This window comes from Sphingomicrobium arenosum (genome assembly GCF_026157085.1).
GTDB classification, from domain to species: Bacteria; Pseudomonadota; Alphaproteobacteria; order Sphingomonadales; family Sphingomonadaceae; genus Sphingomicrobium; species Sphingomicrobium arenosum.
Genome location: NZ_JANPVN010000001.1, coordinates 226,088 through 281,509 on the forward strand (window position 1 = coordinate 226,088; position 55,422 = coordinate 281,509).

Below are 55,422 nucleotides of genomic sequence, written 5' to 3' on the forward strand. Positions count from 1 at the left end.
TGGCGGCGGCCTTCGCCTTGCTGTTTATCCCGACCTATTTCGTCGTGCGATTAGTCGCGCAGAAGCTTGGCGGACGGACGCGCCGCTCGCTGATCGGGCCGGTCGACCGGTTGCTCGGCGGGCTGTTCGGCACGCTGAAGGGTTTGGTGTCGGCCACGGTGCTATTCCTGATCGCCAATTTCGCCACTGATTTCATTTATGGAGCGGAGGCCGCGCGGCCCGAGTGGATGCGCGAGGCGCGAACCTATACATTGCTCAATGCCAGCGCGCGCGCGACGGTCGATTTCGTCGAGGCGCGGCGCGAGGAAGGATTGTTGTGACCATTCGCCTGCATGACACGATGGCGCGCGAGAAGCGCGAATTCGTCCCCGCCGATCCCAAGCGTATCACCATGTATGTGTGCGGGCCGACGGTCTACGGGCGCGCGCACATCGGCAACATGCGCCCGCCGGTTGTCTTCGACACGCTGGCGCGGCTCATCAGGCATGAATTTGGCGCCGATAGCCTCGTCTATGCGCGCAACATCACCGATATCGACGATCGGATCATCGAGAAGTCGGTCGCGGAAGGCGTCGAGACATCGGTCATCACCGAGCGATTCGAGCAATTTTATCTCGAGGACACGGGCGCGCTCGGCGTGGCGCCGCCAGACATCGCGCCGCATGCGACGCATGAAGTGCCTGCGATGGTGGCGATGATCGAGACGCTGATCGCCAAGGGCAACGCTTATGAGGCCGAGGGGCACGTGCTCTTCTCGGTGCCGAGCGATCCCGATTATGGGGCCCTGTCGAAACGCGACCGCGAGGCGATGATCGCAGGAGCGCGGGTCGAGGTGGCGCCCTACAAGCGCGATCCCGCCGACTTCGTCCTGTGGAAGCCTTCCGACGAGGGTATCATTGGCTTCGACAGTCCGTGGGGCCGGGGGCGTCCGGGCTGGCATATCGAATGCTCGGCGATGATCGCGGCGCATCTCGGAGAGACGATCGACATTCATGGCGGCGGGCTCGACCTGACCTTCCCGCATCACGAAAATGAGATCGCGCAAAGCCGCTGCGCGCATGGCGGCGCGCCGCTGGCGCGCTATTGGGTACATAATGGCTTCGTCGACATGGGCTCGGAGAAAATGTCGAAGTCGCTCGGCAATGTGATCACGCCAGAAGAGCTGCTCAAAGATCACAAGGGCGAGGTCATCCGCCTCGCGCTCCTGTCGGCGCACTATCGCCAGCCGCTGCCGTGGAGTGCGAAGCTGCTCGAACAGTCGAAGGCGACGCTCGATGGGCTTTACCGCAAGATCGGCAATGCCGAAGCGAGCGCGGTCGATGCGGGCGTGATCGAGGCGCTCGAGGACGATCTCAATACACCTTTGGCGCTGTCGCGGCTCGCACAGATCGAGGCTGGCGGCGTGCTCAAGGCCTCGGCGGCGCTGATGGGATTGCTCGAAGGCACCGCTGATGCGTGGTTCCGCGGCGGCGATGCTGACGATGCCGCTGCGATCGAAGCGAAGATCGCAGAGCGCGCAGCCGCCAAGAAGGCGCGCGATTTCGCCACTGCCGATCAGATCCGCGACGAATTGGTAGCAGATGGCATCCAACTCGAGGACGGGCCGGAAGGGACGACATGGCGCCGGGGGTGAAGCCGCCACCCTATTCGAAGGACATTATTCGGCTTGCCGCCGACCTAGCCGACACGCCGCTGCTAGAGGCGCCCGACCGGCGGGTCGAATTGCGCTCGCCAACTTGCGGGGCAACAATCGTCCTGACGCTCGATCGTGTCGATGGCCGCGTTACCGACATTTCCGCACAAGTGGCCGCTTGCGCTTATGGTCAAGCGGCGACCGCGCTGATGCTTGCCCATGCACGAAGTGCGGATAGGGCAAGGGCCGAGGCCGTGCTGATCGCACTCGATGACTGGCTCAACGGGTCGGATGTCATCGTGCCCGACTGGCCCGGCATCGACCAGCTTGCACCGGCGCGCGAGCGGCCGGGGCGGCATGGCGCGATCCTTTTGCCCTTCCGCGCGTTGGCGCGGGCAATGGAGGACATCTGATGGCGGCACCCGCGGGCGGCGGCGAAGAGGGCGGCGCGCACGCCTTTACCGGTGAATTGATCATGGACGGCGCCATCATGCTTGGCGCCGCGTTGCTGTTCGTGACGCTGTTCCGGCGCCTGGGGCTGGGCGCGACGCTTGGCTATATCGTCGGCGGGGCGATGATCGGGCCGTTTGTGCTCGGGCTCGTCGGCAATGCCGAAAATATCATGTCGATCAGCGAGTTCGGCATCGCGCTCCTGCTCTTCATCGTCGGCCTCGAGCTTAATCCGAGCCGCCTGTGGCGGCTCAGGCGCGATATCTTCGGGCTGGGCGTGGTGCAGGTGATCAGCTGCGGCCTGGCGCTGTCGGCGCTGGCGCATTACGTCATGGGCTTCAGCTGGCAAGCAGGCCTCGCGATTGGCATGAGCCTGTCGCTGTCCTCCACCGCGCAGGTGCTGCCGATGCTGCGCTCCACGGGAGAGTTGCACAAGCCGCATGGCGAGCGCGCCTTTTCGGTGCTGCTGCTCCAGGACATTTCGATCGTTCCGTTGCTGACGCTGATCGCCGCGTTGAGCCGAGCGCCTGCCGATCCCAACGCGCCGGGCGGCGTCACGCTAGCACTATATACCGTCGGCGCGATCATCGGACTGATCGTCATCGGACGGTTCGTCATCAATCCTTTTTTCCGCATCATCGGGCGGCTGGGCGAGCGCGAATTGTTCGTCGTCGCGGCCCTGTTCACGGTGGTAGGAGCGGCGGCCCTGATGAGCTGGCTCGGGCTTTCCACCGCGCTGGGCGCGTTTGTGGCTGGCGTGATGCTGGCGGAAAGCCCTTATCGGCATGAATTGGAAAGCGATGTCGAGCCTTTCCGCTCCATCCTGCTCGGCTTCTTCTTCTTGTCGGTAGGCATGATGCTGGATCTCGGGGTTATTGCGGCGCGGCCGGGCACGGTATTGCTGGCGGCCATCGGGATTGTCGTGGTGAAAGCCATCATGATCACCGGGCTCGGACGGGCGTTCGGGCTTAATATGTTCGGGGCGCTGAGGCTCGGACTGCTGCTGAGCCAGGCGGGCGAGTTCGGGTTCGTGTTGCTCGCCCAGTCGATGCAGGCGCAATTGGTGTCGCCAGAGGGGGTTTCGCTGTTCGGCGCGGTGATTACGCTCACCATGGCCTCGACGCCCTTCCTGATGATGCTGATCGACTGGCTGGAGGTACGATATGCCGAAGGCTCAGGCGAACGCGAAGGTCCCGAGGCGGCGCCCAAGGGGCAGGTCATCGTGGTCGGCTATGGCCGCTTCGGGCAAACCGTGTCGCAGATGCTGATGGCCAAGAAGATCGGGGTCACGCTGGTCGACAAGAATGCCGAACTGATCGACCTCGCCGAGGAATTCGGGTTCAAGGTCTATTATGGCGATGGCATGCGCCTCGATCTCCTGCGCACGGCGGGAGCGGAGAATGCACGTGCCATCCTGTTCTGCAACGACCGCGAGGATATCAGCAACGAGCGGCTCGAGGCGGTGGCGGAAGCCTTTCCTCAGGCGGCGATCATGGTCCGTAGCTATGACCGGCGTCACAGCATGGACCTCGACGGGCTCGACCTGGCGTTCTGCATCCGCGAATTGTTCGAAAGCGCGGTGCTGATGGGCAAGGCGGCGCTGACCGAACTCGGGTTCAGCCAGGACGATGCCGAGCGGGTCGAGCGCGAATATCGCAGCCTCGATGCAGAGCGGCTCGAGCGGCAGAGCGAAACGGGTGACCTCCATGCGGCCAAGGACCGCATGTTCAAGGACGATCAGGCGATGGGCGAGGACGGCAAGCTAGAACCGCGTGAGGAAGGCGCCTAGGTCGCGTTCGGCGACGTCGCGGACGAACACGGCCTTGCCGATATCCTCGAACAGGATGAGCGCGAGGCGGCCATTCTCGTTCTTCTTGTCGTGACGCATGGGTTCCAGAAGATCGGCGCCGCGTCCCTGTAGGCCAGCGTCTGCGAGTGTCGTGGGCAACTGCATTCTCGCGAGATCGCTGGCAATGCGGTCGGCGGTGGCCACGGGCAGCAGCCCTTGATGGGCGCTGAAACCTGCTGCGAGCATCATGCCGATGGCGACGGCCTCGCCATGGAGGATCGTGCCGAGACCGGCGAGCGATTCGATGGCGTGGCCGAAAGTGTGGCCGAGGTTGAGCAGCGCACGGCGACCGGAACGGTCCTCAAGATCGCCCGCGACGAGATCGGCCTTGTGCTGGACCGCGGTCGCGATGGCGTGGCGGAGCGCTTCGGGGTCATTGGCCAGCATGCGCTCGGCGCCGCCGTCGACCAGCCACTGATGAAAGGCGGGGTCGCCGATGAGGCCATATTTCACCGTTTCAGCGAGGCCGGCGCGCATTTCGCGCGGGTCGAGGGTCGCGAGGAAGGCGGGGTCGATCAGCGCCGCGCTCGGCGGGTGAAAGGCGCCGACGATATTCTTTTCGCCTTCGGCGTCGATCGCCGTCTTGCCGCCGACGCTGCTGTCGACCTGCGCCAGAAGCGTCGTGGGAATCTGAATCACCGGGACGCCGCGGCGATAGAGGGCGGCGGCGAGCCCGGCAAGGTCCCCGACCGCGCCGCCGCCGAGCGCGATCACTGGATCGGAGCGCTGGTGATTGCGGCTGGCGAGGAAGGCGATCGCACGCTGCAGATGCTCCCACGACTTGGCGGCCTCCCCCGACGGCACGAAGAAGGGATCGAGGTCGAGGGCCTGCGACACGTTATCGCGATGAAGGTTCCAGATGCGCTCGTCGGTGATGCAAGGAAGCGACTTGCCGGATCGGGGACAGGCATTCGCCAACGTCTCGGCAAGCGGGCCGATCAGCACGGGATAGGTGGCACCTTCACGGCCTGGGGCGAGGATTTTCCTCACGACAAATGCTCCTCGAGTGCAGCGATGATCGCCTCGACGATGGCGGCGTGAGCGCCGTTGCGGCTCTCGACGCGGACGTGGGCCTCGGCATAAGCGGCTCGGCGGTCTTCCATCAGTTCGGCGAGCTTTGCGGCACGGTCGACGCCCTGAAGCAACGGGCGATTGTCGCGGCGGCCCGTGCGTTCGGCGAGGATCGAGATCGGGGCGTCGAGCCAGACGGTGATGCATTTGTCGTTGAGGAGCTTGCGCGTCTCGGGGATGGTGAAGGCACCACCGCCGGTGGCAATGACTTGCACCGGCTCGTCGGCAAGGCGGGCAATGAGGCGGCGTTCGCCATCGCGAAAGTCCTTTTCACCGAAGCGCTCGAAGATTTCCGCGGTGGAAAAGCCCGAAGCGTCCTCGATGGCGACGTCGCTGTCGACGAAGGGCAAGCCGAGGCGGCGGGCGAGGCGACGGCCGACGGTCGACTTGCCCGCGCCCATGAGGCCGACAAGTACGATCGATCGGTCGAGACGGGAGGCAAGAGCGTGCGACATCGGATAGGGGCTATACTGTCTCGCCGCGCTAAGGCAAAAGCCGTTGTCATGATCGGAACCGCACATAAGAAACGGCGCCCCAAGGGCCCCATCATCCTTCTCGTCCTCATTATCCTCGTGGTGGTGGGACTGTTCGTCTTCTCGGGCATGGCTTCGGAAGAGCCGGTGCAGGTCATCGAGGAAGAGGTCACGCTCGGCAGTGATGCGCAATAAAGCAGCCCTGTTCGCCAGCGGCGCGGTGATGGCGGCGTTGGCCGCTGCGGTCGCAGCGCAGGAACGTCCCGAATCGCTGCTGCCCCCGGGCTTCGAGACACCGGAGCAGGAAGCGCCCCGCCGCGCCCCCGAGCCGACGCCTGAGCCGCCGCCGGTCGCAGCGCGACCCGAGGCGCGTGACGATTCGGTCGCGCAGGCCCTGCCGTCCGACGACGAGGAGCAGGGCGAGGGTGAGAATGAGGACGCTGATGCCTCGGCGAATGACGATGACGTCACGGGGGACATCGAAACTGCCGGTGTGTTCGGTGCGGCGCGCGGCGGATTTACCTTTGCCAGCGAGACGCCATGGGGTGTCGAGGACGGGCGGTTTCACAAGGTCCTGATGCGGCGGCTCGATGTGCCGCTGGCCTCGCGCTGGGGGCATATTGCCCTGCGCAACGCGCTCCTCGCCGATGTGGCGGCGCCGGGCGAGCTCGAGCAGCAGGATTGGCTCGCCGAGCGGGCTTGGTTGCTACTTCGCATGGGCGAGGCCGATGCGGCGAGGTTGTTGCTGGCTGGGACCGATCCCGAGCGCTATTCGGCCAAGCTGGCGCAGGTCGCCCTGCAAGTCGCGTTGGCGACGGCGGACTTGGCCGCGGCCTGCCCGGTGGCACCGCGGCTCGATGACGCCGAAGGCGAAGCCGAACCCCTGGTAAGCGCGATTTGCGCGGCATTGTCGGCTCAGCCCGAGATTGCCGCCGACGCGATTTCGCGGGCGCGCCGCGGCGGCAATGTCGAAGCCATCGACCTTGCGCTGGTCGACAAGCTCGTCGGCGCCGGAGCGGGGACGGGCCGCGCCGTAACGCTGGAATGGGACAATGTCGAGCGGCTCAACAGCTGGCGATTCGGACTGGCGAGCGCAACGGGATTGCTACTGCCCGAGGCGTTGATGGCTCGTGCCCGGCCCCGGGTCGCGGCATGGACAGCGCGGGCACCATTGCTGAGCGCGTCGCAACGACTGCCCTTTGCCAAGGTCGCGACGGGGCTTGGCGTCTTTTCGGGACAGGCGCTCATCGACCTTTATTCGATCGATTATGACAATCTGCCGCCCGAAGACAAAGGCGCTAGTGAGGCGTTCGGACTTCGGCGCACCTTTGTCGCGCCGAGCGAAGCGGAACGCGTCGCCGCCATGCGCGAATTCTGGGCAGGCGGCAAGAGTGTCCACGAGCGGTTGGGGCTGCAAGCGGCGACCGCGCTTGCAGCGGCGCAGGTCACGCCGTCGGCGCTGCATGAGAATGATGCCAGCGCGCTCATCGCATCATTACTGACGGCCGGGTTCGTCGAGCAGGCCGCCGGTTGGGCGCCCATCCTCGTCGCGATGAGCGAGGATGACGCCGATGCGGGTTGGGGCCAGTTGGTACTGGCGCTGCCGCGCGTGGACGGGCTCGGCCTAAGTGCTGACCGGCTCAGCGATTACGTCGCGCGCGAGGAGGCGGAGGGCAAACCGAAGAGCGCGGCGCTGGTCGCGGCGCTGGCTGGGTTGGGGAGGATCAACACCGATCTTGCGAGCCGGATCAGCGAAGATGAAGACTTCGGGCTCGACCGCGAGACGACATTGACGCGCATGCTCGATGCAGCGGCCTCACGAGGCGAGGGGGCAACCGTCATGCTCCTTGCCGCGACTGCCTTGCAAGCGCCCGACATGGACGCGATTCCTCCGGTCTACCTGCGCCATCTTCTCGCCGCGTTGGTCGCCGTCGAGCAGGATTTCCTTGCCCGCATGATCGCAGCCGAGGCGATCGCGCGCCTGTGAGCCCCGACGACCGCGCCCTGGTCGACCGTTTCTGCGATATGCTTGCGGCCGAAGCGGGGGCCTCGCGTAACACATTGATGGCTTATCGTGGCGACCTGGCCGCGGCAGCGGCGGCGCTTGGCCGGTTGGGCGATGCCGACGCGGAGGCGTTGAAGTCGCTTGGCGGGCAGTGGCAGGATCTGGCGGCCTCGACTGTGGCGCGGCGCGCAAGCGCGTTGCGGCGCTTTTACGGTTTTCTGTATGAAGATGGCCTGCGCGCCGACGATCCGTCGGACGTCCTCCCTCGCCCGAAGATCAAACGCCCGCTACCGCGCCTCTTGTCGGCCGAAGAGGTCGAGGGAATGCTGGTCGATGCGGCGGATCGCGCGGCGAGTGGGGAGAGGTTGCCACGGCGCGACCATGCACTGCTCGAACTGCTCTACGGGTCCGGCCTGCGCGCGAGCGAGCTGGTCGCCTTGCCGCGGCGCGCGGTACGCCCCGGCGAGCCGTTTCTCATTCTCAAAGGGAAGGGCGAGAAGGAGCGGCTGGTACCGATCTCGACAGCGGCTCATCGGGCGGTCGCGGCATGGCTCGAGGAGGCGCCAGAGGGCGCATGGCTGTTTCCCGGTGAGAAAGCACATCTGTCGCGCGTGCGCCTGTTCCAGATCGTCCGGGCCATGGCGGCGCGGGTCGGGATCGCGCCCGAACGAGTGAGCCCGCACGTGCTGCGCCATGCTTTTGCCACCCACTTGCTCGAGGGAGGTGCAGACCTTCGTACGCTGCAAGCGCTGCTCGGCCATGCCGACATCGCGACCACGCAAATCTACACCCATGTCGACAGTCGGCGGCTGGTCGAGCTGGTCAACAAGCGGCATCCGCTGGCGCGGCAAGATCTCAAGACTGGCAATGCGCTCGGCGATTGACGTCGAGGCGATTGGAGCGCTAGGCGCGAAGGCGATCATGACCAGCTATCTCGATTTCGAACGGCCGATTGCCGAACTGGAAGCCCGCGTCGCCGAATTGCGCGACACGGCGGCGAACTCCGACGTTGACCTGTCGAGTGATATCGACCGGCTCGAGAGCAAGGCCGCCCGGCTTTTGCGGGAGACCTATGCCAAGCTCACGCCCTGGCAGAAAGCACAGGTCGCGCGTCACCCTGAGCGCCCGCACTTCAAGGATTATGTGGAGGGGATCACCGAGGATTTCGTGCCGCTGGCAGGCGACCGGGCCTTTGCCGAAGATGCCGCGATTATCGGCGGGCTGGCGCGGATCGATGGGCGCCGCGTGATGCTGATCGGACATGAGAAGGGCGCCGATACGGCAAGCCGGCTCAAGCATAATTTCGGCATGGCGAAGCCAGAAGGCTATCGCAAGGCGATCCGGATGATGCAGCTGGCCAATCGCTTTGGATTGCCGGTGGTGTCGCTGGTCGATACGCCCGGCGCCTTTCCGGGCGTGCAGGCCGAGGAGCGTGGGCAGGCCGAGGCCATCGCGCGTGCGACCGAACAGTGCCTCGAACTCGACGTACCCATGGTCGCAACCATCGTCGGCGAAGGCGGGTCGGGTGGCGCGATCGCCATCGCGGCGGCCAATCGCGTGCTGATGTACGAACATGCGGTCTATTCGGTAATTTCCCCCGAGGGCTGTGCCTCGATCCTGTGGCGCACCGCCGACAAGGCCGCCGATGCGGCCGAGGCGATGCGGATTACGGCGGAGGACCTTGCCAAGCTGGGCGTCATCGACCGCATCGTCTCCGAGCCCGAGGGCGGCGCGCATCGTGACCGGGCGCGGGCGATGGAGACGCTTCGCCAAGCCATCGTCGAGGAACTGGACGGCCTTGCCAAGATGAACGCCGCGGAGCTCAAGCAGCAGCGGCGCGACAAGTTCCTTGCCATGAACTGAGGCCCGCAAAGCTCGTCACGACCGGCAGGGAACCAAGGCTTTCCCGACATTGTTCTAGTGACGGAACCGTCGCCCCTGTCGGGCGAGCGGATGACGTCTATTAGTGTCGGAGAGCATCCATGCGCATCATCACAACGATCCTGACGGGGGCGAGCAGTCTTGCCCTCGCTTCCTGTGCAACCCCGGTCGCCGATCCGGCGATCTCGCCGCAGGAGCGGCAGGTCGCCGAGGGGCAGCACGAAGCGGTCGTCGCCGAATTCGGCGGTGCGCTGGGCGGCGCGCTCGGCTCTTATGTCGAGCAGGTCGGTGACAGTGTGGCGGTGCAGTCGGCCACGCCCAATGCCGCGGCGGCCTATCGCTTCACGACGCTCAATGCGCCGGTGGAAAATGCCTTCGCCGTGCCCGGCGGGCGCATCTACATCACGCGCGAATTGATGGGCCTGATGGAAGATGAAGCCGAACTCGCCTTCGTCCTCGGTCACGAGGTTGGGCATATCGCCGCCGACCACAGTCAGGCGCGGCAGGCTCGGGCGCAGCGCAATTCGATCCTCGGGGTGCTCGGCGCACTTGCCGGCAGCGTCATCGGTGGTGACAGTGGTCTCGGCAACCTGCTGGCACAGGGCGCGCAGCAATATGCGACGCTCAACACGCTGAGCTATAGCCGCGAGCAGGAATATGAATCGGATACGCTGGGTGTCGGCTACATGGCGCGGGCGGGTTATGACCCGCTGGCGGCGGCCTCGATGCTCAACTCGCTGGGGCGTTCATCGGCGCTCGAAGCGCGTATTCAGGGCAACCAGAATCGTTCGACGCCTGAATGGGCGCGAACCCACCCGCTGAGCGAGAATCGGACCGCGCGCGCCGTCGAGCTGGCGCAGCAGACGGGGCGCGCTGGTACCGGTGTTCGTGATCGCGACGAATTCCTGTCCCGCATCGAGGGGATCATGGTCGACGATGACCCCGAACAGGGCATCGTTGATGGGCGCACCTTCACCCATCCCGACCTCAGGCTGCAATTCCAGATTCCGACCGGTTTCCAGATGCAGAATGGGACGCGCGCCGTGACGATCGCGGGGCAGTCGGGGCAGGCGCAGTTCAGCACCGCCCAGTTCAATGGTAATCTCGATACCTACATCGCCAATGTCATTCGCGGCATCGTCGGACAGCAGGCGCAGGTCAGCATTCCGCAGCCGCGTACGACGACGGTAAACGGGTTGCCTGCCGCCTATACGACGACGCGGGTGAATACCCAGAACGGCGCCGTCGATCTGTCGGTGATGGCGTATCGCTTCGGCAACGACCGGGCGTATCACTTTGCCATGCTGACCCAGGCCGGGCAGGGCATCGGCCCCTTCTCAAGCATGGTCGGCTCGCTGCGGCCGATCAGCGCGCAGGAAGCGGCCGCGATCCGTCCCAAGGTCATCGATGTGGTGACGGTCCGTAGCGGCGATACGATTCAGTCGCTGGCGAGCCGGATGGCGTTCAACAATTACCAGGTCGAACGCTTCATGGTGCTCAATTCCATGGACAGCAACAGCCGTCTCACCCCCGGCCAGAAGGTGAAGCTGGTCGTTTACGGCCAGCGGTAGAAGAAGCGCTTCGCGCTATGCAAAAGGGAAGGCGCGTCTCTTCTGGGAGGCGCGCTTTTCCTCTTAGCCGAGATATTTGTTGGCGATGTCGCCAAGCTCGCCCCACATGCCGCCTGAGCCGCCGCCAAGTGCCTTGAGCCCGCCCATGACGGCGACGACGATCAAGGCTGCGATCAGGCCATATTCAATGGCCGTCGCGCCACGATCCTCTTTGCCGAGGGTGCGCAATTTCTTCGGGATAGCCACCGCCATCCTCCTTCTGGTCTGGTCCACGTGCCGAGGGTTAGGCATAAAGGGTTAAGGATTTGGCGGGGCTAGTGGTTAACGCGGTCTAAGCTGCGCTGACAGGTCCGTCAGCTCGAGGGTGTCCAACCAACGAAATGCAGTAGTTCGAAGGTCTCCACGACTCGACCACGGGCGTCGGCGGTAACCATGAAGTTTTCCGCAGCGGCGTCATAAGCAGAGCGAGAAAGCGGGCGTGGATCGCGCTCGAAGAGCAGGTTAGTGGCTCCGAGCGCGCGCAAGTCGCGCAAAAGGTCGGGAAAGCCGCGATAGGAGAGGGCGATGCGGTCGATATCGACGACCGGCATGGCAAGGCCCGCCCCCGCAAGCAGAGCGGCGAGTGCCGATGGTTCAATGCGAGGGTGGATGTGGGGCGATGCGCGCCCGCTGGCCTGGTCTGCCGCGTGCATGGCGGCGCGCAGGCGTGGCAGGGTCTGGCCGCCCGGCACCACGCCGAGGAGCGGGCTGTCGGGCTTGAGAAGGAAGCGTAGCCTCGCGAGCGTCTCAGGCAGCGTGGCAACCGTGTCTAGCGTGCCAAGGGCAATGACCGCATCGTAGGCGCCGACGTCCTCGAGATCGTTCTCAAGGCGACATCGGGCGCCAGTCGCCGCGGCGACGTCGGGGCTGGGGTCGACGAGATCGAGCCGGCCAGTGAACGGTTCGAGCCTCGCCAGCGAAGCCGTGCCTGCGAGTGTGCCGATGACCAGCATGCGGTCGAAAGGTCGGTTCATCGCGGCCAAGCGATCAACGATATCCTCGATTACCCGATCCGCGAGAAACGCAGGCGGACCGTGGTGCAACGCGCGGGCGCGGCGTCGAAGGCGTAAATCGGGATCGTGAAGGACCGGCATCGCGCGGCTTGTGCAAGAAGGCGCGCCGCGCGACAAGAGGGGTGATGACTGCCCTCGCGCTTCCCCGCTTGATCCTCGACATGGTGCTGCCGCCACGCTGTGCCGGATGCGGCGAGATCGTGCCCAGGGTGGGCGAATTTTGCGCGCCCTGCTTTCTCGAGATCGACTGGATCGGAGAGCGCTGCTGCGGGCGCTGTGCTCTGCCGCTGGAACCGGTCGAAGGGGAGGAATGTGCCGCCTGTATGACGACGCCCGGGCCGATCGAACAATTGAAGGCCGCCACCGTCTATGGCGATCTCACCAAGATGCTGGTGATGAAATTGAAATATGGGCGTCGGGTGGCGCTCGCACGCACCATGGCCAATGCGATGGCCCGCAAGGTCGATCGGCATCGCGACGATGCACCGCTGCTGGTGCCGGTGCCCCTCTATCGCTGGCGACTGTGGGGACGCGGATACAATCAGGCGGGATTGATCGCGGGCGCGCTAGCGCGGCGCACCGGACATGACTGGTCGAGCGATGCGCTTTTGCGCACGCGCTCGACGAAGCCTTTGCGCGACATGACGGCGGCGCAGCGCCGGGCGCAGGTGCGCGGCGCGTTCAAGGCGCAGCGGTCGAAGGTGGAAGGGCGCACTATCATCCTCGTGGATGACGTGCGGACCACCGGCGGGACGTTGAATGCCTGCGCAAAGGCGCTACATCGCGCTGGCGCGCGGCGGGTCGAGGCGATCGTCTGGTCGCGCGTGGTACGATAGCGCCGATTGGCGCGTTAGTTGCCAAAGCGAAGAGGAATCTATGTCCAACGTCGAAATCTACACCAAGGCAACCTGCCCTTTCTGCATTCGCGCCAAGCGGCTGCTCGACATGAAGGGTATCGACTATATCGAACATGAAATCAGCCGCGACGAAGCCAAGCGCGCGGAGATGATCGAGCGGTCGGGCGGCGGGCGCACCGTGCCGCAGATCTTCATCAATGAGGAGCATATCGGGGGCTGCGACGACATGTTCGCGCTGGAACGCAAGGGCGCACTCGACGAACGGCTTGCCGCCTGAAGCCGATGACGCGCATCGCGCTCTATCAGGCGAGAAGCGGGATCGACCCGGTGGCCAACGCAGAGCGCCTCGTCGACGCCATCAAGTTGGCGCGCGGGCAGGGTGCGCAAATGCTGTTCACGCCCGAGATGACGGGCCTGCTCGATCGCGATCGCGGGCGCGCTGGGCAATCGATCAGGACCGAGGAGGAGGATGTCACGCTCGACGCAGCGAGAAAGGCGGCGGCGAAAGAAGGCTTGTGGCTGCAGTTGGGTTCGCTCGCGCTCGACAGGGGCGACGGGCGATGGGTCAATCGTTCCTTTGTGATCGACCCGGCCGGCCATATCGTGGCGCGGTACGACAAAATGCACCTGTTCGATGTCGATCTCGAGACTGGTGAGCGTTGGCGCGAAAGCGCGGTCTACGAGGCGGGCGACAGTCCGGTGCTGGCAGAGAAGACCGCTGTTGGCGCATTGGGCATGACCATCTGCTACGACCTGCGATTTGCCGCGCTTTTTGCGCGGCTGGCGGAGGCGGGTGCACAGTGCATCAGCGTGCCGGCGGCGTTCACGGTCCCGACGGGAAAGGCGCACTGGGAAGTGCTGTTGCGGGCGCGGGCGATCGAGAACGGACTATTCATCGTCGCGGCCGCGCAGGTCGGGGAGCATGAAGATGGGCGCGAGACCTATGGCCATTCGATGGTCTGCGATCCGTGGGGCAATGTGCTGCTCGACATGGGCGACAAGGCAGGGGTTGGCTGCTGCGACCTCGATCCGGCGCTGATCGACCGCGCTCGCGCGGCGATCCCGGCCTTGCGCCATCGTCGCGACATCCCCGCGATCGACGATTGATCCGCTGCGCGCTCGTGCCTAAGGGGAGGGCGAGGCTCCGTAGCTCAGCAGGATAGAGCAGCGGTTTCCTAAACCGAAGGTCACAGGTTCGAATCCTGTCGGGGCCACCATCCGCGATATGAAGCGCACAGAGCGCTGAAGCGCGTGCGGTCCTTCGCCCACTGGCGGAGGGTGCGGCGAGCCGTTATGGAGCCGGCATGACCGACAAGAGCCCGACGGCCGGCGACCTGTATCGCCCGCAGCCTAAGATCGATGTGCCAGATGATGTGCAGGAGGCGGTACGTACCCTGTTGCGCTGGGCCGGTGAAGATCCGGAGCGCGAAGGGCTGGTCGATACGCCCAAGCGCGTGGCGCGGGCTTGGGCCGAATATGCGAAGGGTTACAATGAAGACCCGGCATCGCACCTCGCGCGCACGTTCGAGGAAGTGGGCGGGTATGACGAGATCGTCCTGTTGCGCGACATCCCGTTTCAGTCGCACTGCGAGCATCATATGGCGCCGATCATCGGCAAAGCGTCGATCGCCTATTTGCCGGGCAAGCGCGTGGTCGGTATTTCCAAGCTGGCGCGCGTGTTGCACGGGTTTGCGCGGCGCCTGCAGGTGCAGGAACGTCTCACCGCTCAGGTCGCCGATTGTATCTGGGAGCATCTCGAGCCCGAAGGCGTGGCGGTGGTGATCGAAGCGAGCCATGCCTGCATGACCGCCCGAGGGGTCAATACGCCCGGGGTGATGATGACCACGAGCCGCATGATGGGTACTTTTCGGAAGGACGAACGGAGTCGCAAGGAAGTGCTCGCGCTTATGGGTTATTGAGTTTTTTGCTTCCTTTTCAGACCACTGGGCGTTAGCCGATATCGTTATGGTTGCGTCATTATCTCCTTTCTCCTGTAATTCCGCCTACGTCGGCGACGAGGGCGAAGCCGCGCGTCTCGACCTCGTCGGACGGTATGATGCGGACAGCCTGGAGGAAGATGACGAGCTCAATGCGGTGCGAGCCTTCGCGGCGGCGCTTTGCGAGGCGCCGATCGCTCTGGTGACGGTCGTCGAGGCCGAGCGGCAGCGCTTCCTGTCGAGACAGGGCGTGGCGATTGCCGAAACGCCTCGAGACGTGAGTTTTTGCCAGCACGCGATGGTAGGCGGGTCAATCATGGAAGTCCCAGATGCCCGTCTCGACGAACGATTTGCAGACAATGCCTTGGTGACCGGCGAGCCGCATATCCGCTTTTATGCAGGCGCGCCGCTGGTATCGGCCGAAGGTGCGCCGATCGGGGCACTCTGCGTAATTTCGCCCGATCCGCGCACGGGCCTGAGCGCCTATCAGCGACAGGGGATGGAAGTGTTGGCGCGCGCGGTCATGCGGCGCCTAGAGGCGCGGCGCGGTGAGCTGGAAATGACTGCGGGGCGCGAAGAGGCACGGCGGCTGCTCGAGGAAAGCCAGCAGAAGTTCGATAATCTCGCCGATGCGCTGCCGCAGATGGCCTGGTCGACCGATGGCGAAGGCAACCCAGACTATTTCAATCGACGCTGGTACGAGTTCACCGGGGCCGAGCCGGGCGATCACTATGGCAACCAATGGGTTGACGCGGTTCACCCTGATGATCGGGAGACGGCGGCGGCGGCATGGCAGGGCGCGGTCGAGAGCGGCGAGGCTTATGAAACCGAGTATCGGATGCGCCGCCATGATGGCGAATATCGTTGGACGCTGGCGCGCGGGCTGCCGGTGCACGGCGATAACGGCGAGGTGATCCGCTGGTTCGGCACCAACACCGACATCCATGAAAATAGGCAGTTGGTCGAAAGTCACGCACTGCTGACCCGCGAATTGAGCCACCGCATCAAGAATATCTTTTCCGTTGTTACCGGACTGGTTAGCTTTGCCAGTCGAAAGCATCCGGAAATGAAGGAGGTGGCGACATCGATCGGCGACCGCATCAATGCGCTGGGGCGAGCGCACAATTATGTGCGTCCGTTGTCGAACATGCCCGCCGAGGCGCGGTTGCGCGATGTATTGTCCGACCTGTTCGCCCCTTATGCCGACGCCGAGGGCGAGCGAGTGCGGATCACGGGTGGAGACTTTGAGGTCAGGGAGCAGGCGGTAACACCGATCGCGCTCGCGTTCCATGAAATGGCAACGAACGCGGTGAAATACGGGGCGCTATCGGTGGAGGGCGGCCATGTGGAATTACGCATCAAGGCGGATGGCGACGAACTGCTCCTGCTGTGGCGGGAAGTGGGTGGGCCCGAGCCAGTCGAGCCCGATCATAAGGGTTTCGGGAGCGACTTGCTCCGGACGAGCCTCGAGCGGCAGCTGAGGGGGCGGCTCGAGCGTCGCTGGGAGCCCGGCGGCTTGGAAATCGAAATCAACCTTCCCATAGAGAGAATAACCATATAGGAACTTTCTTGTTGACATCGTCACGCTGATTAGGTACATATTGGACATCGTCGACGAATCGGCCCCAAGGGGCTGTTCGGGGCCGCCGGGAGGGCGGCCTTTTTTCTTGGTCGTGACCGGAGGTGCCGCCGATGATCCTTCGCTCGGTCGGCATCGCGGCCTTGGCCCGAGGGCTCGACGGGTCTTCGTCAAATTCTTGCTATCGCGCCTGGAGCGGGGCGTGCGTCTTCCTTCAGGAGGCGCCGGGGGGGCGCGAGGCTGTCCCCCTTGCCGGCCACGGTTGAGGCGCTCGCCAGGAGACTGGTCGGCCTGCCGCGCGATCGGCGCGAAGCGGGATTGGCCCAGTTGCCTGATGAGGCGATCGCAGCGCTGGCGCAGTGGTTTGCCTTCTGGGCTCGGGGGGCACAACTGCCCCCAACAGGGACATGGAGAAATTGGCTACTGCTCGCGGGACGTGGCTTCGGCAAGACCCGGGCGGGCGCGCAATGGATTGTCGAACGCGGCGCTGCGCGAGCTTCGCAGCGCATTGCACTGGTAGCGGCGACGCTCGAGCAGGCGCGAACCATCATGGTTGAGGGGCGCAGCGGGCTGCTCGAGGTAGCTAGGCTCGAAGGTGTAAATTTGAAATGGGAGTCGGGCAGGTCTCGGCTGTGTTGGGACAATGGCAGCGAGGCGCGGTTGTTCTCGGGAGAGAGCCCCGAAGCGTTGCGTGGTCCCGAGCACCATCTGGCCTGGGCGGACGAACTGGCGAAATGGTCGCATCCGGACGCGACCTGGGATAATTTGCAAATGGGGTTGAGGGCAGGGGCCGATTGCCGGGCGCTGGTCACGACGACACCGCGCGCGGTTCCGATCCTCGGTCGGCTGATCGACGATGCCAATACGGTCGTGACGCGCGGTCGAACGCGGGACAATCTGACGCTGTCGCAACAGTTTCTCGACGAGATGTCGCGGAGCTATGGTGGCGGGAGGCTGGCTCGCCAAGAGCTCGATGGCGATTATCTGATCGATGTCGAGGGGGCGCTGTTCCCGCGGGGATTGCTCGAGCGATGCCGGGTGATGCCACGTGAAGAATATGAACGGATCGTGGTGGGCGTCGACCCGCCGGCAAGTTCGGTTGGTGACGCTTGCGGAATTGTCGTGGCGGCGCGCCACGGGGATCGGATGCACGTGCTGGCCGATGCCAGTGTCGAAAAACCCACCCCAAGGCAATGGGCGAGCGCGGTCGCGAATGCGGCGCAATATTGGGGTGCTGATCGTGTCATTGCGGAGTCCAATCAGGGCGGCGAGATGGTGGAAAGCGTGCTGCGAGGGGCGGCGCGCGACCTGCCGGTAACGCGGGTCCATGCGCGGCGTGGCAAGACGGCCCGCGCCGAACCGATTGCGGCGATGTTCGAGGCGGGGCGCGCGTTCCTCGCAGGAAGCTTCCCCGTGCTCGAAGATGAATTGGCGCGCATGACCCTGGCGGGGATGAGCGGCAGCGGCGGCTCGCCCGACCGGGCCGATGCGATGATCTGGGCGCTGTGGGCGCTCATGGACGGCGGGGGAGCGCGCGCGAGGGTGCGCACACTCTGACAGAAAGGGATGAGCATGAAGTGGCTCGACAATTGGCTCGGCGCGAAGAGCGCGCCGGGCGGACGATCCGTGCTGCCGATCCACGATATCGGTTCGCTCTTGGGCGGTCATGGAAGCGATCATCCGGGCGCCTACGTCGACCAGCTGCGCGAGGTATTCGAGCGCAATCCGGTCGGTCATCGCGCGGTTCGCGTGGTGGCTGGTGCGGTGGGTTCGCTAACAATCGACGCGAGTGGTGACGGCGCCGAACAGGGTCGGCGCCTCCTGATGCGGTCCGGCTTGCTTGAAACGATCGCGCTGCACCTGCTGCTGCATGGCAACGCTTATGTGCATCTTGCTGCGGATGCGGACGGGGCAGCGATGGCCTGGCATTGCCTCCGGCCCGAGCGCGTCAGCCTCATTACCGATCGTGACGGATGGCCGCGCGCCTACAGTTATCGCGGGCGCAGCGTCACCCATTATCCGGTGCGCGATGAGTTCGAGCGACTTTCGGTCGTGCATATTAAGGCGCTTCATCCCGGAGACGATCATGGCGGACAGGGCTGTCTCGAGGCCGCCATCGGGCCGGCGATGGTGCACAATGCGGCGAGCCGCTGGAATCGGTCGCTGCTGGAGAATGCGGCACGTCCGTCGGGAGCGCTGATCCATGATCCCGGCGACGGGACAGTGCTCAGCGACAAGCAGTTCGAGCGCCTCAAGAGCGAGCTCGCTACGCAATATGAGGGTAGCGGAAACGCGGGACGCCCCTTGCTGCTCGACGGTGGGTTGAGCTGGCAGGCCTTCAGCCTGTCGCCCACCGACATGGACTTTATCAAGCTGAAGGAAGCGGCGGCACGCGATATCGCGCTGGCCTTCGGGGTGCCGCCGGTGCTGCTCGGCCTGCCGGGCGATGCGACCTACGCCAACGGGCGCGAGGCAGGCCGCGCGCTCTATCGTCAGACAGTGCTGCCGCTGGCGCGAAAGATCCTGCGGGCGCTCGAGGCCCAACTCGAGGATTGGATCGATCCGGTCCGCTTAGAGGTGGACGAGGACCAACTTTCCGAATTGTCGGAGGATCGTTCGCGGCTGTGGAGCGCAGTGGGGGAGGCGGACTTCCTCAGCCGGGCCGAAAAGCGCGCCATGCTCGGATTTCCGCCTGAAGAGGTTACGCAGTGAGCGACGCGCGCGTGATCGGCGCGCTTGCTGCGATGGCCGAACAAGGTGGGCTCGACCGCCTGACGCTGGCGGCGCTGATCGAGGAGTCGAGCGCGCGAGGGGCCCGAGACGCTATGGCGCGCCTCGGGCTCGAGGATCGCAGCGCGCGGCGCGACATGGATGACCTTCGCGAATTGTTGGGCGCGTGGCGAGCGGCGAAGAAGAGCGCGACGCACGCGCTGATCGGGTGGCTGTCGAAGGCAGTGCTCGCGCTGTGTGTTGCCGGGGCTGCCTGGCAGTTGGGCCTGCTCGCCGGGACGATCGCAAAATGACGCGTTTCGCCGGTTATGCCGCCATCTTTCATCGCCCCGATGACGGCGGCGACGTGATTGCGCCGGGCGCGTTTCGGCGCTCTCTCGAGGGACGCGCGCCTGGTGATGTACCGCTGCTGCTGCAGCATCGCGGCGACGTCGTTGCAGGCAGGATCGAGCGGCTCGAAGAAGATGAAAAGGGGCTGCGCGTCATCGCGCGGCTCGATGGAGGGCGCGCGGGAAAGACTGCGGGCGGACTCCTGAAAAGCGGGAAATTGAAGGGTTTGAGTTTCGGCTATCGCGTGCGGCGGGCCGGGAAGAAGGGGGCGTTTCGGCGGCTCGAGGAAGTCGATCTCGTCGAAGTCAGTCTGGTGGCGCGACCCATGCAGCCGGTGGCCCGGGTGCATGCAATCGAGGAGTGATGAATTGAAGATGGAAACCAAGATGGCCGGCACTGCCGGCAGTGACATGCTCGAGCAGAGCTTCGACATGGACAATGGCGCGGAACTGACCGCGATGAAGGAAGAGCTGGCGGTGCTCAAGCGTAAGGTCGGCCAGCAGGCGATGCGCGAGGGCCATCCCACGCTCGATGGCGTGAAGGAAGCCGGGCGCGACAAGAAGTTTGCCGATGCCTATCTGCGCCGCGGGGATGTCGCGGGGCTCGAGGCCAAGTCGATTGAATCCAACGATGCGCTCGGTGGCTACGCCATTCCGCAGGAAATCGACGGAGTGATCGACAACACGCTGCTGGCGAGTTCGCCCATCCGGCAGATCGCCAATGTGGTGAAGGTTGGCAGCGCGGGCTATCGCAAGCTGGTTGCGTCGGGCGGAACGCCGTCAGGCTGGGCCAGCTTCGAGGGCGCTCGCGGCGAGACCACGACGCCGACGTTCCACGAGATCGTCCCGGCCTCGGGCGAATTGTTCGCCAATCCGGCGGCGACCCAGCAGATGCTCGACGACGCGGCATTCGATGTGGAAAGCTGGCTGGCGGGCGAAATCGCGACCGAATTTGCTCGCGCTGAGGGCGCCGCCTTCGTCAATGGCACGGGGGCGAGCCAGCCGCTCGGTTTCCTGTCTTCGCCGGTGTCTGCCAATGGTGACGACAGCCGCGCGATGGGCACGCTGCAGACAATCGGGACGGGCAGCGCAGGGGCGTTTCCGTCAAGCGATCCGGCCGACGTCCTGCTCGATCTCGTGCAGAGCCTGCGCCAGCCGTACCGGCAGGGCGCGGTCTTCGTCATGAATAGCGCGACTGCCGCGGCGATCCGCAAGTTCAAGACCGCCGATGGCGCCTATATCTGGCAGCCCGGCCTTGCGGCCGGCACGCCGTCGAGCCTGCTTGGCTATCCGGTGGTGGAGGCCGGGGACATGCCCGACATGGCGGCTGGCAGCCTCTCGGTCGCCTTCGGCAATTTCAAGGCAGGCTATACCATCGCGGATCGCGGCGAGACCGTGGTGCTGCGCGATCCGTACACCAACAAGCCGTTCGTCCATTTCTACGCGACGCGCCGGGTCGGCGGGCAGGTGACCAACTCGGAGAGCATCAAGCTCCTCGAGTTCGCCTGATCGCTGATGGGGGCGGGCGGGCAAGTCCCCGGCCGGTCCGCCCCCACTTTTCCAAACCGACCACCACAGGAGGCGCGCCATGCCACAGACCGTCATTTTCGCAGATCTGGTCAGAGAGACGAGCTCGACCACCGGCACCGACAATATCCTCTTAGGAGGAGCGATAACCGGCATGCGCAGTTTTGCTGATGCCGTGGCGCCAGGCGAAAGCTTCCATTATTCGATGATTGGTAGTGACAAGCCGCAGGAAAGCGAGGCCGGGGTCGGCACGCTCCAGCCCGATGGCACGATCTTGCGTGCGCCGTCGGGGGGCGTCTTTACGAATTTCTCGGCAGGTGAGAAGGTCGTGTCGCTGGTCGCCGGGGCGGCGTGGTATGGAGATACCGACCAGGTGCTCGCCACCCAAAGTGAGAACATCACGATCTTGCAAGCTGCTGGCGACGCGCAAGATAGCGCGATTGCGACGCTACAGGCTGCTGGTGATGCGCATGACGGGGCAATTGTGGCACTGCAGGGAGCGGGAGCCGCACAGGATGGCGCGATCGCAAGCTTGGAGGCCACGCAGGCGGGGCAGGATAGCGCCATCGCCAATTTGCAGGCAGCGGAGCAGGCGCAAAATGCATCGATCGCTGGCAAAGCCGATGTGGACCACGGTCACGCGCTGTCGGATATTGCGGACCTCGAGGCGCGGCTGAGCGAACTTGCGGCGAGCGCGGTCGGCAATGTCACGCCTGAACGCTATGGCGCTGTCGGTGACGGCGTCGCAGATGACGGTGCGGCGCTTCTCGCTGCGATGACGGCGATGCAAAGCGCTGGCGGCATTTTGAAGCTCGCCGGCCGCTATCGCACGACGCAGGCCATCACCCTTCCCGATGCGTGCATGATGACCGGGGGCGGCACTCTCATTACCGAGAATTCAGCGGGGCTGACCGTCGGGAATGATTGCATTTTTCACAATGTCAGCATCGTCTCGACCCATAGCAATCATCTCGCTCTTTATTGTGTCGACAAGCATGCGCCGCGGTTGCTCGATTGTCGGATCGATGGTCGTATCTACTGTCGCAACGACGGCGCCGTCGCATTGCGAGGTCCGCGCATCGATCGAAGCCATTTCGACGTGGATTTCGGCGACGATTATGATGGTGTCGAACAGATGGACCTCTTCTCGATCTATGGGTTCGAGGGCGGTCATGTGCGCGGCTGCGACATCCGCACCGCCAATATCCATCGTCTCTTCAAGATCAGCGATAGCCTCGCCGGCACCGAGACGAGCGTCTCGAACGCGAACAGCCGAGCGTTCGAAATCAGCGGCAATCTGCTGCGTGGCTCGGGCGGTAAGCAGGTGGTCGACTGTTATCGAGCGACCTCTGGCCTGCGCTTCGTGGGCAACCAGCTCGAACTGTCCGGTGCGCCGACCTATGCGGGGCCGAGCTGGGCGGTCGTCATCGATGACAAGAGTGCCGGTAATGAGCGCGACGCCGACGACATCGGGGCGACGTACCTCATCAGCGGCAATTGCGGTACCATCCCCTGTGCGTTCGTCAGCCTCCAGGGGGCTTTCGGGATTACCGAGCCGGGTCATTCAGGCGACCGTCGAGCGTCCGTCCACCTGATCGACAACAAGATCCGTTGTACGAGCAGCGACAAGGCTGTGGTCGAGATTCGCTTTTTCGACGACGTTCGATGCCGCGGCAACCTGCTGGAAACCAACCCGGCGGTCGATGCGACCGTCATGCGATTGCTGAGCAACGACGAGGCGGTGCTGAGCGACGAGACCTATCGCGGCGGTATCGTGCATCTGTCGAAAGCGACGTCCAACGCCTCGGGGTTGAGCTTCGGTGGCTCGTTCGGGCGTATCGATCTGCGCCGCGTGAGCGTGAGAAACTTCGACGCATCGGGCGGCGTGAGATGCGATCGTCATCGCGGCAATGCGCTGACCATCGACGGTCTATTCTGCTCGAGCGTCGATACACCCACGCAATTGTGCCGGGCGATCTACTTTTCCAGTGGTGAAATGCTGTCGCTACTCGACATCCAGAATGTCGATGCCGAGCATGGGACCGGCGGGAATATCACGCCTGTCCTCGATAGCGTCGCGCAGGCGGCACTGCGCACCTATCGTGACAATGGCTGGCAGCCGCGAGCGCGATTGGCGATTTCGGGCGGGGTGCCAACGAGCGGTGTCTTCCTGCGCGGGGATCGCGTGTCGGAGCTGTCTCCCGGCACGTCCAAAGGTGTCGACTATGTGTGCATTTCGGGTGGTTCGCCCGGCACATGGCGCATGAGCAGTCACGTCCCGAACAAGGCGGCGTCGATCTATCGACCCAGCCTTGCGGCGGAACATGCCGGCTTCCTTTATTTCGACACCGGTCTCGCGGCGTCCGGAAAGCCGATCTGGTGGACGGGCAGCCAGTGGGTCGACGCGGCTGGCGTGGCGGTGTGAGCGCGTCATGATCGGACATTCCCCTATCTCGCTGCTCGCCATTTCCTCGCTGCCAGCTGCAATAACGCCGAAGCGCGGAAAACCGCCGAAAAAGCGACAGGCGAAGGCGCTTTCTGATCGACAGCTGCGCCCGGAAGCGCGCTGACCCACGTATCCTAGCGGAGAATAGATTATGACGCTGGTCCTGAAGGATCCCGGCGCCAAGCTCGACTATCTGGTCGACTGGGGCGCCGACTATCTTGGCGAGGATGTCGTCGCCGCAAGCCATTGGGCGATATCGCCCGAGGAAGAGGGCGGTGTCGCAATCGTAGGCGAAACCTTCGACGACGCCAGTGCGACGGTCACCGTGGCCGGCGGGGTCGCGGGGCGACGCTATCGTTTAAGCAACCGTGTGACGACTTCGAGCGGGCGGGTGGATGAACGCTCGCTCCTCCTGCGCGTGGAGGAGCGGTGATGGCAGTGGAGATGAAGGTCGGCCCGTTGGTCGTCGGGTTGAGCGAGGCCCAAGCGTATGTGCGCGTCGAAGATGGCGAAGAAGAAGCGTTGCTGGCGGGGCTCCTGCGCTCAGCGCAGTCGGCCTGCGAGGACTTTCTCGGCTATGCTCTTCTTGAACGGGCCTTCAGCGAGGTCGCCGCCGCCAGCGTGGCCTGGCAGCGGCTCGGTACCATGCCGGTCCGGGCGATCGACGAGGTGTCTGCGCTCTACCCCGATGGTGGTACCCAGCAGATCGCACCCTCGCGCTATGCAATCGATATCGATGGCGACGGTGTCGGCCGGGTTCGCATCGTTGGGCTGATGGACGCGCAGCGCGTGAAGGTGAGCGGCCACGCGGGGATGTATTCAACGTCGAATGACGTGCCCGAAGCTATCCGTCAGGGCATCATTCGATTGACCGCACATTATTTTGCCCATCGCGACGGTGATGGAGCGGCACCGAGCGCGGTGCTCGCCCTGTGGCGACCGCATCGGCGAGCCAAGCTGTGAACGCGCGCGAATTCGCAGGCCAACTGCGGGAAAGGGTCACCATCGAGGCGCCGCTTGCCGAGCGGAGCCCCACCGGCGTGCGGACGGGCGAGTGGGTGGAAGTCGCGCGCTGCCTGGCGTCGATCCGCCTTCAGGGAAATGGTCCGGAAGCCGAAGGCATGGCGCTGTCCGCAATGGCCCGGTTCGTCGTGACGATCCGCTGGCGCGAGGGCCTGGCGGTCGGCCAGCAAGTGCGATGGCGTGGGGGGCGAATGATCATTCGTCAGCTGCGCGACGACCCGCGACAACCCGACCGGCTGGAACTGTATTGCGAGGAGTTGAGGCAATGATCGATTGGGGGAAGGCTGTCCTGACGCGGGGGCGGCGCGCTGCCGAGATCGAGGCGCTGCGGATCGCCGCAGCCCTGGCAGGAGAGGCACCCGACATGACGGTAGAGCATAAGGGCGATGTCGTGCGGATGCGCGGGCCGCGCCTGTTCAATCGAATGCTTCATTCGACGTCGCTGCGTATCGCCAGGCGGTGGGGCCGATGAGTGCGGGAGCTGCGCTGCAGGCCGCCATGGTTGCTGCGCTCGGCGCGCTGGAGGAGGTCACCGGCATCTATGATGGCCCACCCGCGCGCGCGACCTTCCCGTATGTGGCCGTAGATGCGCGCAATGAGCGCGACTGGGGTCATAAGACCGGTGTGGGGCGCGAAGTGTATGCCGCCGTGACCTTGTGGGACGAGGAGCCGACGCGGCTGGAGCGGATCGGCGGGGCGATCGAGCCCGCACTGGCAATGATGAATGCCCCTGCAGAATGGCAGCTGGTCGGGTTCGATTTCGCGCGGCGCAAGGTGAGCCGCGATGTCGCAGGGCCATGGGCGATGACATTGGATTTCAGGGCGCGCCTGTTGGCGCAGTAGGAAAGGATCGAGGACATGGCGGCTGAAAAGGGCAATAATTTCCTGTTGAGGATCGGCGATGGCGGCGTGCCCGTGACCTATGCGACGGTGGCCGGTCTGAAGACCACCAACCTGTCGATCAACGGCGATGCGGTGGCAATCACCAACAAGGACTCAGGGGGCTGGCGCGAGCTGTTGTCGGGCGCGGGGGTGCGCTCGGTCGCGGTATCGGCGAGCGGCATCTTCACGGGGTCCAGCGCGGAGGCGCGACTGCGCGGGCTCGCGCTGGGTGGCGAGATCGACGATTTCGAATTGAGCTTCGAGAGCGGGGAGAAGATGCAGGGTCGCTTCATGATCGCTCGGCTAGATTATGCGGGCGATTACAACGGCGAGCGGACTTATTCGGTCGCGCTCGAAAGTTCGGGGCCGGTGTCGAGCCTGTGACGTCGGCGAGAGGCGCCAATGAGGCGCGAGGCGAGGCGGCGTTTCGCGTCGGCGATGCGACGCTTGTGCTGCGTCCAAGCTTTGAAGCTCTGGTGGCTGCCGAAGAAGAGCTCGGGCCGCTTTTCGCTTTATGTGATCGGGCATCTGAGGGGCGCGTGTCGATTGGCGAACTGGCGATCCTGTTCGATCACCTCAGTCGTCATGCCCGTCCCACGGCAGTCGACCGGGAGGCGATCGGAAACGCGCTGGTGACGGGCGGATTGGCGGCAGCGATGCCAATCCTGCGCACCATCCTGGTTCAGATCCTGCAAGGACGGTGACCCGCTTTACGCCACGCGCGGCGCGGCTTTTTGGCTTGGCGGCACAGCAGTTCGGTTGGCCGCCCGATGTCTTTTGGAAGGCGACGCCTGCCGAACTGGCTTCTGCTTTGGGGTTGGATCTTGAGGCTGGCGGGCTGGACGGCGCCGCGGTGGCAGGGCTGCGCGCGATGATGACCGAAAAGGAGGTCGAACATGGCCGAGGAACTTGACGAATTGGTCGTGCGGGTCCGCGCCGATACGCGCGCGGTAAAAAGCGAACTCGATGCGGTTCGGCGCGATGTCGAAGGGCCGTTCGCGGCTGGCCTCGACCAGCTCGGCGGGCGACTGGAGGCGGTATTGGCGCGTGCGGTTCGCCGCGGAAAGTTCGGTTTCGACGATCTGAAGAAAGCGGCGCTGTCGGCGATGAACTCGATTGCAGCAGCCAGCTTGCGGGCTTTGATTCCGAGTGGCCAGACAGGCGGGATCAACCTGGGATCGTTGCTGGGCGCGGCGCTGGGCTTGCCCGGGCGGGCGACGGGCGGGCCGGTCAGTGCAAAGACCCCCTATTTGGTTGGCGAACGCGGGCCCGAGATGTTCGTCCCCGAGCAGGCCGGGCGCATCGTGCCGAGCGCTGGCGGTCAGCGCGCCAATGTCGCCGTGTCGATCAAGCTCGATGCACCCCGCGAACAGACGGTACCGCAAGCACTGTCGAGCAGCCGGCGACAACTTGCTGCGGCGCTTGGACGAGCGGTGCGCGGCGCATGATCCGCCACTGGCTTACGCGACCCGGCGAGCATCTCGAGAAGGGCTGGCTGAAGCGCTTCGATCCTGAGCATTGGACGGTCGATTTCCCGCGTGGGACGATTGCCTGCATCGTCACGGGTACGGACGGCCACTCGTTGGAGGTCGAGGCGGAGTTTTTGCGGCGCGGTGATCTCGTGGGCTTGATCTGGGAAAGCGAGGATCGCTGGTCGCATCCAGCCCATGCTCGCGCGACGAGCCGCGATTACTCGGGCACACGCCTTTCCTTTCGCTGGCAGTCCACGGGCCTCATTGGGCTCGACCAGCCGAACGGTCCGACGCTCACCATCGAGGGGCGCGATGCGCAGGGCGTGGCGAGAAGCTGGTACGTACGATTGTGGAATTATGCAGAGGGGACGGCTCAAAATGCTCGGATAGAGCTCGACTTCGATAGCCTCGCCGGAGGTTGGGCAGCCGATGACCCGGTCGCGGCAGGCGACATCGAGCGTCTGTTCGTCAGCCTGGCGCCGCATGACTATGCGGCTGGCGACGATAGTATCAGGACCGCGTCGGCAACCGGCACCCTGATGATTTCGGATATCGTCTGTGCTGGGCCTGGGAGCGTTATCGAGGTCGGTTCGAGCTGGCAGCCCGATCACGGGTTCGGTGCCTGTAGCGCCTATGACGATCTTTACCACTTGCCACCTTCACGAGTAGCCGAAGCGATCGACCGGTTGGGATTTGGACAGCTGGTCAATCATTATGTCGGCATGAGCCATTACATGGCGCTGGGCGGTGACGGACGAGTCGACTCGGCCAAGGGCATGAACGGGCCGGCGCTGCATTGGCACGAGGCATATGCCGCAGCACTCGCGGCGCGTGGCCGTACACCGATCTGGTCGATCTCCTACGAAATCCTCGCGCAATTTTGTCCGGAGGCTTGGGCTCAACGACGTTCGGATGGTGCCATGGGGCTGACCGGCTGGTCGCCTCCGTCGGCCCTTGTGTCACCGTGCAGTGAAGCGGCGATCGGCTATCTCGGTGACATCATTGAGGAATTGCTGGGACTATCGGCGGGCGCTGGATTGTCGCCCATGATGCAGATCGGCGAGCCATGGTGGTGGATCGACAGCGATCGCCAGCCCTGCCTCTATGATGCGAGCGCGCAGTCGGCTTTCGAAGGTCCGATGCCGCTGGTCCACGATGTGACCGACGTGATGAGCAGCGAGCAGATCGCGCTCCTCGATTGGGCGGGTGAGAAGCTCGCGGCTTCGACCGCGGCACTTGTCGCACGAGCAAAGGTCGCGGCGCCGCAGTGCGAGACGCACCTTCTCGTCTATCTGCCCTCGATCCTCGATCCGGACGCTCCCGAGCTCTCGCGGGCGAACCTGCCGGTCGAGTGGGCTGCGCCAGCCTTCGACAAGCTTCAGATCGAAGATTACGACTGGGTGACGTCGCAGGTCGCGCCGACGCGGCGCGAGACCGCGTGCGCAGCGGTCGAAGAGCGCCTCGGCTACCCGCCGGACCGACAGCATTACCTGGCGGGCTTCGTGCTCGAAGAGGAGGGCGCGCCCGACGAATGGCGGCGGGTCATCGCCGCCGCCGCCGATGCGCGAGCCCGCCAGGTCGACGAGGTTTTCATCTGGGCACTGCCGCAGGTGCTGCGCGACGGTGTGACCATATTCGAAACGGAGGATGGTACCATGCAGGACGTCGCGGACGTCGACTTCCCCATCGCGCTAGGCAGCGATGTCAGCGTGCGCCCGGGCTTTTCGACGCAAGTCGTCGTCAGCGCCTCGGGACACGAATATCGTAATGCCGACTGGCAGCAGGCGCGCAACGAATATGATGCCGGGCCGGGAGTGCGGAGCGAAGCCGAGCTACAGGTCCTGCTGGGATTCTTCCGCGCGCGGCGGGGGCGGGCCGAAGGATTCAGGTTGCGCGATCCATTCGACCACCGATCGGGAAGCAGCGACGTCTCACCATTCGATCAGGAGATCGGAACTGGAGATGGGGCAACCATGCGCTTCGCGCTCACAAAAGGCTATGGGGAGGGTGAAAAGCGCCGCATCACGCGTCCTGTCACTGGAAGCGTGAGGGTCGCAATCGACGGGATTGAACAACCTTGGGGCTGGACGCTTTCGGACAAGGGATATGTTGATTTCGACAGTGCCCCAGCAACGGGCGCCGTCGTGACCGCGGGTTTCCAATTCGACGTGCCCGTGCGGTTCGCCTCCGACCAACTGGAGATCAACCGGGCCACCTTCATGGCCGGGGAAGCGCCCAGCGTTCCGCTCGTCGAAGTGCGGGAGGGTTGAGATGGGGCTTCTCGATGCCACGCCTAGCCGGCTGGCCATGTGTTGGACGCTCGAGCGAAGCGACGGCGCGGGCCTGGCGCTGACTAGCCACGATGCCGCGCTCGATCATGATCGCTATCGGCTCGAACCGGGCGGTGCCATCACGCCCCATTCGATTGAACGCGAAGCGGGCGCATCGCAGCGCCGCGACGACATCGAAGGAGCGGTGAGCAGTGCGGCCCTTTCGTCCGACGACTTGATGGCCGGACGATGGGACGGCGCGGCTGTTGCGCTGTTCGGGGTGGACTGGGAAGAAGCGGGCGAGCGGATCGATCTGATGCGAGGCACGATGGCGGGTGTCGAGAAGATCGGCGACCGCTTCGAAGCGAGCCTCGCTACCGCTTTTGCCAAACTCGACCGCCCCGCCGGGCCCGAAACCAGCCCTCTGTGTCGGGCAAGACTTGGAGATGCCAAATGCCGCGTCGATCTGGCAGGGCGTCGTGCTATCCTGTCCGTCGTCTCGATCGACGATCATCGGATCGAGCTCGATACGCAAGACATGGACGACTTTGTGTTCGGAGAAATCCGTTGGTTGTCCGGCCCCAATCGCGGTCTGCGTTCGATCATTATTAAGGGCGAGGGGAGCGGCGTCGACTTGCAATCGCTGCCGCCGTTCGCACCGGTCCCAGGTGATCGCGTCGCGGTAGTGCATGGCTGTGACAAGACTTTTGCCACCTGTGTGGCGCGCTTCGACAATGCGCGGAACTTTCGTGGCGAGCCGCATCTGCCGGGGGCCGACCTCCTGAGCCGATACCCGGGCGCATGATCGACCCGGTCGAGCGTGCACGCGCGCTTGTCGGCACACCCTTCCGATTGCAAGGGCGCGGGGGAGGCGATGGCATCGACTGCCTTGGCCTCGTGCTCGACGCTTTCACGATCCCTTCGGCTGCCTTCCCTCGAAATTATGGCTGGCGCGGGCATGACCGCGCAACGTTCGAGCGAGCGGCTAGGCAATTTTTCGAGCACATTTCTGAGCAGACCGCTCGACCGGGCGACGCGGTGGCTTTCGCGCTGCCCGGTCGGCGTCATCACCTCGCGATTATGAGCGATCGCGGTTTCATCCATGCCGACGCAGTGCGTCGAAAAGTTGTCGAGCGATCGGGCACCTTCGGGGCACCCGCGATTGGCGCCTTTCGACGCCTGGACTCAGACAAGGGAGATTGCCGTGGCAACGCTCGTTCTCAGTAGCGTCGGTCAAGCGCTTGGCGGCCCGCTAGGGCAGGCCGTGGGCGCGCTTGTCGGTCAACAGATCGACCAGCGATTGTTTGCAGGGCCAGGGCATGAGGGCCCGCGGCTGGGCGACCTGTCTGTGCAAGGGTCGCGTTACGGCGCGGTCATCCCTGCAGTGCATGGGCGCATGCGTGTCGCCGGGACAATCATTTGGGCGACCGAGCTTGAGGAGTCGCAAGTCGTCACCGGGGCGAAGGGTCAGGGCGATCGCACGACCTATAGTTATTCCGCCAATTTCGCGGTGGCGCTGTCTTCGAAGCCTGGCGCGAGCGTCGGGCGAATTTGGGCGGATGGCAGGTTGCTTCGCGGTGCCCTAGGCGATCTCAAAGTCGGCGGGCTGTTGCGCATCCATAATCAAGGCGAATTGCAGGATCTCGACCCGCTGATCGGGTCAATCGAGGCAGCAGCACCGGCATATCGCGATATGATGGTGGCAGTCTTCGAAGGACTTGAACTAGCCGAATATGGCAATCGAATTCCGATGCTGACCTTCGAGGTCATCGCCGAGGGCGATATGCGGATCGGCGCGCTGATCGAAGCCGCGAGTGAAGGATTGGTGACGGCGTCGGGCGATGAGGTGATAACGGGATATGCGCTGCATGGCACTTCGATGGAGCGCGCGCTGGAGCCGCTTCTCGCCCTCGCCGGTATGGCTTTGAGCGATCGCGGAGGGCGGTTGGATTGTACCAGCCCTGCCAATCCAATTAAGGTCGGCAGTGACGAGGAGGGATGTGGGGCAGAGGCGCCTGTCGCACGGCGGATCGATCAGATTGTGGGCTTCGAGCAGCTCCCGTCAGATCTCTTTCTCGACCATTATGACCCTGACCGCGACTTTCAGGCCGGACGCAGTCACGCAAGGGCTGTAGGCGGGAGACGCGTCGTCGAGCTTCCGGTCGCCATTGCGCTGAAGGCGCTTGATGCTCGATCTTGGGCGGAACGCTCGATTTTGAAACGCTGGCGCGAGCGGCGGTCGATCGAGATCAGCCTGCCTCCATCTTTCCTGACGCTGACACCTGGCGACCTGTTGGAATTTCAAGGAGAGACAGGGCAGTGGCGCGTCATCCGCGTCAGGCTGGAGGGATTTGTCGTTAAAGCGCGCATTGTGGCTCACGCGACTTCGTCGGCAATGCCATCGATAAGCGACAGCGGGCGTTTCCTGCCGGTTCCGGATTTCGAGCAATCGAAGACTGAAGTCACTCTCATCGAGCCTCCGGATCTCGATGGTTCCGGGAAATGTTGCGTGCTCGTCGCAGCAGCGAGCGCCAGCCCCGGGTGGCGAGCAACTCCCCTAGAGATTGAAGTCGGTGCGATGCAGTCGGTTGCAAGCAGTGCCGCACTCGAAAGCGTCACAGGTTTTGTTGACGGAACATTGGGTACCGCCTCGGCGGCGATCTTCGATCTGGAGAATGTCATCCATGTGAATCTGGTAGAGCCCAACTGCCCGCTCCTGTCGGTAGAGGATCAACAGCTCTTCGCGGGCGCTAATCTCGCAATGATCGGCGGCGAGGTTCTGCAATTTGGAAACGTGGAGCAGGTCGCGCCCGGACGGGTGCGTCTGTCGCGATTGCTACGAGGACGGGATGGCAGCGAGACGGCGATTGCGGGCCATGGTTCGAACGAGGCCTTCATCCTGCTCGATCCAGCGAGGCTTGCGAAAATCGACATGTCGCCCGAGCAGGTTGGCAATAGGGTCGCGGTCCGCGCGACTAGCACAGCCGACGCCGATGCCGCTCCGTCGGAGATTATTTTTCGTGGGCTTGGCTCGCGTCCGATTTCGCCTGCTCATTTGCGGGCAAGGAAAGAGGATGGGGCCATCCATATCAGCTGGGTACGGCGCAGTCGAAAAGGCTATGCCTGGCTCGATGAGGTCGATGCCCCACTGGGTGAAAGCCGCGAACTCTATCTTCTGACCGTGTCGGGAACGAGCGGAGCGTTTGCGGTCGAGACCAGTCAGCCTATCGCCGTGTTTTCGGCAGACGACATCTCCCCCCTCGGGGAGGGGGCGCTCAATATCAGCTGCGCGATGGTCGGTGACTGGGGCCGATCGACCGCGGTGACCATCGTCATTTAAGGAGGCTTTCATCATGAACGATACCAACCGTCTTGGGCTGCCGCTCTTGGCCACAGGGCAGGCCCAGAAAGACGTGACACATAACGAGGCCCTGGTCCTACTCGATCTGCTTGTCCAACCTGTGGTGAATTGCCCGCCCCTTATAGTCCCGCCCTCCAATCCGATCGAGGGCGAATGCTACCTCGTCGCTCCGAGCCCGAGCGGAGCCTTCGTCGACCATGGAAATGCAATGGCGACTTACACCGGAGGCGGCTGGCGATTCGTTCAACCCACTGAAGGTTTTCACTGCCGGCGCGGTGACACAGATGGGGGTTACGTATTTCGCGGCAATGTTTGGGCGGAGGTAGGCGGCGAAACGCATGCAATTGGCGCTGCGATCTCCTCTCCGGCGGGTGGTGGGTCTGTGGACGCCGAAGCCCGCGCCGCCATCGACGCTATTCTGGCAGTGCTTCGTGATCGTGAAATCATCGCAATATGAATAATTTGCTCCTTCGTTTCAGTACGTTGCCGCTCCAGCTATCCCCCATTGATGCAAAAATGCAACAGTGATGAGATGATGCGCTTGCACTCGTGTTGGCAGGAACATAAAGTCGCAAGCGCGTTTTTATTGGAAATGCGTATCTGAAAGGGGACTCTCTTATGCGGAAGCTTGCCATCTCGATGGTGCTCGCTTCTTCGATGCTCGCCACGCCTGCGCTTGCGCGCGACAAGGCTTGGTATGTCGGCGTCGAAGGCGGCGTGATGAAGGTTGAAGACTTGGATCTCGGCCTCACCGTTACTGACAATACTGATCCGGACGCGCCGGTCCTGATCGATAGCGAAGCGTGGAACGACTACGGCACTGGCTTCGATGTCGACTTCATCGCGGGTTACGATTTTGGCATGATCCGCGCCGAAGTCGAACTCGGCTACAAGCAGAGCGATGTCGATTACACCGAACTTCCGGGTCCGATCGGCGTGACCTTCGATGAGCCGGGTGATGTCTCGGTTTATTCGGCCATGGCGAACCTGCTTCTCGATTTCGGCGGTGATGAAGGCATCAATGGCTTCGTCGGCGGCGGTATCGGTCTTGCGAGTGTCGAGCATGACCTCGACCTCGACGGTGTTACGTCGTTCAGCGAAAGCGACAGCACCTGGGCTTGGCAGGGTCTGGCGGGCGTTCGTTTCCCGCTCAGCAATGCTATCGATCTGGGCCTGAAGTATCGCTACTTCCACACCGGCGACATCGATTACACGCCGGCCGTTGCTGCGCCGTTCTCGAATGCTGCGCTGACCGACGGCCAGTTTGAGTCGCACAGCCTTCTGGCGAGCCTGATCTTCAACTTCATGCCGGCAGTGGCGCCTCCGCCTCCGCCGCCGCCGCCGCCGCCGCCGCCGCCGCCGCCGCCTCCGGCGACGGTGACCTGCCCGGACGGCACGGTGATCCTGGCGACCGAGCAGTGCCCGCCGCCTCCGCCGCCGCCGCCGCCGCCGCCGCCGCCGCCGGAACCCGAGCGCGGCTAAGGCCCGGGAGGCTTCGGCCACCAAAAAGAAGGGAGCCTGCCATCGGCAGGCTCCCTTTTTTTGCGTTGCAAGCCGACGGGTCGTATCTCTAGACTAGAGACCAGCTGAAGCCGGGGGAGGCGAGATCATGGACCTGCTTTTTCTATCGTTTCTTGTCGCTCATTCGGGGACGCTCAGCGAGCCGGTGCGCTGCGATGATAATCGGATCGTCGCCGAGCGCGGACTTTGTGAGACGCCTGCGCTAGTGCCGGGCCCCTACATGATTTTCTTTCGTTGGGGCGGCGCCAACGTCGATCGGGACGCGCAGTCGATCCTCGACACGGTCGTACGCATGATGGTGGAAGGCGACGGTTCTTATAAAGTCGCCTTGACCGGATATAGTGATCGGTCAGGTCCAGCGGCAGTCAACAAACGGATTTCGCGCCAACGCGCCTTGGTGGTCCGAGACCTGCTGTTGGAACGCGGAGTTGAGGCTGATCGGGTCGTGGTCCGCGATGGCGGCGGCGAGGCAGGATTGCTAGTTCCGACTGCCGATGGGGTGCGCGAGGCGCAGAACCGCCGCGTCGAGATCCACTTCATACGGATCGATTGAGGACTGTCGTCGTTGAAGGCGGCAGACAAGGGGATCATCTATGAAATTTGTCTGCGGCCTCACGGCACTGTCTTTTTGTCTCGCGGCTTGCAGCGGAGATGCTGCGGAAGACCAGCCTACCGAAAGTAGCGGCGACCGCGGAGCGCTGGTCATCGCCCCGCAGAATGCGGACCTTCGCTCCGTCGAAGGAGGGAGCCTCGGTACGGTGAGCTTCCGTCAAGACGCCAATGGTGTCACGCTGTCCGTCGAGGTCGGTGGTCTCAAGCCCGGATTGCACGGTGTACACCTTCACGAAGCTGGTATCTGCGAACAACCCGACTTCAAGTCGGCCGGCGGCCACTGGAATCCTACTGGTGCCGAACATGGACGCGACAATCCGATGGGTTCCCATCTAGGCGATCTGGCGAACCTACAGGTCGGTGAGGACGGCACCGGCCGCGCGGATTATCTCGTTCGTGACGTCATGATCGACAAAGGCGAGTGGGTTTTGTCGGATCGAAATGGGACAGCGCTGGTCGTTCACGCTGCTGCGGACGACTATGTTAGCAATCCGGCTGGCGATGCTGGTGCACGGGTTGCCTGCGCGGTGCTTGCGGCGCCATCCACTTGATTGTCGGAAAGGCTTGCGCCGCGGCATGAGCTGAAGTTTGATTGACTGCTTGCTGCAGGCTACGAAGCTATTGTCGCCACGCCGCGAATGATGGTGAGCTCGAGCCCGACCCGGAATGGCCTCACTCTGCCGTCGCTAGCACTGCTGCACTGCGCGCGTTTGATTTTGCGCCTTTCAGCATCGGAGCGAGATAATGGCCGGTGTAGCTTTCAGCGACTTTCGCGACTTTCTCGGGCGTGCCTTCGGCGACGATCGTGCCGCCATTGACGCCACCGCCGGGACCGAGGTCTAGGATATGATCGGCGGTCTTGATGACATCGAGATTATGCTCGATGACCACGACCGTATTCCCCTGCTCCACAAGCGCGTGCAACACTTCGAGTAGTTTGCGCACATCTTCGAAGTGAAGGCCTGTCGTGGGCTCGTCGAGGATGTAGAGCGTTCTTCCGGTGGCCCGCTTGGACAACTCCTTGGCCAGTTTCACCCGCTGCGCCTCGCCGCCCGAAAGTGTGGTCGCCTGCTGTCCCACCTTCACATATCCAAGGCCGACGCGTTGGAGCATCTCCATCTTGTCGCGGATCGAGGGAACGGCCTTGAAGAACTCGACCGCGTCCTCGACCGTCATGTCGAGGACGTCGGCGATGGATTTTCCTTTGAAGGTGACCTCGAGTGTCTCCCTATTATAACGCTCGCCGTGACAGACATCACAAGTGACATAGACGTCGGGAAGAAAATGCATCTCGATTTTGAGAAGGCCATCGCCTTTGCAGGCCTCGCACCGTCCGCCCTTCACGTTGAAGCTGAAGCGACCCGGCTTGTAGCCGCGCGCCTTGCTTTCGGGCAGTCCGGCGAACCAGTCGCGGATTTGGGTGAAGGCGCCGGTGTAGGTGGCAGGGTTCGAGCGCGGCGTACGCCCGATGGGCGACTGGTCGATGTCGATCACCTTGTCGAGGTGCTGAAGGCCGTCAAGCCGATCGTGCTTGCCTGACAGGATTCGCGCGCCATTTAGGGCCCGGGCCGAGGCGGCGTAGAGCGTATCGATCGTAAAGCTCGACTTGCCTGAGCCCGACACCCCCGTGACGCAGGTAAAGGTGCCGAGCGGGATCGATGCGGTGACATCTTTGAGATTGTTGGCACGGGCACCCTTCAGCGTCAGTTTCTTGCCGTTGCCCTTGCGACGATTCTGCGGCACCGCGATCTCGCGACGGCCCGACAGATAGTCGGCAGTCAGGCTATCCTCACAGGCCATGATCTCTTCGAGCGTGCCCGAGCAGACAACTTCCCCACCGCGCACGCCCGCGCCGGGGCCCATGTCGATGACATGGTCGGCCGTCCGGATTGCATCCTCGTCATGCTCGACCACGAGCACCGTATTACCGAGTTCGCGGAGGCGCTTGAGGGTTTCAAGCAGGCGATCATTATCGCGCTGATGCAAGCCGATCGAGGGCTCATCGAGCACGTAGAGTACACCCGACAGGCCCGAACCGATCTGGCTGGCAAGGCGAATGCGCTGGCTCTCGCCGCCCGACAAGGTGCCCGAGGTTCGGTCGAGGTTAAGATAGTCGAGTCCGACATTGTGCAGGAAGCCGAGGCGCTCATTGATCTCCTTCAGAATAGGCGCGGCGATTTGCTTCTGCTGGTCGGTAAGGCTTCCTTCGACACTGCCGAACCACTCAACCGCATCGACCACCGAGCGTCGGGCCGAGAGCGAAATGTCCTCGCCGGCGATCTTGACTGCGCGAGCTTCCGGCTTGAGGCGCGCACCGCCGCAGGTTTCGCAGGCGTGGGCGGCCTGATATTTTGACAATTCCTCTCGCATCCACGCGCTTTCGGTCGTGCGCATGCGACGTTCGAGGTTGCCGATCACACCCTCGAACGGCTTTTTCACCTCATAGCTTTTCTTGCCGTCGACGAAGCGCAAGGTAACGGGCTTGCCGCGCGTGCCACGTAGGATCACCTGCTGCGCTTCTTCGGGAAGGTCCGCCCAAGGCGTTTCCAGATCGAAATCGAAAGCGCGCGCGAGGCTACCCAGAACTTGCATATAATAGGGCGAGGGGGGCTGCGACTTCGCCCAGGGCACGACCGCGCCCTTCTTCAGCGACAAGCCATGATTGGGCACGACGAGATCCTCGTCGAACTCCATCATCTCGCCGAGCCCATCGCAGGCGGGGCAGGCGCCTTGAGGGGCGTTGAAGCTGAACAGGCGGGGTTCGATCTCGCTGATGGTAAACCCCGACACCGGACAGGCGAACCGCTGCGAAAAGACGATGCGGCCGGGAACGCCATGATCGAGCTTCATCCCTGATTTGGTGACAGTTTCGTCCTCGGTGACGGGTGCGTCGACCGGATCGAGATAGGCGAGGCCGTCGGCCAGTTCGAGCGCGGTCTCGAAACTGTCGGCGAGACGCGCCTCGATCCCCGGCTTGATCACGATCCGGTCGACCACGACCTCCACGTCATGCTTATATTTCTTGTCGAGCGCCGGGGCCTCGTCGATCGAAAAAACCTCGCCATCGATGCGAACTCGCGTGAAGCCGGCTTTCTGCCACTCGGCCAGTTCCTTCTTATATTCTCCCTTGCGCCCGCGCACGACCGGCGCGAGCAGCAGGTGGCGCGACTTTTCGGGCAGCTTCATGGTGCGGTCGACCATCTGGCTGACCTGCTGCGCCTCGATCGGTAGCCCCGTGGCGGGGGAATAAGGCACGCCGACGCGCGCCCACAGGAGGCGCATGTAATCGTAAATTTCCGTGACCGTCGCGACCGTCGATCGCGGGTTGCGGCTCGTCGTTTTCTGCTCGATTGAGATAGCGGGCGACAGGCCATCGATATGCTCGACATCGGGCTTCTGCATCATCTCGAGAAACTGGCGCGCATAGGCACTCAGGCTCTCGACGTAGCGGCGCTGCCCTTCGGCGTAGATGGTGTCGAAGGCGAGGCTCGACTTGCCCGATCCGCTGAGGCCGGTGATGACCGTCAGGCTCTCGCGTGGAATGTCGACGTCGACGCCCTTCAGATTATGTTCGCGCGCGCCGCGCACGCTGATGTTGGTGAGCGCCATATCGATATTCTCGTTTTGTTCTTTTCCGTCGTGCTAGCCTATCATGGCTAACGGGCCAAGCCCCGATGTGGGTTCATCGCGCGCGGAAACAAGGCAGTCGTCGCCATCGCGCTGCCTAGCCGACAAGCGGCTGGTCGAGCACCGCTGTGTAACTTGGCCCTCGTTGCGAGAGGCGGCTCTCGAATAAAGTGAAATGATCGAGGCGAACCGAGTTGCTCGACAAACCCGCCCAGCGCTCGGCCCATGGCTGCGCGTCGATCGGCCCACCCGACCAGCGCGCCAGCGTGATGTGCGGCAGATAGGCGCGCCGTTCGGGTTGTAGTCCGCAGCGCTGGAGTGCGCGGTCGACCTTGTCGTGAAGCGCGCGAAGCGGTTCCTTGGGCGCGAGCCGAGCGAACAGGGCGCCGTGCCGTTGATGATCGAAGACACCGACCCCATCGATGTGGACTTCGAGCGACGGCGCGCGCATTCCTTGCAGCGCCTCGGCCACGTCCTCGGCCATCGGCCGTTCGATCTCGCCGATAAAGCGCAGCGTGCAGTGGAGATCGTCTTCCGGCACCCAGCGAATCCCCTCGGGCCCGCCTTCCATCGCGGGCGCCACGGCCTCGATCAACGGTTCGGGCAGCAAGAAGGCGACAAACAAACGATGCATCTCCGGCTTTCTAACGAAAAGCCTTCGTCGACACGACCGGTTTTGCTTGAAATCGGAGCGCATCGGCCCGATATTCTTCGATGGAACCATGTCACATTCAGCTCATCCCCTGGGGGGAGGGCGGAGAGGAGAACAAATGGCTAATCAGTTCGACGAGCGCACGCGCATGGGGATGGACCCCGCCGCGACGACCAGCGTCCCGCGCGCCGCGCGCGATGCGGGTCTGCGCAAATATATGCTCAGCGTCTACAATTACATGGCGTCGGGCGTGCTCCTGACGGGCATCGTGGCGATGCTGTTCTACAGCTCGGGCATGGCGGCCGATGTCTTCATGGGTGGCGGCATCCTGCCGTGGGTCATCATTCTCTCGCCGCTCGCCATCATCTTCGCGATGAGCTTTGGCCAGAACCGGATGTCGACCGCAACGATGCAACTCCTCTTCTGGAGCTTCGCGACGCTGATGGGCCTGTCGATGAGCACCATCTTCCTCGTCTACACCGGCATCTCGATCGCCCAGACCTTCTTTGCCGTGACCGCCGCTTTCGCGGGGCTCTCGCTCTACGGCTACACCACCAAGAAGGACCTCTCGGGCTGGGGCACCTTCCTCATCATGGGCGTGGTCGGCCTCCTCGTCGCGATGCTGCTCAACGCCTTTGTCTTCCAGTCGGGCACGATGAGCCTCGTGATCAGCGCCATCGGCGTGCTGATCTTTGCCGGCCTCACCGCCTATGACACGCAGAAGATCAAGTCGATCTATCAGTATGTCGCGCGCGATGCCGACATGATGCAGCGGGCCATCATCATGGGCGCGCTCAACCTCTATCTCGACTTCATCAACATGTTCCAGTTCCTGCTCAGCTTCATGGGCAGCCAGGACTAGTCGTTCGAGAACAAACAGAAAGGGGCCTGGAGGCAGATGCTTCCGGGCCCCTTTTTCTTTACCTTCGGGCAAGCCGGCCCTGCTAGGACGGAAGGATGATCATTTCCCTGCTCCTCGCGCTCGCCACGCCCACGCTCCATGTTTCCGGTGACGGCGGGACTGCGACGCTGCGTCCCACCGCCGGACGCCCCGCGGTCACCGTCAACGGCAATTATCGCGTGACCGCCACAGGCGCGCGCGGGTCGGACGATGTCACGCTGAAGATCGAACAGCGCGTCAAAGGCCGCTGGATGGTCCTCCAGACCCAGTCGGTGACGCCCGCCGATATCGGTGGCGGCTTCACCACCACCACCGAAGACGGCGGCACGGTCAGTATCCTGATCGCCGACTAAAGGCGTCCCGCTCAGCCGCCTTGTGCGGCCTGCATCTCTTCCATCAGTTTCATGTCGATCGCCCGCGCCTCGCGATGCGCGGGCCGATCGGTGACGCGCTCCGCATAAGCGCGCAATAACGCCCGGTCCTCGACCGTGCCGAACTGCAATCCCCAGCTGACCGCGCTGCCGAGATAGACGTCGGCCATGGTGAAGCGTGCGCCCGCCGCATAGTCGCTCTGCGCGAAATGCTGCTCGAGCACATCCATGACGAGGCCATAGTGGCCGTAACCGATCATCCCGCGTTTTTGCGGATCGTCGGGGACTTCGAAGCCCATGGCGCGGTTGGTGACGGCCTGTTCGAGCGGCCCGGCAGCAAAGAATAGCCAGCGCCAATAGGCGGCCTGCTCATCGTCCCTCGGAGCGAGGCCGGCATCGGGATGCGTTTCGGCGAGATAATGGCAGATCGCCGCGCATTCGGTCACGACCTTGCCGTCATGGACGATCGCCGGGACCTTCCCCATCGGATTGATGTCTCGTTGATAGTCGCCCTTCATTTCCTCGCCGTAGCCGATCACCTTCGCCTCATACTCGGCGCCGACCTCGTGCAGCGCCCAGCGCACGATCCCGCCGCGCGACATGGGGTTGGTGTAGAAGGTGATCGCCATGGCTCGGTCCTATCCTAGTCGCGCTCGTCCGCACTCGCGTCGCGCAGCGCCCTGAACTCGCTGCCCACAGCCCAGTTGGGCCACATCGTCCCATTGGCGAGCCGTTCACCGACGCGGTGGATGAGCGTGAGGTCGGCGGCAATGCCGTCGAAGCGCCAGTCCGACGACCATTCATCGCTCGCCTGGTGATAATGGTTGGCGACATATTCGCGCGCCAATTCGGTCGCGCGCGCCGCGCCGCCCTCCGTCAACTGCTGGCCCGAGCGATAGCTCACCGCAGGCACGCCGACCTGCGCGAAGGCGAAATGGTCCGAACGGAAGAAGCCGCCCGCCTCGGGACGCGGGTCGGGTGCGAAGCTGCGACCCAACGCCTCGCCTTCCTCGACGAGAAGGTCGAGCAAGCCGAGCCGTGCGGTCCCACTGATCGAGAAGTCGCTCGCCGGACCGAACACGCCAAGGCTGTCGGTATTGAGGACCCCGACCGTCTTGCCGAGCGGATAAAGCGGATTGGCGGCATAATATTTGGAGCCGAGCAGACCCTTTTCCTCCGCTCCGACGGCGAGGAAGACGAGACTGCGTTTCGCCCCGCCCACCTCGGCGAAGGCGCGCGCCTGTTCGATGAGCGCGGCGGTGCCTGTCGCATTGTCGAGCGCGCCATTATAGACTGCATCGCCTTCTTCGGCGGGGTCCTCGACGAGGCCGAGGTGGTCGTGGTGCGCGGTGAAGACGACATATTCGTCGGGCCGCTCGCTCCCCGGCAGCATGCCGACGACATTCTTGGCCGCGATCTGCTCCTGCCGCGCAAGCAGCGTGGCGTCGATCGTCGCGCCCAACGCCATCGGCTGGAAGTCCTTGCGCTGCGCCGCTGCCTTGGCCGCGGCATAGCTGGTGCCCGCCGCCGCAAAGACGCGCTCGGCCAGATCGAGATGCATCCAGCCCTGCATGCCCGAATGTGCAGCTCCAGGGTTCTCGCGCACGATGTCGAACGTCTGGTCGTTGCCGTTGGCGACGACACCCCATGGATAGCTGGCCGGCTCGGTCTCGTGAATCACCAGCACGCCCGCCGCGCCGCGCCGCGCAGCCTCTTCATATTTGTAGGTCCAGCGGCCGTAATAGGTCATTTCCGGCCCGCCGAAATCGCCTTCGCCGCCCTCGAAATCGGGATCGTTGACGAGCATGACGAGCACCTTTCCGGCAAGGTCCTGGTCCTTGTAATCCGACCAGCCGCGCTCGGGCGCATGCGTGCCATAACCGACGAAAACGAGCTCCACGTCCTGCAATTCGACCTGCGCCTCGCCATTGATCGGCGCGCGGATCGCGAGCTCCTCATTCTGCGTGAGCATCACGTCTTCGCCGCCGATATTCATCTCGAGCAGCGGCGTATCGACCATCGTCGAGCGCGCGAGGATGACGTCCTGCGTCCACTTGCGGCTGCCGTCGGCGCGAAGGTCGCCCCCGGGCTGGAGGCCCGCAGCGGCAAAGGCGCCCGACAGATAGGCGACCGTCTTGTCCTCGCCCGGCGTGCCCGGCGCGCGGCCCTCAAACCAATCATCGGACATGGTGCGCACATGGGTCGACAGCCGCTCGACCGAAAAATCGGGGTCGTGGGCGAGGGCGGGGCTTGAAGCGAGGGCCAGCGCAGAGGCGCCGAGAAACAGACGGATCATGGTCGGGTCACTCCTGGATAAAAGGGTCGACCCGACCATAAGCGCTAACCTACGAAAGGGAAGGTGCCCCTAGTCGCGGTGTCGATATTTGTCGAACCAGGCGATCACCGCCGCTGTCTTGGCCGCTTGCTGCGACGGGCTCATCGTCAGGTCGCTGTGGCTCGCGCCCGGCGTCACCATGAGCGCGGTATCGACGCCGCGCAGTTTTAGCGCGCCATAGAATTGCTCGGCCTCGCTGCGCGGGGTGCGATAATCCTCGTCCGACACGATCATCAGCGTCGGGGTATTCACGCTTTCCATGTTCGCCAGCGGCGAGCGGTTCCAATAATCCATCGGCCGCTCCCACGGTTCGCCCGCCATCCAATAGCGTCCGAAGAAGCCGACACCATCGCTCATCAGCGCCATGCTGGTCCAGTTGATGACCGGCTTGTAGCTCGCGGCCGCCTTGAACCGGTCGGTCTTGCCGACGATCCACGCCGTCAGGATACCGCCGCCTGAGCCACCGGTGACGAACAGATTGTCGGGATCCGAATAGCCCGCCGCGATGGCGGCATCGACCGATGCCATCAATTCGTCATGGTTGGAGATCGGATAATTGGCCTCGATGCGCTGCGCGAATTCATTGCCATAGCCGGTCGATCCGCCGGGATTGGCAAAAACGGTCGCATATCCCGCCGACGCATATTGCTGGTAATCCGACGAGAAATAGGGTGCGTAAGCGGCATAGGGTCCGCCATGGATCTCGAGGATCGTCGGTACCCGCGTGCCCTCGCGATAGCCCGGTGGCAGCACGATCCATGTCGGGATGACCGTCCCATCGGCCAGCCGTACATCGATCGCCCGCGTCTCGCCCAGCGCCTTGCCGGACAGGAATATGTCATTGAGCGCGGTGAGGCGCTGCATTCGCCTGCCGTCATAAAGAGCAATGTCGGTCGGCCGCGTTGCCGACCCGGTGGTGAAAGCGATCCGCCCGTCTTCGGCAACGCTCCACTGCCCACCGCCATAGGGCCGCGAATAATAGGTGTCGACGAGGTCGATCGGCAGCGCGCTCAAGCTGCCCTCGCCGCGCGTCGAGACCTCGGCGACGCGATAGCCGCCGTCCTCCTCATAGCCCGCGAACAGGCCGGCATCGGTCCATTCGAGGCTATCGAAGCTCAGGTCGACATCGGCAAGAATGCGTCGCTTGCCCGAACCGTCGGCATTCATCAGGTAGAGCGCATTTGGATTGTAGGCGAGCGCATTGTCGTCGAAACCGAGATAGGCGACCTGCCGTCCGTCAGGAGAGACCTGCGCATTGCCGTCAGGGCCGTGGCGATCCGTCAACGCGCGAATATCGCCGCTGGCGATATCGACTGCGTAAATCTCGCTATCGCGTGGATCGAGCTCCCAATCGTCCTCGCGGTTGCCCGAGATCAGCAACGTGCGACCGTCGGGCGTCCATTCGATGCTGCCGCCATGATGCCGATCCCCGTGCGTCAGTCGCCGCGGCGCGCCGCCGTCGGCATCGATCACGAACAGCTGCGTATAGCCGGTCTTGAGATAGCCCGCACCGTCGTATCGGTACCTGACCTTGTCGGTGATCCGCGCTGGTGCTGCCCAATCGGCCCCTTCGGGCGGGGTCAGCGGCTTGCCCAGCTTCACGCCGTCGCCAGGCACGTGCGCGCTGTAGGCAAGGCGTCTCCCATCGGGCGACCAGGCCATGCTCTGCGGCGGCTCGGCCATGGTGGTGAGCGCGCTCGACAGGCCGGTGCCAATCCAATGCACCATGAGCGTCGGTGGCCCGTCGCCGTCGCGCGCCACATAAGCGATCCGCTCGCCGTCGGGCGACCAACGCGGGCTCGAACCCGACGCCAGCGCCACTTCGCGGCCACTCGCCACGTCGATGATCCAGATACGGCTATTCACCCCATCGGTCATGATGTCGTTGCCGCGCCGCACATAGGCGATGCGCCTGCCATCGGCGCTGATCTGCGGATCGCTGCCGATCGTCAGGTTGAAGAGGTCGGCGCCGGTAAAGCGCGTGTCGGGGATGCCGGTGGAGGCACTGTCCTGCGCGGCGACCGGCTGGACCGCGAGCAATGCGGCGGCGAGGGTGAGCGAAAGACGAGTGAAATGCATATGTCGGCCCCCTGATTGTCAGGGGGCCGACACAAGCATGGATCACGGTCGGGCGCTAGGGGCGGGCGCGATGCCGGGCTCAGCCCTCGCTCTTGCCCTCTTCCTTCTTTTCCGACGCGTCCTTCTTGGCGGCGGCTTTCTTCTTCGGCGCCGCCTTCTTCTTAGGCTTGGGCGGGGTCGGCACGATCTCGAAGTTCGGCGCACCATCCTTCAGATGCACCTTGACCTCGCCGCCATCCACGAGCTTGCCGAACAACAGCTCTTCGGCGAGCGGCTGCTTGATCTTCTCCTGGATGAGACGCGCCATCGGGCGGGCACCATAAAGCTTGTCATAGCCCTTCTCGGTGAGCCACTCGCGCGCATCCTTGTCGAGTTCGATGGTGACGCCGCGATCTTCCAGCTGCATTTCGAGCTGGAGGATGAACTTGTCGACCACGCGCGCCACGACGGCGGGCGGCAGATAGCCGAACGGCACCACCGCATCGAGGCGATTGCGGAATTCGGGCGTGAACATCTTCTTCACCGCCTCGTCCTGCGCATCCTCGCGCGACAGGTTGCCGAAGCCGATCGATTCCTTGGCCATGTCGGCGGCGCCCGCATTGGTCGTCATGATGAGGATCGTGTTGCGGAAATCGACGGTCTTGCCGTGGTGATCGGTGAGCTTGCCGTTGTCCATCACCTGCAACAGGATGTTGAACAGGTCGGGATGCGCCTTCTCGATTTCGTCGAGGAGCAGCACGCTGTGCGGGTTCTGGTCGACCGCGTCGGTCAAGAGCCCGCCCTGATCGTAGCCGACATAGCCCGGGGGCGCACCGATGAGGCGGCTGACCGCATGGCGCTCCATATATTCGCTCATGTCAAAACGCTGCAGCGGGATGCCGAGGATGCTCGACAGCTGGCGCGCCACCTCGGTCTTGCCGACGCCGGTGGGGCCGCTGAAGAGATAGTTGCCGATCGGCTTGTCGGGATCGCGAAGACCCGCGCGGCTGAGCTTGATCGCCGAGGACAGCTTCTCGATGGCGAGATCCTGTCCGAAGACGACACGCTTCAGGTCCTGCTCGAGGTTTTCGAGAACGCGCTTGTCGTCGGACGACACGCTCTTCGGCGGGATGCGCGCCATGGTCGCGACCACCGCCTCGATGTCGGCGACGTTGATCGTCTTCTTGCGCTTGTTCTCGGGCTTGAGCATCTGCATCGCACCCACCTCGTCGACCACGTCGATCGCCTTGTCGGGCAGCTTGCGGTCGTTGATGTAGCGGTTCGACAGCTCGACCGCCGTCTTGATCGCATCGGCGGTATATTTGACGCCGTGATGCTCCTCGAAATTCTCCTTGAGGCCCATCAGGATCTGGATCGTCTCGTCGACCGTCGGCTCGTTGACGTCGATTTTCTGGAAGCGCCGCAGCAGCGCGCGGTCCTTCTCGAAGTGGTTCCGGAACTCCTTGTAGGTGGTCGAGCCGATGCAGCGGATCGCCCCCGACGAGAGTGCCGGTTTCAACAGGTTCGAGGCATCCATTGCCCCGCCGCTCGTCGCGCCAGCGCCGATCACCGTGTGAATCTCGTCGATGAAGAGCACCGCATGCGGCATCTTTTCGAGTTCGTTCACGACCTGCTTCAATCGCTCCTCGAAATCGCCGCGATAGCGCGTGCCGGCAAGTAGCGCGCCCATGTCGAGCGCATAGATGACGGCCGGCTCAAGGACTTCGGGCACTTCACCATGCACGATCTTGCGCGCCAGCCCTTCGGCAATCGCCGTCTTGCCGACACCGGGATCGCCGACATAAAGCGGGTTGTTCTTCGACCGGCGACACAGGATCTGGATCGTCCGGTCGACTTCCTCGCCGCGACCGATCAGCGGGTCGATCTTGCCGTCCTTGGCCTTCTGGTTGAGGTCGACGGTGAACTGCTGGAGCGCGCTTTCCTTCTTGTCGCCCGAGCTCTTGGTCTCGGTCGGGCCGTCATTGCTGTCATCCTCGGGCTCGATGCTCGAGGACGGCTCGCCCTTGCCAACGCCATGGCTAATATAGGTCACCGCGTCCAATCGGCTCATGTCCTGCTGCTGGAGAAAATAGACCGCATAGCTCTCGCGCTCGGAGAATAGCGCGACGAGGAGGTTGGCGCCGGTTACTTCATCGCGGCCCGAGCTTTGCACGTGCAGGATCGCGCGTTGGACCACGCGCTGGAAACCGCTCGTCGGATTGGGGTCGGTCGCGCTGTCCGAAACCAGCGCGCCCAGTTCGGCGTCGAGATATTGCTTCACCGTGGCGCGCAACTCGTCACGATCCACCCCGCAGGCGGTCATCACCGCGGCGGCATGATTGTCGTCGATGAGCGCGATGAGCAGATGCTCGAGCGTCGCATATTCGTGGCGGCGCTTGCTCGCCTCGCCAAGCGCGTTGTGCAGCGTCTGTTCGAGTTCGCGGGCGAAACTGGGCATGAATTCAATCTCCTTACCCGATCAACATCGGAACGGTGGGGTAGGGGTTCAAGAGCGAGAGGCTCGGCAGCGCTTCAACCTTTCCTGAACAACGCGTCGGCGGCCGACATGTGGCTCGTCTTGCCTGCCTTGTGGCTCGTCACGCGGTCGATCTCGGCCTGGAGGCGGCGAATGCGGGCGTCCAGTTCCTCGACACTATAGGGATCGAGATCCTCTTTCCCCAATTCGACGATCGGTTCGCCCGGCTTGAAATCGTCTTCTTCATCCATGGCTCCAGCGTTGACCCGCCGGAATGCGCTGTCAATAAGGCGACTCAGGCCATTTTGGGGGTGAGACGATGGCGAGTGACCTGCCCGAGACGATGCGTTGCGTGATCAGCCCCGAGCCGGGCCAGCTCGAGCTGGTCGAACGGCCGCTTCCCGTCCCCGGTACCGGCGAATTGCTCGTCAAGGTCGCTGCCGCGGGCGTCAACCGCCCCGACCTCCTACAGGTGAAAGGCGTCTACCCGCCGCCTCCAGGCGCTACCGACGTGCTCGGCCTCGAACTTGCGGGCGAGGTCGTGGCGCTCGGCGAGGGCTGTGGGACCGCGCTCGGCACGCGCGTCTGCGGCCTCGTCGCGGGCGGTGCCTATGCCGACTATTGCCTCGTCCCCGAAGGCACCGCGCTCCCCGTCCCCGAAACGCTGTCGATGGCAGAGGCCGCCGCCATGCCCGAGACGCTCTTCACCGTTTGGACCAACCTGTTCGAGCGCGGTTTTGCCGCCGAGGGCGACATCGCGCTCGTCCACGGCGGCACCAGCGGCATCGGTACCATGGCGATCCTGCTGTGCCGCCTCTACGGCGTCACCATCATCGTCACTTGCGGCAGCGAGGAAAAGGTCGAGGCGGCATTGGATGTCGGCGCCCATGCCGCGATCAACTACAAGACCGAAGACTTCGTCGACCGGGTGAAGGACATCACCGAGGGTCGCGGCGTCGACATCGTGCTCGACATGGTCGGCGGCGACTATGTCCCGCGCAATCTGTCCTGCATGGCCGAGGAAGGGCGCCACGTCTCGATCGCCTTCCAGCGCGGGGCCGAGGCGACCATCCCCATCGTCCAGCTCATGCGCCGCCGCCTGACGCTCACCGGCTCGACGCTGCGCGCGCGCTCCTTGCGCTTCAAGACGATGGTGGCCGACGAACTCCGCGGCACCGCCTGGCCCTTCGTCGAGGGAGGGCGGCTGAAGCCCGTGATGGACGAGCGTTTCCCACTCGCCGAGGTCGAAGCCGCGCACGCCCGAATGGTGGCGGGCGACCATGTCGGCAAGATCGCATTGATCCCCTGATCCAAGCCGACTTGAACAAGCGGCAAGAAAGGCGTAAATCGCTTCCCAACATAACCGGCCGCTCCGAAAAGGGGCGGCCCTTTCTATTTCTGAGGAGCCGAAAATGGCCGAACAGCCCAAGCCCCTGATGCCCAGCGCCACCGCCAGCTGGCTGGTCGACAACTCATCGCTGAGCTTCCGCCAGATCGCCGAATTCTGCGGCCTTCACGTCCTCGAAGTGCAGGCCATCGCCGACGAGACCGCTTCGACCAAGCTCACCGGCCGCGACCCCGTTCGCGCCGGCGAACTCACGCATGAGGAGATCGAGAAGGGCCAGGCCGACGAGAATTACGATCTCAAGATGCACAAGGCCCCCGATCCCATGACCCGCACCAAGGGCCCGCGCTACACGCCCGTGTCCAAGCGGCAGGACAAGCCCGACGGCATCGCCTGGATCATCAAGAACCACCCCGAGGTGACCGACGGGCAGATCAGCAAGCTGATCGGCACCACGCGCAACACCATCGGCAACATCCGCGACCGCAGCCACTGGAACATGGCCAACATCCAGCCCAAGGATCCGGTCACGCTCGGCCTGACGACGCAGCGCGAACTCGATGCCGCCGTCGCCAAGGCGCAGAAGGAAGCGGGCACCGCCGCCGAGGTCACCGACGTCAATCTCGCGCATGACCGCGACGCGCTCATCAACGAGCTGCGCAAGGAACGCGAACAGGCTGCCGCCGATGCCGAAGCCGCGCTCAAGGCCGAGGAAGAGGGCGAGGACACCCGTCCCGAGATCGTCCCGGGCATCAAGGATCCTTTCGCCCGTTGATTGCGGCTCGCTGACGCGCCATGGTCGCTAGCATGACCGAACCGACCCACACGCCGGTGGCCGACATGGCCTTCGAAGACGCGCTCGAGGAACTCGAGGCGATCGTGCGCCGGCTGGAGAGTGGCGATGAGAAGCTCGATGCTTCGATCGCCCTTTTTCAGCGCGGCGAGGAGTTGAAAAAGCATTGCCAGGCCCGGCTCGACGATGCCCGCGTGCGGATCGAGAAGATCACCGGCGGCGAGGGCGGAAACGCCCCCTCGGGCACCGAGCCTTTCGATGCCGGCTGAACCGATGGTGCAGCCGACCGCCAGCCTGCTTGAGGAAGCGGGGTATACCGCCGCCGCCATCGACGAGTTGTTCAAGGAATTGCTCGCCAGTCCCGGCGATGCCCGCGACCCGCTCTACGAAGCGATGTGTCATGCCGCGATCGACGGCGGCAAGCGCATGCGCCCCTTGCTCGTGCGCGCCGCCGCCCGCCTCTTCGATATTGACACCGAACGCGCGCTTCGCGTCGGCGCGGCCATCGAGGCGATCCACGTCTATTCGCTCATCCACGACGACCTGCCGTGCATGGACGATGACGACCTTCGCCGCGGCAAGCCCACGCTCCACAAGGCCTATGACGAGGCCATCGCCGTTCTCGCTGGCGACAGCCTTCACGACCTCGCCTTCGGCATCCTCGCCGACGAGGCGACCCATGCCGACGCGAAAGTGCGCTGCGACCTCATCGCCGAACTCGCTCGCGCCGCCGGCCCCTCGGGTATGGCGGGCGGGCAGGTGATGGACCTTGAGGCCGAAAAGGTCGGTGACCTCGACCTCGACGACATCACTCGCCTCCAGCAATTGAAGACCGGCGCGCTCATCGAATATTGCATCGAGGCCGCCTGCATCATGGCGAAAAAGGACGCGCAGGACCGCACGCCCTATCGCGGCTACGCCCGCAACGTCGGCCTCGCCTTCCAGATCGCCGACGATCTCCTCGACGTCGGCGGCGACGAGGAAAAGGCCGGCAAGCGCCTCCACAAGGACGAAGACGCCGGCAAGGCCACCTTCGTCAGCCTGATGGGCGAGGACCGCGCCCGCGAACAGGCGCAACTGCTCGTCGACCAGGCCATCGAACATCTCGCCCACCACGGCGAGGAAGCCGACCTTTTGCGCGCCATCGCCCGCTATTCGATCGAGAGGGACCGCTAGTCATGCGCATCGGCGTCTATCCCGGCACCTTCGACCCCATCACCTTGGGTCATCTCGACATTATTCGGCGCGGGGCGCGGCTGGTCGACCGGCTGGTGATCGGTGTGACCACCAATCCAGCGAAGTCGCCGATGTTCAGCCTCGAGGAACGCGTCGCCATGGTCGAGGAAGCGATTGCCGACGTCGATGGCGCCTCCGTCGTCACCTTCAATTCGCTCCTCATGGATTTCGCCGCCAGCCAGAATGCCGCGATGATCGTGCGCGGGCTGCGCGCCGTGGCCGACTTCGAATATGAGTATCAGATGGCGGGCATGAACCAGCAGCTGAACGACGAGATCGAGACGGTCTTCCTGATGGCCGACGTCTCTTTGCAACCGATCGCTTCACGGCTGGTCAAGGAGATCGCCCGCTATGGAGGCCCAATCGACAAGTTCGTGACCCCGCCTGTCGCCGCGCGCGTCGCGCAAAAGGTCGCCGCCGAAACGGTTCGCTAAGCCGCGGTTCACGCTCCACCCTTTAACGACACTTCCCAAATCCGGATCGTCTCGCTAGACAGCGCATGATTCTTGGGGAGGAAGGAATAAGATGTTCAAAACTATCGGTAAAGTTACCATCGGCCTCGCCGCGCTTTCGATGATCGCCGCGCCAGGCACGGCGCAGGATCGTGACCGCAGCAAGATTCGCGCCTATGTCCCCGAGCTCAGCCACGGCCGGGTGCCTACCGAGGTCGCGCAGGATCCGGCCAACACGCTGACCTTTACGCTCGACAATGGCGGCATCATCGAGATCCAGTTGCGCCCCGATGCCGCGCCGCAGCATGTCTTTCGCATCCAGACGCTTGCCAGCCAGGGCTTCTATGACGGCCTGACCTTCCACCGTGTCATTCCCGGCTTCATGGCGCAGGGCGGCGACCCCTTGGGCAACGGTCAGGGCGGTTCGGAACTTCCCGATCTGCCGGCCGAATTTTCTACCCTGCCTCACCTTCGCGGCGTCTTCGCCATGGCCCGCGCCAATGACGAGAATAGCGCCAACAGCCAGTTCTACATCATGCTCGCCCCCAACTTCCGCCTCGACGAGAATTACACCGTCGTCGGGCGCGTGAAGCGCGGCATGAACACGGTCGACGCCATCAACCAGGGCGAGCCTCCGGCCAACCCGACCAAGATCGTCACCGCGCGTATCGGCGGCTCGCTGCCCGCTACGCCGGCCGTCGCCGCCACCACCGCCGAGACCGTCGAACAGCCCGAGGGCTAGGACCGCGATGAAAGTCGACGCCTTCGACTTCGAGCTTCCGCAAGACCGTATCGCGCTGCGCCCCGTGCGCCCGCGCGATGCGGCCCGGATGCTGTTCGTCCATGGCGATCGGATCGCCGACAAGGCCGTGCTCGACCTCCCCGATCTGCTGCGTCCCGAAGACTGCCTTGTCTTCAACGATACCAAGGTCATCCCCGCGCAGCTCGAGGGCCGGCGTGGGGAGGCCAAGGTTGGCGCGACCCTGCACAAGCGTGAAGGCACGCGCGATTGGCGCGCCTTTATCCGCAACGCCAAGCGCGTGCGCGAGGGCGACCGCATTGACTTCGGCCAGGGCGTCACCGCTATCGCTTCGGATCGCGCCGCCGACGGAAGCATCCTCCTCAGCTTCGAGGGCGAGGAGCCGGTCGAACTGCTCCTCACCCGCGCCGGCACCATGCCGCTCCCGCCCTATATTGCCTCCAAGCGCGGCGTGGACGAGGCTGACGCCGAGGATTACCAGACCATGTTCGCGAGAGAGGAGGGCGCCGTCGCCGCGCCGACCGCCTCCTTGCACTTCACCGACCGCCTCATCGAGAAGATCGACGCCGCAGGTATCGGCCGCGAAACCCTCACCCTCCATGTCGGCGCAGGCACCTTCCTGCCGGTCAAGGTCGACGATACCGACGATCATCAGATGCACGCCGAATTCGGCCGCATCGATGCCGAGACCGCCGCCCGCCTCAACGCGGTGCGGACACGGGGAGGGCGGCTCATCGCCGTCGGCACCACGGCGCTGCGCCTCCTCGAAAGCGCCGCCGACGAAGATGGCGTCATCCACCCGTTCGCCGCCGACACGTCGATCTTCATCACGCCGGGCTACAAGTTCCGCGCAGTCGGCGGCCTCATGACCAACTTTCACCTCCCCAAGTCGACCCTCTTCATGCTCGTCAGCGCGCTGATGGGGCTGCCGACAATGAAAGCCGCCTACGATCATGCGATCGCAGGCGGCTATCGGTTCTATTCCTACGGCGACAGCTCACTGCTGCTGCCTGAAGGGTAGGGGTTAGGCGAGGGCGCCTTCCTCCTGCGGGATGCGCAGGACCTGCCCCGGATAGATCTTGTCCGGATCCTCGAGCATCGGCTTGTTCGCCTCGAAGATGCGCATATAGGCATTGGCGTCGCCATATTCCTCCTTGGCGATCTTCGACAGCGTGTCGCCGCTTTCGACGCGGTGCCAATTGGCAGCCGTCCCGCCGCGCGTTGCGGCAAGCTCGTCATCGTCGACACCCGAAATGTGCTTGGTATTGCCGGCGATCGCCAGCAGCTTTTCCTTGGTCGCCTGGTCCGGCACTTTGCCCGAAATCTTCACCCGGTCGCCCTCCACGCGAACCTTGATGTCGCCTTCGAGCCCCATGCGCTCGATTTCGCGGCGGATGCTCTCGGCCTTCACTTCGGCATCCGACGCCTCGTCGAACAGTTCCTTGCCGTCATCCTTCTTGAAAATGTCGAACAGTCCCATGTGTCTCGCTCCTCTTTTTACGTTATGCCCCTGAAACGAGCCGACGACTTGCCTCGTTCCGGCAGGCGCGGCGAGATGCCTTTTCCGAGCGCCCGATGGCGAGGTCCTTCCGCTAATAGTGGAAACGCGCCGACTTCCCCGCTAAGGGCGCGGCCATGTCACGCTTTTCCTTCGAAATTTCCGCGACCGACGGCGCTGCCCGCCGCGGCGCCATCACCATGCAGCGCGGCGTCATCCAGACCCCCGCCTTCATGCCCGTGGGCACTGCCGCCACGGTGAAGGCCATGCGCCCGCACGAGGTTGCCGCCACCGGGGCCGACATCCTCCTCGGCAATACCTATCACCTGATGCTCCGCCCCGGCGCCGACCGGATGGAGCGATTGGGCGGGCTCCACAAGTTCATGAACTGGGACAAGCCGATCCTCACCGACAGCGGGGGCTATCAGGTGATGAGCCTCGGCGACCTTCGCAAGATCACCGAGGACGGCGTTGCCTTCAAGTCGCACCTCGACGGCTCGCGCCACATGATCACCCCCGAGGAATCGATGGCGATCCAGCGCAAGTTGGGCTCCGACATCGTCATGGCCTTCGATGAATGCACACCCTATCCCGCCACTCACGAGGTCGCGGAAAAGTCGATGCTCATGTCGATGCGCTGGGCCAAACGCAGCCGCGACGGCTTCGACAGCGGCGAAGCGCATGCCAGCCGCTCGGCGCTTTTCGGTATCCAGCAGGGCTCGATTTACGAGGATCTGCGGCGCATTTCGACCGACAAGCTGCTCGAGATCGGCTTCGATGGTTATGCCGTCGGCGGCCTCGCGGTTGGCGAGGGTCATGAGAAGATGTGCGAAACCCTCGACTTCGCCGCCCCCATGCTCCCGCAGGACAAGCCGCGCTACCTCATGGGCGTCGGCAAGCCCGACGACCTCATCGAGGCAGTGCGCCGCGGCGTGGACATGTTCGATTGTGTCCTGCCTTCTCGCTCGGGCCGCACGGGTCAGGCCTTCACACGCGATGGACCGATCAACATCCGCAACGCCAAATTCGCCGAGGACGAAGCCCCGCTCGACAGCGAATGTGCCTGCCCGACCTGCAGCGACTTCAGCCGCGCTTACGTCCACCATCTCGTCCGCTCGGGCGAGATTCTCGGCGCGCAGTTGATGACCGGGCACAATCTCCATTTCTATCAGGATTGGATGCGGATGATGCGCGAGGCGATTGCCGAAGGGCGCTTCGATGCCCATGCCGATGCCGCGCTTGTCCGCTATCGTGCGCGCGACATTTAACGCTGCCTTTACCCTGTTGGCGCCACCAAGGCGGGGATGAAGATGGACAACGTCACCCGCCCGGCCGCCGACGCCCGCCAGCAACGCATCGCCTTTGCGCTCGCGAGTTTGTTTGCGCTGTTCTGCCTGTGGCTCAACCCGGTCGGCTATGTCGGCTCGGGCGCTGACGATGAGCATTATCTCGCCGCCGCGCGCTGCTGGGTAGAGGCAGGCGGGCCCTGCCTCCCGACCGATCATTGGCAGACCCGCTGGCCGGTCATCGCTCCCGTTGCCGCCGCGCTCGCCCTTTTCGGTGACAGCCGCGCCAGCGTCGCCGTCGGATCGAGCCTCAGCTTCGGTCTCCTCCTCGTCGGCATCGCCGCTCTTGGCACGCGTTGGTTCGGTTGGCGCGCGGGCGTCGCCGCGCTCGTCGCTATCGCCGCAACACCCATCGTCGCGACCTTCGCGCTGACCCCCAATCCCAACGTGACCGAGCTCGCCTTCCAGCTGCTCGCACTGACCGCCGCCACGATCGCCTATCGCCGCGGCTCGGCGCGCTGGGCGTTTGTCGGTGGCATGCTCGCCGCACTGGCAGTCGCCACCCGCAACACCTCGATCCTCTTCCTCGGGGTCAGCGCGCTCGCCTGGCTGTTCCTCGACAAGGAGCGCCGCAAACCGCTCCTCTGGGCCATCGGCGGCCTCGTCGCCGTTCTCGGCGCAGAAATGACAGCCTATGCCATCGCCACCGGCGATCCGCTCGGTCGCTACACACTGGCGCTGTCACACACCGGCATTCCCTCGACCGAATTGCCCGAAGGGTTCGACACCAGCGCCTCGCCGCTGTTCAATCCGGCCTATATCGCCGCCTGGCGCCGCGAGATGGGGATCGAGCTGTTCTGGCCCATCGACGGATGGCTCAACGTGCTGGCGGGCCAGCGGCTCGGGCCACTCCTCATCGCCGCCTTGTTCGGCACCCTGCTGTTGCGCCGTCGCCTGTCGCCCGAGACACGCACCATCCTCGCCCGCGCCGCGCTCGGTACCGGACTCTTCATCATCCTCCTCACCTGGGGCCTCGCGGTCGATCCGAAGGCACGAATGTTCATGAGCGCGGGTGCGCTCGCCGCGCTGACCTTGGGGGCG

At 64.1% G+C, this 55,422-nt stretch carries 60 protein-coding genes and 1 tRNA gene (2 of these 61 only partly in view); 49 read left to right on the plus strand and 12 right to left on the minus strand.

The annotated features are described in order from the left end of the window. The 4 genes in view from NUW51_RS00950 to NUW51_RS00965 are tightly spaced (each overlapping or abutting the next) and all read left to right on the plus strand, a layout consistent with a single transcriptional unit that may run on beyond the window. On the plus strand, positions 1-320 hold the 3' portion of the coding sequence (locus NUW51_RS00950; protein WP_265561887.1) for a CvpA family protein. Its footprint begins 187 nt before the window's first position; 320 of the gene's 507 nt are visible here — the last part of the coding sequence; its start codon lies off the left edge, out of view; its stop codon occupies positions 318-320. Continuing rightward, positions 317-1,633 (plus strand): cysteine--tRNA ligase, encoded by a 1,317-nt coding sequence (gene cysS, locus NUW51_RS00955; RefSeq protein ID WP_265561889.1) that lies wholly within the window; start codon positions 317-319, stop codon positions 1,631-1,633. Before NUW51_RS00950 ends, cysS begins: the two co-directional genes overlap by 4 nt. Continuing rightward, entirely contained in the window at positions 1,618-2,046 is a 429-nt protein-coding gene (locus tag NUW51_RS00960; protein WP_265561891.1) for an iron-sulfur cluster assembly scaffold protein, read from the plus strand. The genes cysS and NUW51_RS00960 overlap by 16 nt, the downstream gene beginning before the upstream one ends. Then, complete coding sequence (locus NUW51_RS00965) at positions 2,046-3,872, plus strand: monovalent cation:proton antiporter-2 (CPA2) family protein (protein ID WP_265561893.1); 1,827 nt, start codon at positions 2,046-2,048, stop codon at positions 3,870-3,872. Before NUW51_RS00960 ends, NUW51_RS00965 begins: the two co-directional genes overlap by 1 nt. On the opposite strand, the gene aroB is transcribed toward NUW51_RS00965, so the two are convergent. Together aroB and NUW51_RS00975 are read right to left on the minus strand one after the other, a co-directional pair. Continuing rightward, positions 3,846-4,922 carry a 3-dehydroquinate synthase gene (aroB, locus tag NUW51_RS00970; RefSeq protein WP_265561895.1) on the minus strand — a complete coding sequence of 359 codons (1,077 nt, stop codon included), beginning with the start codon at positions 4,920-4,922 and terminating at the stop codon, positions 3,846-3,848. The genes NUW51_RS00965 and aroB overlap by 27 nt on opposite strands. Further along, positions 4,919-5,458 carry a shikimate kinase gene (locus NUW51_RS00975; protein WP_265561898.1) on the minus strand — a complete coding sequence of 180 codons (540 nt, stop codon included), beginning with the start codon at positions 5,456-5,458 and terminating at the stop codon, positions 4,919-4,921. Before NUW51_RS00975 ends, aroB begins: the two co-directional genes overlap by 4 nt. A 48-nt stretch (positions 5,459-5,506) precedes the next feature. Here NUW51_RS00975 and NUW51_RS00980 point away from each other — a divergent pair, with 48 nt between their 5' ends. From NUW51_RS00980 to NUW51_RS01000, 5 genes are all read left to right on the plus strand, one after another. Then, a complete protein-coding gene (locus NUW51_RS00980) occupies positions 5,507-5,671 on the plus strand; it encodes a hypothetical protein (protein ID WP_265561900.1) in 165 nt (54 codons plus the stop codon). Beyond that, positions 5,661-7,463, plus strand: a complete 1,803-nt coding sequence (locus tag NUW51_RS00985; RefSeq protein WP_265561901.1) for a hypothetical protein — start codon at positions 5,661-5,663, stop codon at positions 7,461-7,463. Before NUW51_RS00980 ends, NUW51_RS00985 begins: the two co-directional genes overlap by 11 nt. Before the next feature lie 38 nt (positions 7,464-7,501). Next, positions 7,502-8,365 carry a tyrosine-type recombinase/integrase gene (locus NUW51_RS00990; protein WP_407696348.1) on the plus strand — a complete coding sequence of 288 codons (864 nt, stop codon included), beginning with the start codon at positions 7,502-7,504 and terminating at the stop codon, positions 8,363-8,365. A 37-nt stretch (positions 8,366-8,402) separates the two neighbouring features. Then, positions 8,403-9,344 carry an acetyl-CoA carboxylase carboxyltransferase subunit alpha gene (locus NUW51_RS00995; protein WP_265587899.1) on the plus strand — a complete coding sequence of 314 codons (942 nt, stop codon included), beginning with the start codon at positions 8,403-8,405 and terminating at the stop codon, positions 9,342-9,344. Between the two features lie 119 nt (positions 9,345-9,463). Beyond that, positions 9,464-10,933: a M48 family metalloprotease gene (locus NUW51_RS01000; protein WP_265561905.1), complete on the plus strand. Its 1,470-nt coding sequence runs from the start codon at positions 9,464-9,466 to the stop codon at positions 10,931-10,933. A gap of 63 nt (positions 10,934-10,996) precedes the next feature. On the opposite strand, the gene NUW51_RS01005 is transcribed toward NUW51_RS01000, so the two are convergent. Beyond that, positions 10,997-11,179, minus strand: coding sequence for a Flp family type IVb pilin (locus NUW51_RS01005; RefSeq protein ID WP_265561907.1), 183 nt, complete (start codon positions 11,177-11,179; stop codon positions 10,997-10,999). A 107-nt stretch (positions 11,180-11,286) separates the two neighbouring features. Then, entirely contained in the window at positions 11,287-12,066 is a 780-nt protein-coding gene (locus NUW51_RS01010) for a methyltransferase domain-containing protein (protein ID WP_265587900.1), read from the minus strand. Between the two features lie 44 nt (positions 12,067-12,110). On the opposite strand from NUW51_RS01010, the gene NUW51_RS01015 reads away from it, so the two are divergent. The 29 genes from NUW51_RS01015 (at position 12,111) to NUW51_RS01155 (ending at position 35,082) form a co-directional block, all read left to right on the plus strand. After that, complete coding sequence (locus NUW51_RS01015; RefSeq protein WP_265561909.1) at positions 12,111-12,821, plus strand: ComF family protein; 711 nt, start codon at positions 12,111-12,113, stop codon at positions 12,819-12,821. A gap of 40 nt (positions 12,822-12,861) precedes the next feature. Beyond that, positions 12,862-13,119 (plus strand): glutaredoxin 3, encoded by a 258-nt coding sequence (grxC, locus tag NUW51_RS01020; protein WP_265561911.1) that lies wholly within the window; start codon positions 12,862-12,864, stop codon positions 13,117-13,119. Positions 13,120-13,124: 5 nt separating this feature from the next. Further along, positions 13,125-13,949, plus strand: a complete 825-nt coding sequence (locus NUW51_RS01025) for a carbon-nitrogen hydrolase family protein (RefSeq protein WP_265561913.1) — start codon at positions 13,125-13,127, stop codon at positions 13,947-13,949. Positions 13,950-13,982: 33 nt separating this feature from the next. Further along, positions 13,983-14,059 (plus strand) — tRNA-Arg (locus NUW51_RS01030). Positions 14,060-14,146: 87 nt separating this feature from the next. Next, entirely contained in the window at positions 14,147-14,761 is a 615-nt protein-coding gene (gene folE, locus NUW51_RS01035) for a GTP cyclohydrolase I FolE (protein WP_265561915.1), read from the plus strand. Positions 14,762-14,807: 46 nt separating this feature from the next. Then, positions 14,808-16,340: a PAS domain-containing protein gene (locus tag NUW51_RS01040; protein WP_407696302.1), complete on the plus strand. Its 1,533-nt coding sequence runs from the start codon at positions 14,808-14,810 to the stop codon at positions 16,338-16,340. A gap of 267 nt (positions 16,341-16,607) precedes the next feature. Then, the gene (locus NUW51_RS01045) at positions 16,608-17,915 is read left to right on the plus strand and encodes a DNA-packaging protein (RefSeq protein ID WP_265561919.1); all 1,308 of its coding nucleotides are present in this window, start codon (positions 16,608-16,610) and stop codon (positions 17,913-17,915) included. A gap of 15 nt (positions 17,916-17,930) precedes the next feature. Then, the gene (locus NUW51_RS01050; RefSeq protein ID WP_265561921.1) at positions 17,931-19,070 is read left to right on the plus strand and encodes a phage portal protein; all 1,140 of its coding nucleotides are present in this window, start codon (positions 17,931-17,933) and stop codon (positions 19,068-19,070) included. Then, positions 19,067-19,381 (plus strand): DUF6127 family protein, encoded by a 315-nt coding sequence (locus NUW51_RS01055; RefSeq protein ID WP_265561922.1) that lies wholly within the window; start codon positions 19,067-19,069, stop codon positions 19,379-19,381. Before NUW51_RS01050 ends, NUW51_RS01055 begins: the two co-directional genes overlap by 4 nt. Further along, a complete protein-coding gene (locus tag NUW51_RS01060; protein WP_265561924.1) occupies positions 19,378-19,782 on the plus strand; it encodes an HK97 family phage prohead protease in 405 nt (134 codons plus the stop codon). Before NUW51_RS01055 ends, NUW51_RS01060 begins: the two co-directional genes overlap by 4 nt. Positions 19,783-19,792: 10 nt before the next feature. After that, the gene (locus tag NUW51_RS01065; RefSeq protein WP_265561927.1) at positions 19,793-20,926 is read left to right on the plus strand and encodes a phage major capsid protein; all 1,134 of its coding nucleotides are present in this window, start codon (positions 19,793-19,795) and stop codon (positions 20,924-20,926) included. 79 nt (positions 20,927-21,005) lie between these two features. After that, positions 21,006-23,369: a coiled-coil domain-containing protein gene (locus tag NUW51_RS01070; RefSeq protein WP_265561929.1), complete on the plus strand. Its 2,364-nt coding sequence runs from the start codon at positions 21,006-21,008 to the stop codon at positions 23,367-23,369. A 172-nt stretch (positions 23,370-23,541) separates the two neighbouring features. Continuing rightward, complete coding sequence (locus tag NUW51_RS01075; RefSeq protein ID WP_265561931.1) at positions 23,542-23,823, plus strand: phage fiber-tail adaptor protein; 282 nt, start codon at positions 23,542-23,544, stop codon at positions 23,821-23,823. Continuing rightward, positions 23,823-24,353, plus strand: coding sequence for a head-tail connector protein (locus NUW51_RS01080; protein ID WP_265561933.1), 531 nt, complete (start codon positions 23,823-23,825; stop codon positions 24,351-24,353). Before NUW51_RS01075 ends, NUW51_RS01080 begins: the two co-directional genes overlap by 1 nt. After that, entirely contained in the window at positions 24,350-24,682 is a 333-nt protein-coding gene (locus tag NUW51_RS01085) for a head-tail adaptor protein (RefSeq protein ID WP_265561934.1), read from the plus strand. The genes NUW51_RS01080 and NUW51_RS01085 overlap by 4 nt, the downstream gene beginning before the upstream one ends. After that, positions 24,679-24,885 (plus strand): hypothetical protein, encoded by a 207-nt coding sequence (locus tag NUW51_RS01090; RefSeq protein ID WP_265561937.1) that lies wholly within the window; start codon positions 24,679-24,681, stop codon positions 24,883-24,885. Before NUW51_RS01085 ends, NUW51_RS01090 begins: the two co-directional genes overlap by 4 nt. Further along, complete coding sequence (locus NUW51_RS01095; protein ID WP_265561939.1) at positions 24,882-25,256, plus strand: DUF3168 domain-containing protein; 375 nt, start codon at positions 24,882-24,884, stop codon at positions 25,254-25,256. Before NUW51_RS01090 ends, NUW51_RS01095 begins: the two co-directional genes overlap by 4 nt. A gap of 15 nt (positions 25,257-25,271) precedes the next feature. After that, the gene (locus NUW51_RS01100) at positions 25,272-25,679 is read left to right on the plus strand and encodes a phage major tail protein, TP901-1 family (protein ID WP_265561941.1); all 408 of its coding nucleotides are present in this window, start codon (positions 25,272-25,274) and stop codon (positions 25,677-25,679) included. Next, on the plus strand, positions 25,676-25,999 hold the full coding sequence (locus NUW51_RS01105) for a gene transfer agent family protein (protein WP_265561942.1): 324 nt from the start codon (positions 25,676-25,678) through the stop codon (positions 25,997-25,999). The genes NUW51_RS01100 and NUW51_RS01105 overlap by 4 nt, the downstream gene beginning before the upstream one ends. Then, positions 25,996-26,208: a phage tail assembly chaperone gene (locus tag NUW51_RS01110; protein ID WP_265561944.1), complete on the plus strand. Its 213-nt coding sequence runs from the start codon at positions 25,996-25,998 to the stop codon at positions 26,206-26,208. Before NUW51_RS01105 ends, NUW51_RS01110 begins: the two co-directional genes overlap by 4 nt. Next, positions 26,192-26,743: a tail tape measure protein gene (locus tag NUW51_RS01115; protein ID WP_265561946.1), complete on the plus strand. Its 552-nt coding sequence runs from the start codon at positions 26,192-26,194 to the stop codon at positions 26,741-26,743. Before NUW51_RS01110 ends, NUW51_RS01115 begins: the two co-directional genes overlap by 17 nt. Beyond that, positions 26,740-29,037, plus strand: a complete 2,298-nt coding sequence (locus NUW51_RS01120; protein ID WP_265561947.1) for a DUF2460 domain-containing protein — start codon at positions 26,740-26,742, stop codon at positions 29,035-29,037. Before NUW51_RS01115 ends, NUW51_RS01120 begins: the two co-directional genes overlap by 4 nt. A gap of 1 nt (position 29,038) precedes the next feature. Then, complete coding sequence (locus NUW51_RS01125) at positions 29,039-29,842, plus strand: DUF2163 domain-containing protein (RefSeq protein ID WP_265561949.1); 804 nt, start codon at positions 29,039-29,041, stop codon at positions 29,840-29,842. Further along, positions 29,839-30,264 carry an NlpC/P60 family protein gene (locus NUW51_RS01130; protein ID WP_265561952.1) on the plus strand — a complete coding sequence of 142 codons (426 nt, stop codon included), beginning with the start codon at positions 29,839-29,841 and terminating at the stop codon, positions 30,262-30,264. Before NUW51_RS01125 ends, NUW51_RS01130 begins: the two co-directional genes overlap by 4 nt. After that, complete coding sequence (locus tag NUW51_RS01135) at positions 30,242-32,377, plus strand: phage tail protein (RefSeq protein ID WP_265561954.1); 2,136 nt, start codon at positions 30,242-30,244, stop codon at positions 32,375-32,377. The genes NUW51_RS01130 and NUW51_RS01135 overlap by 23 nt, the downstream gene beginning before the upstream one ends. Positions 32,378-32,390: 13 nt before the next feature. After that, the gene (locus tag NUW51_RS01140) at positions 32,391-32,855 is read left to right on the plus strand and encodes a DUF2793 domain-containing protein (RefSeq protein WP_265561957.1); all 465 of its coding nucleotides are present in this window, start codon (positions 32,391-32,393) and stop codon (positions 32,853-32,855) included. Positions 32,856-33,016: 161 nt separating this feature from the next. After that, positions 33,017-33,880, plus strand: coding sequence for an outer membrane protein (locus NUW51_RS01145; protein ID WP_265561959.1), 864 nt, complete (start codon positions 33,017-33,019; stop codon positions 33,878-33,880). A 127-nt stretch (positions 33,881-34,007) separates the two neighbouring features. Further along, positions 34,008-34,472: an OmpA family protein gene (locus tag NUW51_RS01150; RefSeq protein WP_265561962.1), complete on the plus strand. Its 465-nt coding sequence runs from the start codon at positions 34,008-34,010 to the stop codon at positions 34,470-34,472. 40 nt (positions 34,473-34,512) lie between these two features. Further along, positions 34,513-35,082: a superoxide dismutase family protein gene (locus NUW51_RS01155; protein WP_265561964.1), complete on the plus strand. Its 570-nt coding sequence runs from the start codon at positions 34,513-34,515 to the stop codon at positions 35,080-35,082. A gap of 121 nt (positions 35,083-35,203) precedes the next feature. On the opposite strand, the gene uvrA is transcribed toward NUW51_RS01155, so the two are convergent. Further along, positions 35,204-38,140, minus strand: a complete 2,937-nt coding sequence (gene uvrA, locus NUW51_RS01160; RefSeq protein WP_265561966.1) for an excinuclease ABC subunit UvrA — start codon at positions 38,138-38,140, stop codon at positions 35,204-35,206. Positions 38,141-38,255: 115 nt separating this feature from the next. Further along, positions 38,256-38,792 (minus strand): RNA 2',3'-cyclic phosphodiesterase, encoded by a 537-nt coding sequence (thpR, locus tag NUW51_RS01165; protein WP_265561967.1) that lies wholly within the window; start codon positions 38,790-38,792, stop codon positions 38,256-38,258. Between the two features lie 136 nt (positions 38,793-38,928). Between thpR and NUW51_RS01170 the strand changes: the two genes are divergently transcribed. Both NUW51_RS01170 and NUW51_RS01175 read left to right on the plus strand, forming a co-directional pair. Then, positions 38,929-39,672 (plus strand): Bax inhibitor-1/YccA family protein, encoded by a 744-nt coding sequence (locus tag NUW51_RS01170; protein ID WP_265561969.1) that lies wholly within the window; start codon positions 38,929-38,931, stop codon positions 39,670-39,672. 95 nt (positions 39,673-39,767) lie between these two features. Next, positions 39,768-40,064, plus strand: coding sequence for a hypothetical protein (locus NUW51_RS01175; RefSeq protein WP_265561972.1), 297 nt, complete (start codon positions 39,768-39,770; stop codon positions 40,062-40,064). A gap of 11 nt (positions 40,065-40,075) precedes the next feature. Here NUW51_RS01175 and NUW51_RS01180 read toward each other — a convergent pair whose 3' ends face one another. The 5 genes from NUW51_RS01180 to NUW51_RS01200 all read right to left on the minus strand — a co-directional run bounded on the left by NUW51_RS01180 (position 40,076) and on the right by NUW51_RS01200 (position 47,202). Then, the gene (locus NUW51_RS01180) at positions 40,076-40,711 is read right to left on the minus strand and encodes a glutathione S-transferase family protein (RefSeq protein WP_265561973.1); all 636 of its coding nucleotides are present in this window, start codon (positions 40,709-40,711) and stop codon (positions 40,076-40,078) included. Positions 40,712-40,725: 14 nt separating this feature from the next. Then, the gene (locus NUW51_RS01185) at positions 40,726-42,378 is read right to left on the minus strand and encodes a M28 family peptidase (RefSeq protein WP_265561975.1); all 1,653 of its coding nucleotides are present in this window, start codon (positions 42,376-42,378) and stop codon (positions 40,726-40,728) included. A gap of 69 nt (positions 42,379-42,447) precedes the next feature. After that, positions 42,448-44,496, minus strand: coding sequence for a S9 family peptidase (locus NUW51_RS01190; RefSeq protein WP_265561977.1), 2,049 nt, complete (start codon positions 44,494-44,496; stop codon positions 42,448-42,450). 79 nt (positions 44,497-44,575) lie between these two features. Continuing rightward, positions 44,576-46,933 carry an ATP-dependent Clp protease ATP-binding subunit ClpA gene (gene clpA / locus NUW51_RS01195; RefSeq protein ID WP_265561979.1) on the minus strand — a complete coding sequence of 786 codons (2,358 nt, stop codon included), beginning with the start codon at positions 46,931-46,933 and terminating at the stop codon, positions 44,576-44,578. 74 nt (positions 46,934-47,007) lie between these two features. Further along, complete coding sequence (locus NUW51_RS01200; protein ID WP_265561981.1) at positions 47,008-47,202, minus strand: DUF1192 domain-containing protein; 195 nt, start codon at positions 47,200-47,202, stop codon at positions 47,008-47,010. 68 nt (positions 47,203-47,270) lie between these two features. On the opposite strand from NUW51_RS01200, the gene NUW51_RS01205 reads away from it, so the two are divergent. From NUW51_RS01205 to queA, 7 genes are all read left to right on the plus strand, one after another. Beyond that, on the plus strand, positions 47,271-48,260 hold the full coding sequence (locus NUW51_RS01205; protein WP_265561983.1) for an NAD(P)H-quinone oxidoreductase: 990 nt from the start codon (positions 47,271-47,273) through the stop codon (positions 48,258-48,260). 103 nt (positions 48,261-48,363) lie between these two features. Next, on the plus strand, positions 48,364-49,071 hold the full coding sequence (locus NUW51_RS01210) for a DUF1013 domain-containing protein (RefSeq protein ID WP_265561985.1): 708 nt from the start codon (positions 48,364-48,366) through the stop codon (positions 49,069-49,071). Positions 49,072-49,103: 32 nt separating this feature from the next. Beyond that, entirely contained in the window at positions 49,104-49,358 is a 255-nt protein-coding gene (locus tag NUW51_RS01215) for an exodeoxyribonuclease VII small subunit (RefSeq protein WP_265561987.1), read from the plus strand. After that, positions 49,348-50,265: a polyprenyl synthetase family protein gene (locus NUW51_RS01220; protein WP_265561988.1), complete on the plus strand. Its 918-nt coding sequence runs from the start codon at positions 49,348-49,350 to the stop codon at positions 50,263-50,265. Before NUW51_RS01215 ends, NUW51_RS01220 begins: the two co-directional genes overlap by 11 nt. A gap of 2 nt (positions 50,266-50,267) precedes the next feature. Next, entirely contained in the window at positions 50,268-50,759 is a 492-nt protein-coding gene (gene coaD, locus NUW51_RS01225; RefSeq protein ID WP_265561989.1) for a pantetheine-phosphate adenylyltransferase, read from the plus strand. A gap of 91 nt (positions 50,760-50,850) precedes the next feature. Continuing rightward, the gene (locus tag NUW51_RS01230; RefSeq protein WP_265561991.1) at positions 50,851-51,519 is read left to right on the plus strand and encodes a peptidylprolyl isomerase; all 669 of its coding nucleotides are present in this window, start codon (positions 50,851-50,853) and stop codon (positions 51,517-51,519) included. A 7-nt stretch (positions 51,520-51,526) separates the two neighbouring features. Beyond that, positions 51,527-52,558, plus strand: a complete 1,032-nt coding sequence (queA, locus tag NUW51_RS01235; RefSeq protein WP_265561993.1) for a tRNA preQ1(34) S-adenosylmethionine ribosyltransferase-isomerase QueA — start codon at positions 51,527-51,529, stop codon at positions 52,556-52,558. A gap of 3 nt (positions 52,559-52,561) precedes the next feature. Here queA and lysM read toward each other — a convergent pair whose 3' ends face one another. Further along, complete coding sequence (gene lysM, locus NUW51_RS01240) at positions 52,562-53,017, minus strand: peptidoglycan-binding protein LysM (RefSeq protein ID WP_265561995.1); 456 nt, start codon at positions 53,015-53,017, stop codon at positions 52,562-52,564. Positions 53,018-53,172: 155 nt separating this feature from the next. Between lysM and tgt the strand changes: the two genes are divergently transcribed. Together tgt and NUW51_RS01250 are read left to right on the plus strand one after the other, a co-directional pair. Then, positions 53,173-54,303: a tRNA guanosine(34) transglycosylase Tgt gene (gene tgt, locus NUW51_RS01245; RefSeq protein ID WP_265561997.1), complete on the plus strand. Its 1,131-nt coding sequence runs from the start codon at positions 53,173-53,175 to the stop codon at positions 54,301-54,303. 36 nt (positions 54,304-54,339) lie between these two features. Beyond that, positions 54,340-55,422, plus strand: partial view of a glycosyltransferase family 39 protein gene (locus NUW51_RS01250; protein WP_265561998.1) — the 5' portion only. It continues 417 nt past the right edge of the window; only the first 1,083 of its 1,500 coding nucleotides appear in the window; it begins with the start codon at positions 54,340-54,342; the stop codon falls past the right edge of the window.

Excerpts from the sequence above, each read along its gene's own strand:
- NUW51_RS01075 (WP_265561931.1), top strand. The coding sequence starts at position 23,542 with ATGACGCTGGTCCTGAAGGATCCCGGCGCCAAGCTCGACTATCTGGTC.
- NUW51_RS01050 (WP_265561921.1), top strand. The coding sequence starts at position 17,931 with ATGAAGTGGCTCGACAATTGGCTCGGCGCGAAGAGCGCGCCGGGCGGA.
- NUW51_RS00965 (WP_265561893.1), top strand. The coding sequence starts at position 2,046 with ATGGCGGCACCCGCGGGCGGCGGCGAAGAGGGCGGCGCGCACGCCTTT.
- NUW51_RS00990 (WP_407696348.1), top strand. The coding sequence starts at position 7,502 with ATGCTTGCGGCCGAAGCGGGGGCCTCGCGTAACACATTGATGGCTTAT.
- NUW51_RS01080 (WP_265561933.1), top strand. The coding sequence starts at position 23,823 with ATGGCAGTGGAGATGAAGGTCGGCCCGTTGGTCGTCGGGTTGAGCGAG.
- NUW51_RS00960 (WP_265561891.1), top strand. The coding sequence starts at position 1,618 with ATGGCGCCGGGGGTGAAGCCGCCACCCTATTCGAAGGACATTATTCGG.
- NUW51_RS01140 (WP_265561957.1), top strand. The coding sequence starts at position 32,391 with ATGAACGATACCAACCGTCTTGGGCTGCCGCTCTTGGCCACAGGGCAG.
- clpA (WP_265561979.1), bottom strand. The coding sequence starts at position 46,933 with ATGCCCAGTTTCGCCCGCGAACTCGAACAGACGCTGCACAACGCGCTT.
- NUW51_RS00985 (WP_265561901.1), top strand. The coding sequence starts at position 5,661 with ATGCGCAATAAAGCAGCCCTGTTCGCCAGCGGCGCGGTGATGGCGGCG.
- NUW51_RS01060 (WP_265561924.1), top strand. The coding sequence starts at position 19,378 with ATGACGCGTTTCGCCGGTTATGCCGCCATCTTTCATCGCCCCGATGAC.
- NUW51_RS01125 (WP_265561949.1), top strand. The coding sequence starts at position 29,039 with ATGGGGCTTCTCGATGCCACGCCTAGCCGGCTGGCCATGTGTTGGACG.
- NUW51_RS01210 (WP_265561985.1), top strand. The coding sequence starts at position 48,364 with ATGGCCGAACAGCCCAAGCCCCTGATGCCCAGCGCCACCGCCAGCTGG.
- NUW51_RS01015 (WP_265561909.1), top strand. The coding sequence starts at position 12,111 with ATGACTGCCCTCGCGCTTCCCCGCTTGATCCTCGACATGGTGCTGCCG.
- NUW51_RS01025 (WP_265561913.1), top strand. The coding sequence starts at position 13,125 with ATGACGCGCATCGCGCTCTATCAGGCGAGAAGCGGGATCGACCCGGTG.
- NUW51_RS01120 (WP_265561947.1), top strand. The coding sequence starts at position 26,740 with ATGATCCGCCACTGGCTTACGCGACCCGGCGAGCATCTCGAGAAGGGC.
- NUW51_RS01065 (WP_265561927.1), top strand. The coding sequence starts at position 19,793 with ATGGAAACCAAGATGGCCGGCACTGCCGGCAGTGACATGCTCGAGCAG.
- tgt (WP_265561997.1), top strand. The coding sequence starts at position 53,173 with ATGTCACGCTTTTCCTTCGAAATTTCCGCGACCGACGGCGCTGCCCGC.
- thpR (WP_265561967.1), bottom strand. The coding sequence starts at position 38,792 with ATGCATCGTTTGTTTGTCGCCTTCTTGCTGCCCGAACCGTTGATCGAG.
- NUW51_RS01155 (WP_265561964.1), top strand. The coding sequence starts at position 34,513 with ATGAAATTTGTCTGCGGCCTCACGGCACTGTCTTTTTGTCTCGCGGCT.
- NUW51_RS01180 (WP_265561973.1), bottom strand. The coding sequence starts at position 40,711 with ATGGCGATCACCTTCTACACCAACCCCATGTCGCGCGGCGGGATCGTG.
- NUW51_RS01215 (WP_265561987.1), top strand. The coding sequence starts at position 49,104 with ATGACCGAACCGACCCACACGCCGGTGGCCGACATGGCCTTCGAAGAC.
- NUW51_RS00995 (WP_265587899.1), top strand. The coding sequence starts at position 8,403 with ATGACCAGCTATCTCGATTTCGAACGGCCGATTGCCGAACTGGAAGCC.
- NUW51_RS01175 (WP_265561972.1), top strand. The coding sequence starts at position 39,768 with ATGATCATTTCCCTGCTCCTCGCGCTCGCCACGCCCACGCTCCATGTT.
- grxC (WP_265561911.1), top strand. The coding sequence starts at position 12,862 with ATGTCCAACGTCGAAATCTACACCAAGGCAACCTGCCCTTTCTGCATT.
- NUW51_RS01145 (WP_265561959.1), top strand. The coding sequence starts at position 33,017 with ATGCGGAAGCTTGCCATCTCGATGGTGCTCGCTTCTTCGATGCTCGCC.
- NUW51_RS01130 (WP_265561952.1), top strand. The coding sequence starts at position 29,839 with ATGATCGACCCGGTCGAGCGTGCACGCGCGCTTGTCGGCACACCCTTC.
- NUW51_RS01185 (WP_265561975.1), bottom strand. The coding sequence starts at position 42,378 with ATGATCCGTCTGTTTCTCGGCGCCTCTGCGCTGGCCCTCGCTTCAAGC.
- NUW51_RS01150 (WP_265561962.1), top strand. The coding sequence starts at position 34,008 with ATGGACCTGCTTTTTCTATCGTTTCTTGTCGCTCATTCGGGGACGCTC.
- NUW51_RS01220 (WP_265561988.1), top strand. The coding sequence starts at position 49,348 with ATGCCGGCTGAACCGATGGTGCAGCCGACCGCCAGCCTGCTTGAGGAA.
- NUW51_RS00980 (WP_265561900.1), top strand. The coding sequence starts at position 5,507 with ATGATCGGAACCGCACATAAGAAACGGCGCCCCAAGGGCCCCATCATC.
- NUW51_RS01190 (WP_265561977.1), bottom strand. The coding sequence starts at position 44,496 with ATGCATTTCACTCGTCTTTCGCTCACCCTCGCCGCCGCATTGCTCGCG.
- NUW51_RS01095 (WP_265561939.1), top strand. The coding sequence starts at position 24,882 with ATGAGTGCGGGAGCTGCGCTGCAGGCCGCCATGGTTGCTGCGCTCGGC.
- uvrA (WP_265561966.1), bottom strand. The coding sequence starts at position 38,140 with ATGGCGCTCACCAACATCAGCGTGCGCGGCGCGCGCGAACATAATCTG.
- coaD (WP_265561989.1), top strand. The coding sequence starts at position 50,268 with ATGCGCATCGGCGTCTATCCCGGCACCTTCGACCCCATCACCTTGGGT.
- NUW51_RS01170 (WP_265561969.1), top strand. The coding sequence starts at position 38,929 with ATGGCTAATCAGTTCGACGAGCGCACGCGCATGGGGATGGACCCCGCC.
- NUW51_RS01090 (WP_265561937.1), top strand. The coding sequence starts at position 24,679 with ATGATCGATTGGGGGAAGGCTGTCCTGACGCGGGGGCGGCGCGCTGCC.
- NUW51_RS01010 (WP_265587900.1), bottom strand. The coding sequence starts at position 12,066 with ATGCCGGTCCTTCACGATCCCGATTTACGCCTTCGACGCCGCGCCCGC.
- NUW51_RS01205 (WP_265561983.1), top strand. The coding sequence starts at position 47,271 with ATGGCGAGTGACCTGCCCGAGACGATGCGTTGCGTGATCAGCCCCGAG.
- NUW51_RS01200 (WP_265561981.1), bottom strand. The coding sequence starts at position 47,202 with ATGGATGAAGAAGACGATTTCAAGCCGGGCGAACCGATCGTCGAATTG.
- NUW51_RS01000 (WP_265561905.1), top strand. The coding sequence starts at position 9,464 with ATGCGCATCATCACAACGATCCTGACGGGGGCGAGCAGTCTTGCCCTC.
- NUW51_RS00975 (WP_265561898.1), bottom strand. The coding sequence starts at position 5,458 with ATGTCGCACGCTCTTGCCTCCCGTCTCGACCGATCGATCGTACTTGTC.
- queA (WP_265561993.1), top strand. The coding sequence starts at position 51,527 with ATGAAAGTCGACGCCTTCGACTTCGAGCTTCCGCAAGACCGTATCGCG.
- NUW51_RS01115 (WP_265561946.1), top strand. The coding sequence starts at position 26,192 with ATGGCCGAGGAACTTGACGAATTGGTCGTGCGGGTCCGCGCCGATACG.
- NUW51_RS01100 (WP_265561941.1), top strand. The coding sequence starts at position 25,272 with ATGGCGGCTGAAAAGGGCAATAATTTCCTGTTGAGGATCGGCGATGGC.
- NUW51_RS01040 (WP_407696302.1), top strand. The coding sequence starts at position 14,808 with ATGGTTGCGTCATTATCTCCTTTCTCCTGTAATTCCGCCTACGTCGGC.
- NUW51_RS01230 (WP_265561991.1), top strand. The coding sequence starts at position 50,851 with ATGTTCAAAACTATCGGTAAAGTTACCATCGGCCTCGCCGCGCTTTCG.
- lysM (WP_265561995.1), bottom strand. The coding sequence starts at position 53,017 with ATGGGACTGTTCGACATTTTCAAGAAGGATGACGGCAAGGAACTGTTC.
- folE (WP_265561915.1), top strand. The coding sequence starts at position 14,147 with ATGACCGACAAGAGCCCGACGGCCGGCGACCTGTATCGCCCGCAGCCT.
- NUW51_RS01070 (WP_265561929.1), top strand. The coding sequence starts at position 21,006 with ATGCCACAGACCGTCATTTTCGCAGATCTGGTCAGAGAGACGAGCTCG.